Raw genomic sequence first — 57,671 nt, forward strand, 5'->3', positions numbered from 1 at the left:
CGCAAAGCTGATATTGAATTTGATGGAGATGGATAATGAATGACAGTTGGGCTAATTTCTTTCCTTACTTTGCTGGAGCTTTTAAGCTTATTGTATTAGGGATAGGAGCCTACTTAGCCATTAAATGGCATTTTGACGAAGAGCGAAGGGTAAGAGAAGCGGAAGGTGTGGTGTTTGATAACCCAAGTCTCATGAAAAAGTTTGCGAAGACGCTAACTCTGCCATTCCTTTTGTGTCTTCTCGTTCTTCTTGTTATATATGCTACCAACTGGTTCCTGTATTGACGGCTTTATTGTTTGTTGTAGTAAAGCTGAATGCTGCCGCCTCTGAGAGTCGAGCCGTAGTTGAAGTTAACGCCTATGCCGAAATTGTCCAACCAATCAAAGGGCTTTGGTGCATAAAATAGCCATCCTATAGAAGCTTCGTAGTAATGCGGACTTCCCAGTTCATCGCTTAAATCATGCGAAAGGTCGACTCTTTTAATCCCGGTAAATAAAGCCTGCTCACCGTGATAAATATTGTAGTAACCGGTGATTTCATTAGATAGGTACCAACCTTTAGGGTTGCCTATATTGCCGTTATTTGCGCTTCCCCAGCTGTGCCCAATGAATGAATTCAATGTCGAACTGGCATGCCATTTCCCCCAAATTGTGGGAGACGTGTATTTGGCTTTAATGGATGGTTGAACTATTGCCGCCCATGCTGAAACGTTAACGGCACGGCCGTCTAGGATTCTTCCAATGATGGATGAAAGTTTATTATCGGTAGAGAATGAGTTTTTATAACGCATAAGGTGAGTCGTCGTTCTGGTGCTAAGGGTGACGTTTTCACTTGCTTTGTATAGATACCCATAACCAATCGATGCACCGTATGTCCTTTCCTTGAGAAGATCCTTACTTGTGCCGAATAGTTTGAGATCATTCTCTGTTTGTATCGTAAATGCCTTAAACGACAGCTCATGTAAGTCCTCGCTGCCCTCTATGTCAAAGTTAGTCGTGTAAGGGAGAACATATACGGATTTGCTTCGACGTTCATTGATTGACTCGTCAGTCCCGAACTCTGGGTTGGCGGTATCAAATAATGCATTCGGATCAAAGTCGCCAATACCAAACGCAATTGCGTCAGTGTCGGACAGCAAAACCGCGATAGAAAAACGTTGTTGGAGAAGGTTGCTAATTTCCTTATCTAGTGGATCCGCTTGAGCTGTGTTAGGAAGAGAGAGTAGGAGAGCGAGCGAAACGACTCGCCACTCCACTGAGGCGAAGTTGGGTTGGAACATTTTGGCTCTTTCAAATGGTTCATGCATGGAGTTTTTGGACGTACCGGTACGCTAACATTAGTTTAATCGTTGAATGGTCGGTGTAACTTTGAGAAATCTATGTTTTCTCATATTGATATGAAAAAGTTCCTTAAACGAGTTTAGCTTCAATGTGTATGCTGCACCAGATTTGTTTAGCAACATCATTCTTTTCTGAAGATGTAGCAAGACTTTGTGACTAGGTTGCATTATTTTCTTTAATGCGTCTCTTGAGAGGAAAATAGCAAACTTTTTTATTGCCTTGGCGCTCAAGAAAATCTGAATCGTTCACTGTGCTACTGGTTAACTTCGAAAACTTGTAAGCATCCTGTCTGCCAACATCACGACTAACATCATCAAGGAGTACCCTTAAATACGTCAGATAAACAATGGTTTTTTTGAGCTTTAGAAGAAATGTTCGGACCTTTGCATATTCCGCGGTGGTGCTCAATCCAAGAACTGTGTTTTGTATGTGTTCTCAGTAAATCATTGAGTCGATCTATTCTTCAAAATGTGGTCCCTTTTAATTCACTTTCTGTTACATATTTTTCGTTTTGAAAGAGCATTTTAATTTGCATCTTTTGAAAAGATCTCTTTGTTAAATTTTGTATAAAATCAACTAATTGTTGAAATTAGAACCCTTGTCAAAAAGTCATTAGATTTCATGTTGAATAGCCTCTTTTACCTAATAGTATACTCTATTTGTTTGATATAATTTCCGGCAGTTTGTATACCATAAATAAAGAGAGTCTATTCATGTTCCAGAACTTAACGATCAAGCAGAAGATAGTGATTCCGCTGTCATTGATTATTGGATTGTTTATTGTGAGCTCTGTATTAAACGTTATGACAAGTTGGAAGCAATCTGAATTGAGTGAGACACTCAACGAACAGATCGTGCCGAACTTATTAACGATTGAGGATGCTTACCGCGATCTTTACCAAGCTACATCTGCAATCCAAGGTGTTGCTCTTTCTGATACTCAAACCGATATTGATCACCACATCGGTGAATACAAAGACAACGCATACAAAGCGCTGCCGCGTATGGAACAAATGATTGAGCTATCGCAAGCCGGTGTGACGCCTTCTACACATGGTAATGAAGTTCGAACGCTTGTCTCTTTGGGTGAAAAATGGTTAGCAAGTTATGAGGCGATGCTACGTTTACCTCAATCTCAATGGCGTGGTTACTACAATGAGCACAAACATACCTTTGAAGACCAATTTATCGAGGTTAGAGCGCAGCTTAACGTTGTAAAAGATGCAATAGAAGAAAAGCAAAGCCAATTGAAGGACGAAATATCAGCGGCTGCAACAAGAGCAGAACTCATTCTTGAAGCGGGCATTGTGATTGTTATTCTGGCCGCTATTGCGATGGCGTTTTTGTTGTTGCAAACGGTTGTGAAGCCTATCAATGATATTAAAAATGCGATGACAGAAATTGCGTCCGGTGAAGGTGATCTAAGTCAGCGAATCGATGTAAAAACACAAGACGAAATTGGCAATTTAGCAGACGCATTTAACCAGTTTGTGTCCAAAATTCAAGTGACAGTCGCTCAGGTAATTGAAAGCTCAAATACCCTACGTAACGAAATGGCAAATCTTAGCTCGTTGACCAAGACCATCGCGAACTCGACCGTTTCTCAGCAAAAAGATAGTGAGGCGGTAGCGGCGGCAGTGCACGAAATGCAAGTCACCAGCAGAAATGTAAGCGATAGCGCTAACGAAGCCGCGGTTGCGAGCCAAACAGCGAATGATGAACTTACCAATACCAATGTTATTTTGGATCAAACGGTTAGCTCAATTCGCAGCCTCGCAAGTGAAATCGAAAGCGCAAGCCACGTCATTAACACATTGGATCATGATGTGAGTAACATTGCGTCCGTACTGGATGTAATTCGTGGTATTGCCGAGCAAACAAACTTATTAGCGCTTAACGCAGCCATTGAAGCGGCTCGCGCTGGAGAGCAAGGGCGAGGCTTTGCTGTGGTAGCGGACGAGGTTCGTTCTTTAGCCAGTCGTACGCAACAGAGTACGGGAGAAATCCAAACCATGATTGAAAAGCTACAATCTGGTGCAGGACAAGCTGTAGAAGTGATGCGCGGTAGCCAAAATAGCAGTGATGAAACGATCAAGTCCGCTGGCCGAGCGAGTGAATCCCTTTCTGAAATCTTGAACGCGATTTCACGTATGAACGAGATGAATACACACATTGCAACGGCTGCGAGCCAGCAAAGTACAGTAAGTGACGAAGTAAATAGCAACGTACAAGGCATTGCAGACAGTAGCACTTCAATTGTGGAAATCGTAAACCAAGCGCAAGCTTCTTTAGCCATGTTGTCAGAGCAAACTCAACGTTTAGATCATCAGGTCAGTCAGTTCAAAGTATAAGCTGAGAACAGCAATCTCACTGACGAAATAACCCGCTTCTTAGCGGGTTATTTTTTAGATAAGTGGCGAACCTGACTTGTGAAATTTCGACTATATTTACATTCCTTTCTCACTTTAGTTCGTATACCAGAGTGGGCAAATAACCCTAGACAGCGGTAACAAACTCTGTACAGCGTGATGATGCTTTTATCATCACTTTTGCTGCTTTTTAACCATTGCAATTGCACACAGGAAAATGTGATTTCCAACCCAAAATCTTCAAATTTGAGAACTTCATAACACCTTTACCATAAACGTTTTTCGTAAGCGTATAGAACTGTAAATTTTGTTGTATGTACAACACTGGGTATTTATCATCCTAATTAATTTGTTCTGGATATACATCCATTAGTCATTATTAAGTCATTCTAGAAGCTTTTAATAAGGAATCTTGAAGGCTTGTCGGTAGATAAGAGAGAAAAATTCATGAGACGTAAAACCACGCTATCTCTGCTGATTGCGTCGAGCCTTTTTGTGGTTGGATGTCAACCTAGCGAAGAAGGATCGAGCCAAGGTGGGGGGCCTGCGCCCGCAACCGAAGTAGAAGTGTTAACAGTGCAGCCAACGCGCCAAGCATTGACAGTAGAGTTGCCGGGTCGTAGCCGAGCATTCAAAGAAGCAGAAGTTCGTCCGCAAGTCACTGGCATTATTTCGGAGCGAAATTTTGTTGAAGGTGGCCTTGTTGAACAAGGACAGTCGCTATATCAAATTGATGATTCATCATTTCAGGCGGATTTTCTGAGCGCTGAAGCGGAATTAATCCGTGCGCAAGCTGCGGCAGAGTCGACCTATGCCACGGTGAAGCGTTACAGAACCTTGATCACCAAAAAATCCATCAGCCAACAAGACTTGGATGAAGCAGAAGCGGCATACAAAGAAGCGAAAGCGCAGGTCCTAGTCGCAAAAGCCAAGATCAACACAGCAAAAATCAACTTAGATTATACGCAAGTCAAAGCTCCGATTAGCGGGGTGATCGGTAAATCGAGTGTGACAGCGGGTGCGTTGGTTACGGCTAACCAAGCTGCCAAATTAGCGACCATTCAGCAGCTTGACCCTATCAATGTTGATATTGTGCAATCATCCGCGCAACTGCTGCGTTTGAAAGCATCACTCTCCCAAGGCCATATGCAAGAAGATGACTCTGCGCAAGTTACATTGATGCTTGAAGATGGCAGCACTTACGAACACAAAGGCACAATGAAATTTACTGAGGTCAATGTGAACGAAAGTACGGGCAGCGTGACGCTTCGTGCCGAATTCCCAAACCCTGACGGTTTGTTGCTACCTGGAATGTTTGTTCGTGCGACGGTCATTACTGGTGTCGACCCTGATGCGATTCTAATACCACAAAATACGGTATCTCGTGATGCGACAGGTAAAGCGACAGTGATGACGGTTAATGGCGAGAACAAAGTGGAAGCGAAACCAGTGAAGACTGCCGAAGCGATCAATAGCCAATGGCGCATTATTGATGGTTTGAACGTGGGTGATAAAGTCATTACCGCCGGTTTACAAAAGGTAGGGCCAGGCAGTTCGGTAACTATCCAAAACGGTGAACAGGAGTAATCATGGCACGATTTTTTATCGATCGTCCGGTATTTGCTTGGGTTCTCGCGATTCTAACGATGTTGGCGGGGGTAATGTCATTATTCAATTTACCCGTCTCGCAATACCCAACGATTTCACCGACGACGATCACCATCAGTGCTCGCTATCCAGGTGCATCAGCAAAAACCGTTGAAGACTCGGTAACGCAGGTTATCGAGCAAAACATGACAGGATTAGATTACCTTCGCTACCTATCATCGAGCAGTGATGCATTTGGTAATGCGACAATTACCCTGACGTTTGATAGCGAAGCTGATCCTGATATCGCGCAAGTACAGGTGCAGAACAAACTGCAATTGGCATTGACTTCATTGCCGATGGAGGTACAAAACCAAGGTATTGTCGTCAATAAATCCAATACGGCATTTCTCATGGTTGTCGCAGTTTATTCTGAAGATCCTGACTTTACAGAAAACGATATCGGCGACTTTGTTGTAACGAATATTCAAGACCCGATAAGTCGTGTAACTGGCGTAGGACAAGTGCAGGCGTTTGGTGCGCAGTATGCGATGCGAGTTTGGCTGGATCCATTTAAGCTTACGCAGTTCAACTTGACCGCAATCGATGTAGCGAACGCGATCAGTGAACAGAACGCGCAAGTTTCTTCAGGTCAACTTGGTGCAGCACCTGCGCAGGAAGGCCAGTTGTTGAATGCAACGATTTCGTCTGCAAGTCGTTTGAGCAGTGTGGAAGAGTTCCAAGACATCATTCTTAAGTCTGACGCCAGTGGTTCTAATGTTTATTTGAAAGATGTTGCTCGTGTTGAACGTGGTGCAGAAAGTTATGATATTCGAGGCCAATATAATGGCTTCCCAGCATCGGGTTTAGGTATTTCATTAGGTACTGGCGCAAACGCGCTTGAGACAGCCAATGCGGTAAAAGAGCGCTTAGAACAACTGAGTGCAACGTTCCCAGAAGGGTTGCAGATTGCTTACCCATTTGAAACAACGCCATTCGTCAAAGCCTCGATTCAAGAAGTGGTTAAAACGCTATTAGAAGCCATTCTTCTTGTGTTCTTAATCATGTACCTGTTCTTGCAGAACTTCCGTGCGACGATCATTCCAACGATCGCAGTGCCTGTCGTATTGCTCGGAACCTTCGCTATTTTGTACGCGACTGGATTTAGTGTAAACACGTTAACCATGTTCGCGATGGTTCTGGCTATCGGTTTGCTGGTGGATGATGCCATCGTTGTGGTAGAAAACGTCGAGCGTGTGATGCATGAAGATGGTTTAGAGCCCAAAGAAGCGACCAAAAAATCGATGGGACAGATTACTGGTGCCCTGATTGGTGTCGGTTTGACGCTTTCAGCGGTATTCGTCCCTATGGCGTTTATGTCTGGTTCTACCGGGGTTATTTACCGTCAGTTTTCGATAACTATTGTGGCGGCTATGACGCTTTCCGTTTTGGTTGCGATAATTCTGACTCCAGCATTGTGTGCTACGTTGCTGAAAAAAGGCGATGCTGAGCTTCTAGAGAAGAAAGGCTTCTTTGGCTGGTTTAACCGCAAGTTTGATGCGATGACAGCAGGCTATGAAACCGGCGTTGCCAAACTTCTAAAACGCACAGGTCGCATGTTGGTTGTATTTTTGGCAATGAGTGCAGGTGCTGGCTGGTTATTTATGAACCTTCCAACGTCATTTTTGCCAGATGAAGACCAAGGCACAGTATTCTCAATGGCTATTTTGCCGCCTAACTCAACACAAGAACAGACGGAAAAAACACTTGAGAAAATGCGTGACTTTTACCTAGTAGACGAAAAAGACAATGTAAAATCTGTCTTCTCCGTTGCGGGCTTTAGTTTCGCAGGTCAAGGCCAAAACATGGGGATGGCATTTATCGGCCTGAAAGATTGGTCTGAGCGTGAAGCGCCTGGCGCCGATGCCGCTTCCATTACGGGCCGAGCGATGGGGTACTTCTCTACCATTAAAGAAGCTTTGGTGTTTGCGTTCGCCCCTCCAGCGATTCAAGAGCTTGGTAACTCGACAGGTTTCGATTTCTATCTCCAAGACTCGTTGAATAAAGGGCACGATGCATTAGTTGCGGCTCAAGGGCAACTTCTGGGCATGGCAGCACAAAACCCGAAACTTGTCGGTGTTCGTCCAAACGGTCAGGCAGATGCGCCAATGTACAAAGTGAACATTGACCACGTCAAACTTCGTGCTTTGGATGTCAGTATCAATGACGTAAACCAAATCCTGTCAGCTGCATGGGGCGGGGCTTACATTAACGATTATATTGACCGCGGTCGTGTGAAGAAAGTGATGGTGCAAAGTGATGCGGAATACCGCATGCAGCCAAAAGACTTCGATTCATGGTACGTACGCAACGCTAAAGGAGAGATGGTGCCTTTCTCTGCTTTTGCGAGTGGCGAGTGGACCTATGGTTCTCCTCTTTTGCAGCGCTTTGATGGTTTGCCAGCAATGAATATTCAAGGCGGTGCAGCTCCTGGTGTAAGTACTGGTGAAGCCATGGAAGAAATTGAAGCAATGGTAGAAAAGCTACCAGAAGGTTTCACGGTGAACTGGAATGGTATTTCGTATGAAGAGCGCCTTTCCGGAAACCAAGCGCCGATGCTATATGCGCTATCTATCCTCGTCGTATTCTTAGTTCTTGCCGCTTTGTATGAAAGTTGGTCAGTACCTTTCGCCGTGGTGTTAGTTGTTCCTCTAGGTGTGCTTGGTGCTGTGCTTGCGGTAATGACGCGCAGTATGGATAACGATGTGTTCTTCCAGGTGAGTTTATTAACGACGGTCGGCTTGGCAACTAAAAACGCGATTCTGATTGTTGAGTTTGCGAAAGATTACTACGAGAAAGGCGCTGGCCTTATCGAAGCAACCCTGCATGCCGTTCGTGTTCGTCTGCGCCCAATTATCATGACATCGCTTGCTTTTGGTTTGGGTGTGGTACCACTTGCTATCAGTTCAGGTGTGGGATCGGCAGGTCAAAACGCAGTAGGTACCGGCGTACTTGGTGGCATGATCAGTGCCACGATATTGGGTATATTCTTCGTCCCAATCTTCTTTGTAGTGGTTGAGCGATTGTTTGATCGACGTGCGAGAAAAGAGTCGGAGGCAGAGTTGTCTGAGACCAGCACTAAACCCAGTCAGCAAAGCGAGTAGGACTTGGTTGTTTTAACTGAGTTATACTAGTGATAATAAACACGATTAAAGGGCGCTTCGGCGCTCTTTATTTTATGTTTTCACTTGGTGGTTACCGTCTATGACGCGAGCCTGAAAGACGGCGTGTTGTGTTCAGTATCAGCACAGCCTTTTCGGCCGAATGAAAGCCTAAAGAAGAAAAACGACGATGAAAGATCAGAAAATTTCCCCAATTTCCGTTTTGGATCAAAGTCCTATGTTTGTTTGTGGTGTGATGCAGCGCATGTACCGCAATCGTGCCCAAGCTGAGCTCTCTCGGCAAAATTTGATGACACTAGAAATGGCAAGTGCACTGGCCGCTTTAGAAGAATTTCAGCCTATGAGCCAGCAAGCGTTAGCTGATGCGGTTCGAACTGAGCGAAGTGTAGCAAAGCGGATGGTGGACAATCTGGAAAAGAGAGGGTTTGTTCAAGTTTCTAAAAGTAAATCGAATCAGCGCCTTAAAATGCTAAGCATGACAAAAGAGGGGGCAAATGCTTTAAAGCAAGTTCATCAAATCATGACGAATTTACAGAAAGAGTTTTTTTCTTGTTTGTCGGAATCTGAAGCGAGTGAATTTTTTCGTCTGGTAAGAAAGCTCACTTTTGCGAATCACGACCAGTAACTTACATCAATGCCGTCTAGCGTCTTTATTTTATCGCTGGCCAATTATATTAAGTTGTAGAACTTAAGAAATAGGATGCCCAACGTACAGGTCACTGTAGAAAGCACCGTAGTGAGTGCGATGATATTTGCGGCTAATGTGGCATTGCCTCCCATGGAACGCGCCATGACATAGCTGGCAGCAGCGACTGGAGAGGCGTTCATAAAGAAAAGAATACCTAGCTCAATTCCTCGAAATCCTACTAAGTAAGCCCCCATGGTGATGATGACCGGTGCTACGATGAGCTTGTAACTGCTCGCAAACCAAGATGGACCTTTCTCTTTTCTCATCAAGCTAAAGTCAAGTGAGCCACCCGTACACAACAGCGCCAAAGGCAAAGTCATTTTGGACAAGTAGTCTCCTGCGTCAATAACCACATTCGGTACTGGAATAGCGAGTAAATAAAAAGCCATTCCTAGAACAATGGAGATTATGAGCGGATTCCTAGTCAGTGTTCGGCCCATCATCTTTGCTGCTTGCGAGGCAGACGTTGCCCCCTTGGGCGATAAGCAAATTACCGCTTGGACGTTATAAATAAATGTGGTGACCGCGACATAGAGCGCTGCTAGCGCCACACCTTGAGAACCATACGCATTGGCAACGTAAGCGATACCAATAATACCTGTATTTGCTCGGAACCCACCTTGGATGAGAACGCCTTGGTCAGGCGATGCTTTGAACAGAAGTTTGACGGAAAGGTAGGTGAAAATGAAAAACGAAATACTAGCGATGACGCCGAAATTGACGAATCCACTTGCAGCGGAAAAGTCGTGTTCTGAAGCCACAATGCTGACAAATAACATTGCAGGCAAGGTAACTTGAAACACCAGTTTAGAGCCTACTTCGATAAAGTTATCGTTGATTAGACCAAAGCGCTTAAAAAGAACGCCAAGTACCAACATCAAACAGATAGGTCCGGTTATCGACAAAGAGAATTGCAACTGATGTAAAACAGCTTCCATGTAAGTATCCGCAGCAAAAGAAAAAAGTGTTCCTGTTGCCTATTAAGCCACAAACCCGGAGGGTAGGACAGTAACGTGATGAAATTTTCTTCTGTTGTAGGTTCCGGAGTCATTTACACTCCAAGTTATGGACGAGGTCCCAATTTAACAAAGCGGTACTGGTCCTACGTGCGATATGTTGGTTAACTCGTTGTCGTGATGCATCCACATGCGTATTAGATGTGAGGGCTGGTCATCGTAGTTATGGATAGGAGTTCATCAATGAAAAGGAAACACAACAAAACTGTACTGTGTGCGTTTGTCTCTGGTTCGGTATTTGGTGCGGTTTTGGTCATTGCGATGTCTTTACCAATGTAATCCTCTTAATTGGCTGTTGGAACACTCACTCTAATTCAGTACAAAACAGATTGAGTTCTGCGGTATGTGCTGTTAGTTTAAAAAACATGAAAATACACGTTCGCCCTTCATTAACAACCTTCTCTTGGTGGCGCTCTAAATAGAGCGGCGCGGAATACTTACATTCTTAAGCTGCTGGATGGTAGCTAAGAGTGTTTGATCTTTTTTATCTCCAGTAGCGATCTATTAAATACTTGGAGACAAATATGAATACCCATAAAAATACATCTCAGCGTGAAATTATACTTACCGGAGATCGAGCAACAGGTCCATTACACCTCGGGCACTATATTGGTTCATTGCAACAACGAGTCAAATTGCAAACGGAGCACGAGCAAACGATCTTGGTTGCGGACATGCAAGGGCTGACGGATAACGCGCATAACCCATCAAAGGTATCCTCTAATATTCTCAATGTCGTTGCAGATTATTTGGCTGTTGGTATCAACCCCACTCAAACTACGATCACGTTGCAGTCTCAAATTCCAGCGTTAGCCGAGTTGACAATGTATTACAGTAATCTTGTTTCTATCGCACGATTAGAGCGAAACCCTACGGTTAAAAATGAGATTCAGAGTAAAGGTTTTGAACGCTCTATTCCCGCAGGCTTTTTAACGTATCCAATTTCTCAAGCTGCTGATATTACGGGGTTTCATGCGACGCTAGTACCAGTGGGTGATGACCAACTGCCGATGTTAGAGCAAACTAATGAAATCGTGAGAAAAATAAACCATCTAGGTGGAAAAGAGGTTCTTAGAGAATGCCGTCCATTACTTAGTGATGCACCTCGTTTGCCGAGTACTGACGGTAAAAATAAGATGTCTAAAAGCATGGGGAACGCAATCAACTTAGGGGCCTCCGAAAAGGAGATTTCCGCGGCAGTGAAATCTATGTATACCGATCCCAATCATCTGAAAATTGAGGACCCTGGCCAAGTCGAAGGGAATATTGTATTTATCTACCTCGATGCTTTTCATCCTGATAAAAATTATGTCGAACAGCTAAAAGACCAATATCGACGAGGTGGGTTAGGTGATGGTTTGACCAAGAAAGTGTTAGAAGAATGCTTACAAGAGATGCTTCGCCCTATTCGAGAAAAGCGCGCTATGTATTTGAATGATAAAGCGCAACTGATTGATATTTTAAAACAAGGTAGTGAGCGTTCTCGCGAGAAAACCGAAAAAGTGCTATTTGATGTGAAAGATGTATTTGGTTTGAATTTGTTCTGAATTAAAAGTAAAGAGTTGAACATAAGGCACGACGGTTGGTTAACAACGTGCCTTTTTAAGCTCCCAGTCAGTCAAAGCGCATTGTTAAGAAGAAAAAAATTCACGACGAAAATCCGCGACTTCTTGTTGGTAATAGCTTTGCCATTCCGGTTCTGACAAATGTGAATGGCTAGAGGCTCTTTGTGTTCTTAGCTTGGACTCAAGTTGTTGTAATGCTTGTTGGTAATCTTTGACTTGTTTTTTTTGCTCTGTAATTTGCTGCTGACGAGCATGAATGTTTTTACTTTCTTCTTTCGTTAAGTAAGTTCGTTCTAGCTCTGCGATGAGCGCCAAGCGATCTGGTAGGCTTATACTATTAGGAATCAGGGTGACCGCACGCTCATATTTTTCCTGGTCGCTTGTTAGCCCGATAGCACCTGCATGTTCTTGCCAGTCAATGGTGAGTTGCTCGAAAGCTCGCAAAAAGTTATCTGGGCTTTGAGTGTCCAGCTTTTGGGCTTCTAAGTTGAAATCGTACAGCGCGAACTCATCCGCGAAAACAACATCAGCCAATTCTCCCCAGATGCGTCTTGCTTCGTTCTTCAGCTGTGCAATACGCGACGCCAGTGATTGTTGCTCATCAAATAACAAATTTCCTACACTCTCTTGCCATTGGCTGCTGAGCTGAGGGTAGTTCGCCAAAAGCTGGAATCGAGCTGAAGATAAATGCGCCTCAAACAAGGCGACCTGCTCTTCACAACTACGGTTCAACATACACTCATGCCAAAACGTCTCAAGTTCAGCGACAAGTTTCCTGCCTTTGAGTTGAGTTAATCGCTCAGTCGTTATTTGAACTGTGGAAGGGAGCTTAGTTGTTTGTGGTGAAGTATCCGTATCGGGCACGATGCTATTTGTTTGTGGTGATGTACTTGAGACACTCTTATTTTTTGTCTTAGGGGAAGGAGAGGAAGCGAGCTCTTCTTTTTGAACATCGTGATTGAAAGTTAAAAATATCATGCCCGCCATAATGGCGGACATGATTATCAAAGCGATTTTCTTCATGGCTTGATTGTTGCGCTTACTGGGAAATGGTCAGAAAGGTTGTAGTGTTTCCATAAACTCTCTGCGGTTGTGCGCGGCACGTCTACACGGTTGTCATTGAATGATTTCACCCCGTATTCACTACTCACCATAACATAGTCAAGGTATTCCACGTTTTCGCCACCTGATAACGCTTCACCTGCAAAGTTATTGATACGGGGATCAAAGGTTGACTCCGTGTAACCAGAGTAGTGAGGTTCGATGGCGCTTAAGTTAGCGATCATTTGTTGGTAGTCACCAGGGAACTTTCTTTTGTTTACGTTAAAGTCGCCGCTGTATACCACAGTTTCGCTTGAAGGAATGTTAAGAGATTGGGCGAGTGCGCGGATTTGTTTGAACTGGCGCTGACGATACTCACGGGCGGTGTCTGTATCGAAAGATGCGGTATGGGTAGCAAACACATGGTAAGCCTGACCACCTTTAATTATTTCCGCATAATTTACGCCTTTATCGGCAAAGCAGTCTGTACCAGAGCAATCGGGAAAGACATATTGCGCTTCGTTCACGATAGGGTAGCGACTAACTATGATTACGCCACCATCATGAATATTAACGCCTTCTTTATCTAATATCTTTGTTTGGTAAGGATATTCCTTGGCTAACTCACGTAAGAATGCTTCACGGCCGCTGGCAAACACCTCTTGCAGCGCCAAAACATCGTAACCTTTTACATGTTGAGGAATCAGTTCGTAACGATCTCCAATGTGCGATGCAATAGCCGTCAACGCCCAGATGTTATAAGTCATCAACTTAAGGTTTTGTTCTTCGTTGTCGACAGACTCCGCTACCTTGCTTGGCGTGATGGTGTAGTAAAGATCATCATATCGAGCGGTACTGTCTGACTTAAATGCCAGTTCGGTTTCTCTCGCACCAAAAGCGTTAGTGTTGGCACGATGAATGTTACGATCATCTTTGAGTGATAACTCGACATCGGCTGCGGACAAGCCGTATTCAATGGTCGAATTGTACCAATGGCCTTCCATTATTTGATTGAGTGTTATGCTTTCACCTTCGGGGCTAGAAACCACCGTTTCAAAACGGTAAGTTTGATTTGATTTCACGCCCTCCCAGCGGTTGAAGCTTAATACAGATTTAGTTTCCCACGGACCAAGTACCTGCACATGTTGTTGCCACTCTTCTCCGTATTGAAGCAAATCACTGCCTTCATGTTTTACTTGAATAGTTAACGGTTGATCAGAGTTATTCGTTAGGTAAACGTCGGTATCTGCAATGCAGGGTAACGCTATCAAGCTACTTAATAAAAGGCTCCACTGCGAAAATTTCATCTTATTTTTCCATCATTTGAACTAGAGCAATCATTCTTGTTTATAAATGTTACTTGCACGTTAAATATGGATGACATCTAAGCCAGCGCTGAAAATTGTTATCAGAATGTGATCTTTATTCAATGGTTAGGATGGGGGTATTGAGTGTGTGGCCGTTGAAGCGGTGGAAAAATAATACCAACAGTCAACGAATTGCATTCACTGCAATCAAGCTGTCATCTTTGCTCTATAAGTTGTGCGGCGTCATTCATCTAGCCATATGGCTAGAACTCAAATTGATAGATGGAGCACCATGGCTAGAGCAGTAAATCCAACCGATGAAACCATCATTAAATTGTTACAAGAGCAAGGTCTGATTAGAAGTGAAGCAGAAGCGCGTTTAAAGAAAGAGGTGTACCGCTTGCAGCCTAATGAGATAGAAAAAGTAAAAAATTATGCCCAGCATTTTGGGATAAACGCGAAAGAAAAGCTCATCGATGAGATCTTGGATCTGCGCCGAGAAGCGCTCATGAAAAGATGTAGACACAATACGGAGCATACGAGCCTATCTCTAAAATAGCATGTGATAAAACTATCAATTACTGGTCAAGATTTGATCTTTCAAGCCGATGTATATAAGAGCGTTCAATGATATCGAGCGCAAAAAACAGTGTGTTTTAGAGGTTAAGCTTTCACTTAAGTGAGAGGTTTGGAAAGGCTGCGGGGAGAAAGTGCATGCGTATTAAAGACTTAAGTGTCGTAAAGAAAATATCGGTTAGTTATTTAACCGTTTTTGCCGTGTTTGGTTTAGTGTCAGTAATGTTGGTGCAAGGTTTGTTAACACTGAATAAAGACATCTCAGTGTTAACAGATAAAAGTTTACCTTCTGTTGCGATTTTGAAAGGTATCCAAGTTGATATTACTAAAGTGCGTAAAGATGAGTTCTCTTTATTGCCAAACGCAAATCACCCCAAAATTGGTGAGTGGTTAAAAGGCCTCGACCAATGGCGTTCTGATGTGCAGGCTGGTATTGCAGAATACGAAAAGCTCGACCTTAATAAGCGTGAAACGCAGTCCTTTAGCGTTTTTAAAGAAACTTGGAATCAATACATCAAAGAAACGAAGACTTACAACGTATTGCTAAGCCAAGGCGATGCTGAAAGTGCAAATGATGTAATTTTATCAAGTTTCGATACCTACTCAAAAGCGTTGAGCAGCTTGGATGATACCCTCGCGTTGAACGATGAGTTGGTGAATTTGATTGGTGAAGAAGTACAAAGTGAAGCGGCATTTACACAATACAGCGCTGCTGTTGGTGCGCTTGTCGTCGCATTGGTCATGGTAATGTCTGCCATGTTGCTTTCTCGAGTCATCTGCGGGCCTGTTGATCGAGCATTGGAATTCGCTTCCAAAATCGCCAAGGGTCAATTGAATAATCAAATCGACGAAAGCGAATTGAGCAAAGACGAGTTAGGAACGCTGCTCAAAGAGCTTGTCGGTATGCAAACAAACTTACATTCGTTGGTTTCTGAGATTAATGACTCAACGATTCAGCTAACGGCAGCAGTAGAGGAAGTGAGTGCTATTTCTTCTCAGACCGCCTCTGGTATGCAAAATCAACAAATTGAACTTAGCTCGGTGGCTTCTGCGATGACAGAGATGCAAGCTGCTGTAAGTGAAGTGGCACAAAATACCGAAGTTGGCGCAACCTCTGCTTATTCGGCTGCGGAAGTGGCAAAGCAAGGAACGGCGACGTTACAACAAACTATCGCAGTAATTGAGCGTGTATCACATACGATCCAAGAATCAGATGAACTGGCACGTGAGCTTGAATCGAGCTCAAACAATATCAATGTGGTCGTCGATGTGATCCGCGGGATTGCGGAGCAAACAAACTTGTTAGCACTGAACGCCGCAATTGAAGCCGCTCGGGCAGGTGAACAAGGACGTGGGTTTGCTGTTGTGGCAGATGAGGTTCGTTCTCTGGCGCAACGCACTCAAGACTCCACTTCACAAATTGTGGAAATTGTTAATCAACTACAAGAGAGCAGCAGTAAAATAGGGCATTCAAGCCGTGATTGTCAGGAGGGTATTTCTCAGTGTGTTGAGCAAGTTAATGACGCTGATAGCCAGATAAAAGAAATTGAACATTCTGTCGATAACATAGCGCAAATGAGCACACAAATCGCAACGGCGTGCAGTGAGCAGAATTCTGTATCCGAAGAGCTGAATCGCAGTGTGGAGCATATTAATAGTGCTTCAACAGAGATGGCTGAGGGAGCTTCACAAACGGCTGTGGCTTGTCAGCAGATTAGTAGCCTAGCGCACAACTTGAAAACTCGAATGGGTTCATTCCAGCTCTAGTTATTGTGTTTCAGCTTTATTCCTAACCTCATTGCCACAAAAAATAAGCCGGACGAAATGTCCGGCTTATTTATTATCTGTCTATATAAGTTCAGAGTACGCTCAACCTTGGGAGAATATGCTCGTTAGGCTGGAATACCACTGTGAAACTTAAAATCTGTATCTGGCGTAGAAATTAAATCTGCCTCTATACGTCCAAAGTAGGCGATGCGCTCGCTGATATCTTTGCCTGCGATTTGCTCCGCTAATACAAGATAATCCTGGTAATGGCGTGCTTCTGAACGTAATAAAGAAATGTAGAACTTTGCGATATCGTCATCCATATGTGGTGCTAGTTTGGCAAAACGCTCACAAGATCGGGCTTCGATGTACGCACCAATGATGAGTTTATCGATCAGCGTTTCCGGCTCATGAGTCTTCATATGCGAAATCAGTCCTTTAGCATAACGACTTGCTGGAATATTTTTGTACTCAATTCCACGACTTTCCATGATCTCTAAAACTTGATAAAAGTGGTGTAACTCCTCTTTTATCAAAAGCACCATCTTATCGATCAAATCTTGGCTGTATGGTGAGTCGGACTTAGCCATGATTGACTTAGAAATATTGCTCTTGCCTTTTAAAGTTTCCAATGAGCCTACGTTACGGTAAGCAAAATCTTCGTAGGGCTTAAACCAGTCAAGTAGAGCATGTGAACTGGATTGGTCTACGGCATACTTACGAATTAAAAACATGGCAGATTGGCCAGCTTTTAGTTCGCACAGTAGGTGGTCTAACAAAATGGTTTGAAGGTTCTCTGGTTTCTTTGCTTCCTCTACCCATTCATCAGGTGTACTGCATCGCAGAAATTGGTTAATGGGAGCAAGAAGATCTTGATAGGCGTCTAGATTCATCATTTTAGTTTTAGTACTTCACATTTTTATTGGGCATATCCGTTGTCTTGCGGATAGAAAAAAGGCTGCAATTGCAGCCTTTTTTGACCTGAAGTGAATGTTACCACTTTTTCTTCTCGCCGAAGAGAGCTTCCATGTCATTGTCACGCTCTTTGTCAGCAATCTGCTGCATTTCGGCATCGCTTTTATCTTGGCGCTTTTTATCTAAGTCACCTAACATCTCTTCAAGCTTTTGTTTCGCTTGAATAGAATAAGGATCGCTCTTAGTGCTCAAAGCATCGATACCTTTACGCAGCAGTTGAAGCGCGGTGCCTGGTTGGCCACGAGCGATAGAGTCGTTTGCTCTTTTGATGACATTTTCAATGTTGATGCGAATTTGCATCGTTTCCAAGCGCGCATTTTCGGTGACGTAAGTCTGGGTATCCAATCGGCCTTTGTTGTGCTCGTTACGGATAGTGTCGCGAAGTCGTTTAACCAGCTTAAGCATGACGATAGCTTGTTTATCACTACTCGGCATCTTGAAAGTGGTACTCTCGCCAGTAGGACCATTCTCTTTTAGCTGCGTAATCTGCTGCTTCATATTTTCGATACGTTGAGCAAGTTGCTTGTTCTTCGGGTCCAGCTCATGCATGCTCTCTAGCGCGTCAAGAATACGATTGTTTAGACACAGCAACAGCTCTTTACTAAAAGGGATATGGTGCGCATGACCAATCAACTCTTCAGTACCATCTATCAAGGCTACATATCGCGCTGATTCCTGCCTTTTTGCGGTTTCAACTTTAACCTTATATTGCAACATAATGTTATAGCCTAGGATTAACACCAGTAGGATGGCTACCAAAGCGATTATTAAACCAATATTCATATCTTTGCGTCTGCTTTACTTTTCTGCGGCTAGCGTTAAAGAATACATGAATCTTATCTTACTCGGCACCTTATTTGTTTGATTATTTTGTCTCTCCCACGTTTTAGTTACTGATAGAAGTCACATCATAGAACTTCGGTCATTTATTGGCTCAACTTTGTGCATATTGTTTCTTGCTTGAAGATTATTAGTATGTGATTGAGGTATAAGTTAGAAATTGCTGTTCATTTCGATTTGAACGCGTTATAACTAATTATTATATCGCTCGCTTGAGTGGCCAATAAACTCTCTCATGAATAAGTAAGGGATTACGATGAAACTGCAGCAGCTGAAGTATATTGTTGAGGTTGTAAACCATAATCTGAATGTATCTGCAACGGCGGAAAGCTTATATACCTCTCAGCCAGGTATCAGTAAACAGGTTCGGTTGCTTGAAGATGAGTTAGGCATTCAGATTTTTGAACGTAGCGGTAAGCACTTAACGCAAGTGACGCCAGCTGGTGAAGAAATTGTACGTATCTCTCAAGAAATTCTCGCTCGTGTAGAAAGTATCAAAGCGGTGGCTGGAGAGCACACCCATCCAGAAATGGGGACGCTGAATATCACCACGACACATACGCAGGCTCGTTATGCACTGCCAGATGTCATCAAAGGTTTTACTTCTCGTTATCCAAAAGTGTCGTTACACATGCACCAAGGTACACCGTCACAAATGTCTGAGGCGATAGCTAAAGGCACAGCGAATTTTGCGATTGCGACAGAAGCGCTTCACTTATATCAAGATGCTATCATGCTGCCTTGTTATCACTGGAATCGTTCAATAGTTGTGCCTAAAGACCACCCACTAGCGAAGAAAGACAAAGTAACGATCAGTGATCTTGCCGCTTACCCATTAGTCACTTACGTGTTCGGTTTTACTGGCCGTTCAGAGCTGGATACAGCATTCAACCGCGAAGGTTTAACCCCGCGAGTGGTGTTCACTGCAACTGATGCAGACGTCATTAAAACTTACGTTCGTATGGGTATTGGTGTGGGTGTGATTGCAAGCATGGCTGTAGATGAAGAGCAGGACGGTGACTTGGTTGCAATAGATGCGAGCCATTTGTTTGGCGCGAGCACCACGAGCATCGGCTTCCGCCGTGGTACATTCTTACGCTCTTACATGTTCGATTTTATGGAGCGTTTTGCACCGCACTTAACGCGTCCAGTGGTTGAGCAGGCGATTTCGTTGAAGTCTAATGCAGAAATCGAAGAGATGTTTAAAGACATCGAGCTTCCGGTGAGATAACACTTCATTGATGTTTCGATTCCCTCTACAATGCGCTCGTTGTAGGGGGAGCTATGAAAACGCAATTTCAATTTATTAATGACTGCTTAATCGAAAACCAATCTTTGTGGCGATTCGAGCCTTTTAAAAGCAGCATTCACACATCATTACCTTGGCAGGAGCAACATCCTCGACTGTGCCAATGGCTAGCGTCTCTTACTCCCTCTCAAATCGAAGAATACAAAGCAGCACCAGAACTCGCGTTAAAAGCACTTAGTCCGTTTTTGCCTGAGCTTGAACAACTCGCAGAACTGACTCATTTAGAGCTTTTGTCGTTAAACGGCTTGGAACTCGCTCGTGGTTTAGATAACGGTATTCCGGGACGTAAGTTGGAGCAAATTAGCTCGATGGGTGAAGCTGCAATTCAACAACACTGTGGCGAAGAATGGCTAGAATGGTGCTCAGGTAAAGGTTACTTGGGGCGAATCCTGACAACGCAAACCGATCAGCCTGTAACCAGCTTTGAATACCAACAAGCACTGTGCGATTCGGGGCAACAAGCAGCCAATGAACATCATTGGAAGATGACGTTTATTCAAGGCGACGCGTTTGATAGCAAAGCGAAAGCCGTGTTTAAGCCAACGCAACACGCAGTAGCACTGCATGCATGCGGTGACCTTCACGTTCGTTTAATGCAGTACGGCAGTGAAAATGGGGTTGCTGCGATGACCATATCACCTTGTTGTTACCACTTGATTCAGTCGGAACAATACCAGCCGATGTCGGAATCGGGCAGGGCTTCTTCTCTCTCATTGTCTAAGCAAGAACTGCGTATCCCATTACAACAAACGGTGACGGGAGGAGAGCGCGTGCGTCGTCATCGTCAGCAGGAAATGATGTTTCGTCTTGGGTTTGATTTGATCACGCGACAAGCTTTGGGAATGGCAGAGTATCAGCCTGTGCCGAGTATCCGTAAGTCGCAATTAAGTGATGGTTTTGAAGCCTTATGTCGCTGGGCAGCGGAGCAAAAAGGCATTGTTCTTCCTCAAGAAATCGATTTCTCTCATTTTGAAAAGTTAAGCGAACAACGCTTCTGGCAAATGGAGAGAATGAGCTTAGTGCAACTTGTTTTTCAACGTCCGTTGGAGATCTGGCTCGCATTAGACAAAGTGCTTTATCTTGAAGAACGTGGTTACCGTGTTAGATTGTCAGAGTTTTGCCCTAAATCGGTCACGCCTAGAAATATTTTAATTTGTGCATATAAGATTTAGTTATTCTTTATAGCCAAACGCTCTATATAAAAAAGCCCACTTATGAGTGGGCTTTTGTAAACAAAACGTGACAAGTTATGTTTTATTTTGTCATTAATTAAACATAGCGATAGCTTGAGTTGGTTCAACGTATTCCAAGTCAAAGCTTTCTGCTACTTCTTTACACGTTACTTTTCCGTGAATAACGTTTAGACCTTCAAGGAAGCCTTTATCTTCTAGAAGTGCTTCGCGGTAGCCTTTATTTGCTAACTTCACGATGTATGGAAGTGTAGCGTTGTTGAGTGCAAATGTTGAAGTGCGAGCAACTGCGCCAGGCATATTTGCTACACAGTAGTGAACCACTTCATCAACGATGTAAGTTGGATCTGCGTGAGTTGTCGCGTGTGAAGTTTCGAAACAACCGCCTTGGTCAATTGCCACGTCAACCACTGCTGCACCAGGCTTCATCTTAGCAATGTGCTCTTTAGTGACCAGTTTAGGTGCTGCTGCGCCAGGAATTAGAACGGCACCGATAACAAGGTCCGCTTCTAGAACATGCTTCTCGATAGCGTCTTCAGTAGAATAAACCACTTTTGCGCGACCTTGGAATTCTTCGTCAAGCTTACGAAGTGTGTCTACGTTACGGTCTAGAATGGTGACGTCAGCGCGAAGGCCAACCGCCATACGAGCAGCGTTTGCACCAACAACGCCACCACCAACGATAACGACTTTTGCAGGTTCAACACCAGGTACGCCGCCTAGGAGCAGACCACGACCGCCGTGCGATTTTTCCAACGTTTGCGCGCCAGCTTGGATAGACATCCGACCTGCCACTTCTGACATTGGTGCTAACAGTGGCAAACGACCCATATTATCTGTTACAGTCTCATAGGCTATACAGACAGCTTTGCTCTTGATTAGCTCATCAGTTTGTGGAAAATCTGGTGCTAGGTGTAAATAAGTAAATAAAATTTGCCCTTCGCGGAGCATTGCTCTCTCTACTGCTTGGGGTTCTTTTACTTTTACAATCATGTCTGCTTGCGCAAATACGTCAGCAGCATGAGGGAGAATGGATGCGCCGACAGCGATGTAATCATCGTCTGAAAAACCAATGCCGGCACCTGCATTGGTCTCAACTAAAACTTGGTGACCATGTGAGATGAGTTCTCTCACGCTAGCTGGGATCATACCAACACGATATTCGTGATTCTTGATTTCCTTAGGTACGCCAATGATCATCCTGTATCCTCTTTCTATAATGGTTGTATTAACTGTTAGTAGGGTGTTATTGTCGAATTAATAACTAGTATAGTTATAGATTTGTAAAATTTGGCACCAAATATTAAAAAGTTGTAGTATATTTTTTTGCAAGGAAGTAATAAGGTGGAATAAAAAATGGCAGACAACTATAAAAAGCCGTCCAAGGAACTAGACCGTATCGACCGCAACATTCTTAATGAGCTGCAGAAAGACGGTCGTATTTCAAACGTTGAGCTTTCAAAACGTGTGGGACTTTCTCCAACGCCATGTTTGGAGCGTGTACGTCGCTTAGAGCGTCAGGGTTATATCACAGGGTATACTGCATTATTGAATCCGCAGTTCCTGGATGCATCACTATTAGTATTCGTTGAGATTACGCTAAACCGTGGTGCGCCGGATGTGTTTGAGCAGTTTAACTCAGCTGTTCAAAAGCTAGACGACATACAAGAGTGTCATCTTGTTTCAGGTGACTTTGACTATCTTCTTAAAACCCGTGTATCAGATATGGGTGCTTACCGCCGACTATTGGGCGATACGTTACTACGTCTACCTGGCGTAAATGACACTCGCACATACGTTGTTATGGAAGAAGTGAAACAATCTAACCAGCTTGTGATCAAAACTCGTTAATTTCTTGCAAAGAAAGCGGTATATGCTTCCGCTTTCGCCAGAGAGTAATTGGGTTTTTCTCCTTGATATGGTTAAATCAATTTACCGAGCGGCTTGATGCCGCTCGGAATGTTTTGCAATTTCCTATTTCATTTCCATATTCAAGTTGATTTATGTTCAAAGAGAACGCAAAGAAAGTCGAAACCATTATCAAAACCAGTGAAGAGCCCCAGTCTTCACGCTTAAATGGCTTCCAACGCTTAAAAGAGTGCTGCTTTATCGTTGGCGTTCTTAGCTCGGTATTGCTTGCGGTTGCACTATTTACCTTCAGTCCGGCCGATCCTTCTTGGTCCCAAACCGCATGGGGAGGGGATATCGATAATGCTGGTGGCCTTTTCGGCGCTTGGCTAGCCGATACTCTATTCTTCACATTTGGCTCTCTCGCTTACCCAATCCCTTTCTTGCTAGCGGCGGCTGCATGGGTGATTTGCCGTAAACGAGGAGAAGATGAGCCAATTGATTTCATGCTATGGGGTACAAGGCTGCTCGGTCTTGTCGTCCTTATTATGACCAGTTGCGGTCTTGCCGATATTAATTTTGATGACATTTGGTATTTTTCATCCGGAGGTGTGGTCGGGGATGTGTTGTCTAGCCTCGCTTTACCTACATTGAATGTACTCGGTACCACATTGGTACTGCTGTTCTTGTGGGGAGCGGGCTTTACGCTCTTCACTGGCATCTCATGGCTTAACATCGTGGAATGGCTTGGTGATCGTGCGTTAGCACTAATTGCCGCGCTTGCAAATAAGGCAAGAGGTTCAGAGCAGGAAGTTTTAGAACCTCAGCTTGATGAGTTTGTAGAAGATAAAGTCTCTACGCCTAAACATAATGTAGACCATGAAATTGATGATGAGCCGCTTCCTCATTTAACGGCGTACGATGTCGATGAACCGAAAGAGCCGGCGCCAGCGCATGAGTATCCTATTTATATGCCGCAAGCTAAACCTGATAAGCCTGCGGAACAGGCGATGGTAGAACCGACGCCACCACAACGCAAGGCTACGGTTAATGCTGCGCCAGTTTATTCTGAACCTGAGCCTCAAATACAACCTATCCATACGGTTAACACGGATAACGTTGATCCGCTCTTGGAACGCACCAAGCAACTGAATGTTACGATAGAAGAGCTTGAAGCAGCGGCGCAACAAGCAGATGACTGGGGAACTGAAGAACAGGCAGCCCCATCATTTGCAGACACTTACTCTTCCTATGTAGAGCCACATACAGCTACAGAAGAACCGATCAGTGTTGAACCAGATTATGCGGAGTACGAACAATTTGAAGCAGAGCAAGTACAGCAGCCAAGTATTGAGCATCCTGTACATGAAGAGCCTGCAATTGATTCTGCTGTATTAGATAGCATCACGGCGCAAACGGAATCGAGCCAACATATTGAGCCTACGATCTCTGACTTTGATGTGTTAGATGATGAAGACGAAGTGGAGTCTCAGCCTGCGCAGCAAGTACAGCCAACAACGCCTCATCAGCAAGCAGCAACACCTTCAACAACATTTGAACCTGCACCTCAAAAAGTGGAAGTAGAAGAGGTCCAAGACAACGACCAAGACGTTACCGCATTCCAAGATATGGTTTCCAATGCGCAAGCCAAAGTCGCTGCAACACAGAACCCATTTTTGGTACAGAAAGAAGAAAACTTGCCAGTTCCGGAAGAGCCACTCCCAACGCTCGAGTTGCTTTATCATCCAGAAAAACGTGAAAACTTTATCGACCGTGATGCGCTAGAGCAGGTCGCTCGATTGGTAGAGAGCAAACTCGCTGACTACAAAATCAAAGCCGATGTGGTTGGTATTTATCCTGGTCCAGTGATCACTCGTTTTGAGCTTGATTTGGCGCCGGGGGTGAAAGTAAGTCGTATTTCTGGTCTTTCAACTGACTTAGCGCGTGCATTGTCTGCGATGGCGGTACGTGTTGTGGAAGTAATCCCTGGCAAGCCTTACATCGGTTTGGAACTGCCAAACATGAGTCGTCAGACGGTCTATTTATCTGATGTCATCAGTAGCCCTCAGTTTGAGCAAGCAACGTCACCAACAACGGTTGTGCTAGGTCAAGACATTGCGGGCGAAGCTGTGGTGGCAGATCTTGCGAAGATGCCTCACGTGTTAGTAGCAGGTACAACAGGTTCTGGTAAGTCGGTGGGTGTGAACGTGATGATTTTGAGCATGCTGTATAAAGCAGGTCCAGAAGATGTACGCTTCATCATGATTGACCCGAAAATGCTAGAGCTTTCTATTTATGAAGGTATCCCTCATCTTCTTTCTGAAGTTGTGACTGATATGAAAGACGCATCAAATGCTCTGCGTTGGTGTGTGGGCGAGATGGAACGTCGTTACAAATTGATGTCGGCATTAGGTGTACGTAATGTGAAGGGCTTCAACGAAAAATTGAAGATGGCAGCAGAAGCGGGCCACCCAATCCATGACCCGTTCTGGCAAGAAGGCGACAGCATGGATACTGAACCGCCATTGCTAGAAAAGCTGCCTTACATCGTCGTTGTTGTTGACGAATTTGCTGACCTGATGATGGTGGTAGGTAAGAAAGTTGAAGAACTGATTGCTCGCTTGGCGCAAAAAGCGCGTGCGGCAGGTATTCACTTAATTCTTGCGACTCAGCGTCCATCGGTTGACGTTATTACCGGTCTAATTAAAGCGAACATTCCAACTCGTGTTGCGTTTACGGTATCGACTAAAACGGACTCTCGTACAATCCTAGATCAAGGCGGCGCAGAATCACTACTTGGTATGGGTGATATGTTGTATCTACCGCCGGGATCAAGTCATACAACTCGTGTTCACGGTGCATTTGCATCAGATGATGATGTTCATGCTGTTGTAAACAACTGGAAAGCGCGTGGTAAACCGAACTACATTGAAGAGATCATCAGTGGAGATCAAACTCCAGAAAGTCTATTGCCTGGTGAGCAAATGGAAGCGGATGAAGATGTAGACCCGCTCTTCGATCAAGTTGTTGAGCACGTGGTTCAATCACGTCGAGGTTCGGTTTCCGGTGTTCAGCGCCGATTTAAGATAGGTTACAACCGTGCCGCCCGTATTGTAGAGCAGCTTGAAGCGCAGGGCATCGTAAGTGCTCCGGGTCATAACGGTAACCGTGAAGTACTGGCACCTGCGCCACCAAAAGATTAATGAACTTGTTTTACTCACCTCAGTCCAACTGAGGTGAGTGGTTCTAATAATAGGTATCTGAATGAAAAAACTATTTTCAGCGAAACTTTTCTCTGCGCTTGTTTTAAGCTTTTCCCTCTTTTCTACCGCACACGCAGCATCTCCTAAAGATGAATTAAACAAACGCCTTTCTATGAATGATGGCTTTAGTGCGGATTTCTCTCAGCAGGTTATCAGCCCTGAAGGCGAAACGGTTATGGTAGGAGAAGGTATGGTTGAAATCGCTCGCCCAAGCCTGTTCCGTTGGAGTACAACATTCCCTGATGAGAACCTATTGGTCTCTGACGGTAAGACATTGTGGTACTACAGCCCATTCATCGAGCAAGTGAGCATCTACTGGCAAGAGCAAGCAACAGAGCAAACGCCATTTGTTTTGCTAACGCGTAACCGAGCAAGTGATTGGAATAACTACAAAATATTTCAAAAAGGTGACCAGTTTACTCTCATTCCTACCGCAGTAGACTCCACACAAGGTCAATTCCAGATTAATATTGATGCCAAAGGTGTCGTGAAAGGCTTCAACGTGGTTGAGCAAGACGGCCAAAAAGGTTTGTTCACCTTTAACAACGTGAAGCTGGGTAAACCAAAAGCAGACAGATTCACATTCACAATTCCAAAAGGTGTGGAAGTGGATGACCAAAGGAATTAATTGGTAGTGAGTAATTACACATTAGATTTCTCGGGGGACGAAGATTTTCGTCCCCTTGCTGCTCGTATGAGACCGGAAACAATCGAGCAATACATTGGACAGCAGCACATTTTAGGCCCTGGTAAGCCACTGCGCCGTGCGCTAGAGGCGGGTCACATTCACTCTATGATCCTTTGGGGACCACCAGGCACAGGCAAAACGACATTAGCGGAAGTGGCTGCAAACTACGCCAATGCTGAAGTAGAGCGTGTGTCTGCCGTAACGTCTGGTGTGAAAGAAATCCGTGCAGCAATCGAGAAAGCACGTGAGAACAAAATGGCGGGCCGCCGCACCATCTTATTTGTGGATGAGGTGCATCGCTTCAACAAATCTCAACAAGACGCGTTTTTACCGCATATCGAAGATGGCACGGTTACCTTTATTGGTGCGACGACAGAAAACCCGTCGTTTGAGTTAAACAACGCATTGCTGTCACGTGCACGTGTCTACAAGCTAACGTCTCTCGATAAAGATGAAATCTCACTGGCGCTGAATCAAGCGATCAGTGACAAAGAGCGTGGCTTGGGCAATACACCCGCACACTTCGCTGATAACGTATTAGACCGCCTAGCAGAACTGGTAAACGGTGATGCTCGCATGTCTCTCAATTATCTTGAGCTGCTCTACGACATGGCAGAAGACAATGCGCAAGGTGAAAAAGAGATCACGCTTAAGTTGCTGGCTGAAGTGGCAGGGGAGAAAGTCTCTCGCTTCGATAACAAAGGTGATATCTGGTATGACTTAATCTCTGCGGTCCACAAATCCATTCGTGGCTCTAACCCAGATGCGGCGCTTTACTGGGCTGCACGTATGATTGCTGCGGGTTGTGATCCTCTTTATATTGCCCGTCGATTACTTGCGATAGCATCAGAAGATGTCGGCAATGCGGACCCTAGAGCCATGCAAGTGGCACTCTCCGCGTGGGACTGTTTTACACGCGTTGGCCCAGCAGAAGGTGAACGTGCGATTGCACAGGCGATCGTGTACTTAGCATGTGCGCCAAAAAGTAATGCTGTTTACGTGGCGTGGAAACAAGCGCTAGCGGACGCTCATAACTTACCTGAATATGAAGTGCCGCATCACCTTCGAAATGCGCCAACCAGTTTGATGAAAGACATGGGTTATGGGGCTGAGTATCGTTATGCTCACGATGAGCCTGGTGCTTACGCAGCAGGTGAGCAATATTTGCCGCCTGAAATGGGCGATCGTAGGTACTATCAGCCGACAAATCGTGGTCTGGAGACCAAAATCGGCGAAAAGTTAGATTACTTGGCTACTTTAGACGCAAATAGCCCACAAAAGCGCTATGAAAAGTAGGCGTTTTTGGATACATTTGTTTAGTAAATTTTTTTAACGCGTACGCTTGGAAAGTGCGCGTGATTTCACAACAAAAAGCATAGGATTAACAATGCTGGATTCTAAATTACTTCGTACAGAGCTGGATGAAACAGCTGCTAAACTGGCGCGTCGTGGCTTTAAGCTAGACGTAGATACTATTCGTAAACTTGAAGAACAACGTAAGTCCATTCAAGTAGAAGTAGAAAATTTACAATCCACGCGTAACTCCATCTCCAAGCAAATCGGCCAAAAAATGGCGGCTGGCGACAAAGAAGGCGCAGAAGAGATCAAGAAACAAATCGGTACGCTAGGTAGCGATCTTGATGCGAAGAAAGTTGAACTTGAGCAAGTAATGGCTCAACTAGACGAATTCACGCTTTCTGTACCAAACATCCCAGCAGATGAAGTGCCAGATGGCAAAGATGAAAACGACAACGTTGAAATCTCTCGTTGGGGTGAGCCAAAGTCTTACGACTTCGAACTGAAAGATCACGTTGACCTAGGCGAAATGGGCGACGGTCTAGACTTCGCAAGTGCAGTTAAGATCACTGGCGCACGTTTCATCGTGATGAAAGGCCAATTTGCTCGTCTACACCGTGCAATCGCTCAGTTCATGCTGGATCTTCACACTGAAGAGCACGGCTACACAGAAATGTACGTACCTTACCTAGTAAACTCTGACAGCCTATTCGGTACTGGTCAGCTTCCTAAGTTTGGTAAAGATCTTTTCCACACTGAGCCGCTAGTAGAAAAAGTAAACGACGAAGAGCCACGTAAACTGTCTCTAATCCCTACTGCAGAAGTACCTGTAACGAACCTAGTTCGTGACACGATTTCTGACGAAGCGGATCTACCAATTAAGATGACAGCTCACACGCCATGTTTCCGTTCAGAAGCAGGTTCTTACGGTCGTGATACTCGTGGTTTGATTCGTATGCACCAGTTCGACAAAGTTGAGCTAGTACAAATCACTAAGCCAGAAGATTCAATGAACGCACTAGAAGAGCTAACAGGTCACGCTGAGAAAGTTCTACAACTTCTAGAGCTTCCTTACCGTAAAGTGGTTCTATGTACAGGTGACATGGGCTTCGGCGCTCGTAAGACTTACGACCTAGAAGTTTGGGTTCCTGCTCAAGAAACTTACCGTGAAATTTCTTCATGTTCTAACATGTGGGATTTCCAAGCTCGTCGTATGCAAGCACGTTTCCGTCGTAAAGGCGAGAAGAAACCTGAGCTTGTACACACGCTAAACGGTTCTGGTCTTGCTGTAGGTCGTACAATGGTTGCTATCCTAGAAAACAACCAAGAAGCAGACGGCCGCATTGCAATCCCTACAGTACTTCAGAAGTACATGGCAGGCGCAACGCACATCGGTTAATTCATTAACCACTAGAACACCAAAACCCAGCCTCAGTGCTGGGTTTTTTTGTTATCTGCGTCGAGTGAAAATACGTTGTTATGTAAATGTAGGGTGAGGTATTGCATAGTTAGCCTAAATTATTAAAACCAGCCCCTAATGATATTTTTCTAAGCTTCATTGAGCGTGACAAGCTCCTCCAAAAGATAAAGAGGAGGTACTTTCATGGCTTCAATAAGAATAAGCGGCTCTGTTGGCTTGGGTGGTAAAAATGTGGATGCTGATATTCGTACGGTACAAAGGTCTATTAACCAATTGCTTGGTTCTTTAAAGGGAGTAAAGGAACTTAAAGTGGATGGGAAACTAGGCTCTAGACCGGAAAACTCCAAGACTGTCGCCGCAATTAAAGCTTTTCAGAAAAGCCTTGTTGGGATGGTTCGTCCAGATGGAAGGATAGATGTGAATGGAAGAAGCCATCGTAAGCTGAATGATTATTTAAAACGAACACCTGAGACTGCGGTGGCATATACGTTACCTTTGGTTGGCTCAAGAGATGCGTTGACGGACTTGGATTATCGCAAAGTAGCTGAAACCCTTGAATGCGAAGTCGCTGCTATTAAAGCTGTAGCGGAAGTTGAGAGCCGAGGAGAAGCCTACTTTAGCAATGGTAAGCCAAAGATTTTGTTTGAGGCTCATATATTTTCGAGACTCACTTCAAGAGCCTACGATAACAGTCATCCAAGTATTTCAAGTCGGCATTGGAATCGAAGTCTGTATGTTGGTGGTATCTCAGAATACGTACGTTTAAATAAAGCGATTGAACTGAATTCAAATGCAGCAATCCGCTCCGCATCTTGGGGACGTTTCCAAATTATGGGCTTTAATTTCAAGTTAGCTGGTCATGTTACCGCTGAATCCTTTGTTAAAGCTGTATTCGAGTCAGAGAAGAAACAACTTGAGGCTTTTGTTACGTTTATCCAAAAGTCTGGCTTAGGTGAACATATAAGAGATAAAAATTGGGCTGCCTTTGCTCGTGGTTACAATGGTTCTGAGTATCAGAAAAATCAATACGACGTCAAATTAGAAAAGGCTTACAAAAAATATGCTTCGATTAAAAATGCTGCGTAACATTTCTTTGCTTGGACTTATTTTTTGTTCATCTGCTTGTGCTTCCAGCCACACTAATACTGCGCTATTTAAGTGTGATGCTTCACATCCTAACCGTCTAGAAATATCAATAGAAAATATAAACAGTCAGGTTCTACTGTCGGAGCTTAACTTAGGGGGGAGCAGTATTGAAAGAACCATAGCTGTAAAGGACTTTAAATTAGACCAGTATCATCGAGCGTTGGTAGATGAGAAGTCACTGGAATTTAGTATTGGTGAGCGCGTCATATTAGTCAGTGAGTACTTTAGCGAGGAGTTTGGTGAGGTAGAGAAAATACTCAGTGTTACTTTGAGAGAGCCTGAGCAAACGCAGTACTTTGAATGTGAGGAAGGGAGTATGAGTAACCTTGCATTGCTTTTCCATGAGAGTGCCGAATAATCGATTACAGAGTAATTATTACTAAAACGTAATAGTGTTTTCGAATTTATCCTAATTATCTTGTTATTTGTAATCGATATAATCATCCACCTTACCACGGTAAGTAGATTTTCTCATTCAAGTAACGAGGAGGGCTTATGGCCGTAGGGTGGGCAAACGACGATAGCGTCAGCCAACAAATTCAAAACACAATAGACGACGAGATTTCCCGTGTTCGTGGCAGTATCACAAAGGGTGAGAGCGCCCATTACTGCGATGAGTGTGGTGATGAGATTCCAGAAGCGCGTCGTCTTGCAATGAAAGGCGTTCGTTTGTGTATCGAATGTCAGTCAACAATCGAATTGGTATCTCAACGCCAAGCATTGTTCAATCGACGAGCGAGTAAAGACAGTCAACTTCGATAGCTTTACTGCTCTGATAAATAAAGAGACGGTTTGAGTCTCATACTCAAACCGTTTTCATGTTGAATTGAACTATGAAGCGAAGCAGTCTTTACGTTGTAACGCAGCATCAATCGCATTCACTAACTTTTCAATATCTTCTGGCTTGCTGATGAACGGCGGCATCATATAAATCAGTTTGCCAAATGGACGAATCCACACTCCGTGTTCAACAAACAAGGCTTGGATCGTTTCCATATTCACAGGGCGATGCGTCTCCACTACGCCAATAGCACCCAACCAACGGGTGTTTTTCACCAAGTCGTATTCTTCAAGTTTTGGTAGTAACTCAGAAAACAGCGTTTCAATTTGTTGGGTTTGTTGCTTCCAATCACCTTGCTCGATCAATTCCAGACTTGCAGTAGCTACAGCACAAGCGAGTGGATTCCCCATAAAGGTTGGACCGTGCATAAAACAGCCAGCATCACCACCACAAACAGTGTCTGCTACGTGTTTGCTCGCGAGGGTCGCAGAGAGGGTCATGTAGCCGCCAGTAAGTGCTTTCCCGACACACAGAATGTCTGGTTGAATATCTGCATGTTCGCAGGCAAACAATTTACCTGTGCGTCCAAAACCGGTAGCGATCTCATCTGCAATCAATAACAAACCGTATTTGTCGCAAAGTCTACGCACGCCTTTGAGAAATTCTGGATGGTAGATGCGCATGCCGCCTGCGCCTTGAACGATAGGCTCAAGGATCACCGCAGCAAGTTCTTTATGGTGAGTCTCAATCTTGTGCTCGAAGTCGGTAAGGTCTTCTGGCTTCCATTCATCCCAATAACCACAAGTTGGTGACTCCGCAAAGGTATGCTCAGGCAAAAAGCCTTTATAGAGAGAGTGCATTGAGTTGTCAGGATCGGTAACCGACATCGCCGCAAACGTATCGCCGTGATAACCGTGTCGCAAAGTAAGAAACTTCGGTCGGCGTTCGCCTTTTGCATGCCAATATTGCAGTGCCATTTTTAAGCTGACTTCTACTGCAACGGAGCCTGAATCGGCAAGGAATACATGTTCAAGATTACTTGGGGCTAGGGATAGCAACTTTTTACACAAACTGATTGCTGGCTGGTGGGTAATCCCGCCAAACATCACGTGAGAGACCTGATCGATTTGCTTGTGCGCGGCTTGATTTAAGTGCGGATGGTTGTAGCCGTGGATCGTCGACCACCAAGAAGACATGCCATCGACAAGCTCAGTATCATCTTCCAGTTTAATGTGAACACCATTTGCCGATGCTACTGGGTAGCAGGTCAGAGGTGTCAATGTCGAAGTGTAAGGATGCCAGATATGCTGGCGGTCGAAGGCGAGATCCATGTGCGATTCCAATAATAATTTAGATTAAAAAATAAGCAAATGTAAACTTTGTTCTTTTGTGTTGTGTTGACAGTTTATCGAGACTCAGTAGACTGTCAACACAACAACAAAAGTGACTAAAGGAATACACGTGGAAGTTCGTCATAACTGGACGCATGCTGAAGTGCGCGATCTCATGGAAAAACCATTCATGGATCTCCTATTCGAAGCGCAGCTTGTACATCGTCAATATCAACAAACCAACCATGTTCAAGTAAGCACGCTTCTGTCGATTAAGACAGGTGCTTGTCCAGAAGATTGTAAGTACTGTCCTCAGAGTGCTCGTTACACCACAGACATCGAAAAAGAGCGTCTGATGGAAGTAGAACGCGTACTCGATGCTGCGCAAAAAGCCAAAAATGCTGGTTCTACTCGATTCTGTATGGGCGCAGCATGGAAAAACCCGAAAGAGCGTGACATGCCGCATTTGACCGACATGATCAAAGGCGTGAAGGGCATGGGTTTAGAAACGTGTATGACATTAGGCATGTTGACGCCAGATCAAGCAAAGCAATTGGCAACCGCAGGTCTGGATTACTACAACCACAACCTAGATACTTCTCCTGAATTTTACGGCAACATCATTACCACACGTACTTACCAAGACCGTTTAGATACTTTGTCTCACGTACGTGACGCTGGCATGAAGATCTGTTCCGGTGGCATCATCGGCATGGGTGAAAGTGCCAATGACCGAGCTGGTCTGCTGGTTGAATTGGCTAACTTACCGGTACACCCTGAAAGCGTTCCAATCAACATGCTCGTGAAGGTGAAGGGCACACCACTGGAAGAAGTGGATGATGTTGAGCCATTCGATTTCATTCGCCTGATTGCGATTGCACGAATCATGATGCCTCAATCAGCCGTTCGTTTATCCGCTGGTCGTGAAAACATGAACGAACAAATGCAAGCGCTGTGCTTTATGGCGGGTGCAAACTCAGTCTTCTATGGCTGCAAACTTCTGACGACTCCAAATCCTTCTGAAGATAAGGACATGATGCTGTTCAATAAGCTCGGTATTAACAGCCAAGAGGTGTCTCAAAAGCCTGATGAAATCGAAGAAAACGAGTTACTCGATCGCGTCGTAGAGCGCGTTGCTGCCCGTCCGACAAAAGACGACCTTTTCTACGATGCCAGCGTTTAAATCTCGTATCGAGTCCGCCCTTGCTGAGCGTAAAACGCAAGGGTTGAATCGTTCTATGAATGTGGTGTTTGCCGGTAACCAGTCCGTTTTGGAACACGAAGGTAGACGCTACATTAATTTCTCAAGTAATGATTATTTGGGATTGGCTAATGACCAAGCGCTTGTTCGGGCTTGGCAGCAAGGTTTAAGCGTATATGGTAGTGGCAGTGGAGCATCACCGATGGTGACTGGCTTTAGTGCCGCGCACAGCAATTTAGAAGCCGCACTGACCGAATGGTTGGGTTACGACAGAGCAATTCTGTTTGGTTCTGGATTCAGTGCTAATCAAGCCTTGTTGTTCACCTTGTTGGAAAAATCAGACGTATTGATCCAAGACCGTTTGAACCATGCCTCACTGATGGAAGCGGGGGCGTTGTCACCAGCTAAGATGAAGCGCTTCAAACACAATGACATCGAGCACCTAAAGTCGCTGATTAATAGCGAAGACAACCATCTAGTTGTGACTGAAGGGGTATTCAGCATGGACGGCGACTGTGCGCCGCTTAGCGATATAGCTGAAGTCACTCGTAGTCATGATGCTTGGTTTGCTGTCGATGACGCTCATGGTATTGGCGTTCTTGGTCAATCCGGTGGTGGTTCTTGCGAGTTGGCAACGGTTAAACCCGAGATACTGATCGTTACTTTCGGCAAAGCGTTTGGTATGTCTGGCGCGGCTATTTTATGTGACCACGCAACGGGAGACTTTTTGACTCAGTTTGCTCGTCACCATGTGTATTCCACAGCGATGCCTCCGGCACAAGCCTACGCGCTCACGCATGCGGTTTCTATGGTTCAAGAGCAGTCTTGGCGACGTGAAAAGCTCTCTGAGCTTAGTGAAGTGTATCGAGATAGCCTTAGCGACCTTGAGGGGTTTGTTGAGACTCAAACTTCGATTAAGCCCTTTTTGATTGGTGAATCTGAATTGGCTTTGCGAGTAGCAGGTGCTTGTCGCCAAAACGGTATTTGGGTGACTGCTATTCGCCCTCCGACGGTGCCTAAAGGAACGTCTCGTCTTCGAATCACACTCACTGCCAATCACACTAATGAACAAGTTAAAACGCTTTCAATCGCATTGAAGCAAGCATTAGGAGCGCTGTAATGGATAATGCAACTACCGCATTAGCGCAAACGCTCGCGTTAGAGAGTTTCCATCAAGATAAAGACGCGATTGCCTCTTCGTTTGGTAAAGCAGCAGAAACATACGATAAACATGCGGCTTTTCAACGTGATGTCGGGCATCAGCTGCTTGATAAACTTCCTGAAAACTTGACGCGAAAACGTGTATTGGATTTAGGTTGTGGCACGGGTTATTTCTCCCAACTACTTCAACAACGCGGTGCGGAAGTAGTCTGCGGCGATATCTCTCAAGCCATGTTAGATAAAGCAGAGCAGCGTTGTGGTGCAGTACGAATGCATTACCAAGTTGCTGATGCTGAAAACTTACCATTTGACGATGATAGCTTCGATTACGTGTTTTCAAGTTTAGCGCTGCAATGGTGTACAGATTTAAGTTACCCACTAAAAGAAGTGCGCCGCGTGCTAAAAAATGGTGGGAAAGCGTGGTTCTCTACACTGGTTGATGGATCACTGTATGAGCTGCGTGCATCATGGGAAAAAATTGATGCATATCAACACGTCAATAACTTTCTAACGCTCAATCAGGTAAAAATTGCGTTAGCGCAATCTCGATGTGACAGCCATCAACTAGACTTGACCACCATCACAGTTTGGTACGACTCTGCATTTTCAGTTATGCGTGACCTCAAAGGTATAGGTGCAAATCACGTAAGCGGGCGCTCACACGGTTTAACTAGTCGCGAGACTTTGTTAAAAGTTGAGCATGCGTACCAAGCGTTTAAAAACGATCAAGGTCTTCTACCTGCAAGTTATCAGGTTTGTTTTGGAGTAATACATCTATGATTGATGCTTTTTTTATTGCTGGTACGGATACTGATGTTGGAAAGACGGTAGCGTCTAAAGCCATTTTGCAAGCGATCGCTGCAAAAGGACTAAACACTATTGGTTATAAGCCAGTGGCAGCAGGGAGTGACAAGACTGAAGCCGGATGGCGTAACTCTGATGCTTTACACTTACAAGACGCCGCAACACTCGATGTGGCCTATGATGATGTGAACCCATACGCTTTAGAGTTGCCTGCTTCTCCCCACATTGCAGCGAAGCATGAACATGTCGAAATAAGTTACGATGTTCTGAGTCAAAAACTGGCTCAACATAAGCAGCAAGCCGATGTTGTTCTCGTTGAAGGTGCTGGAGGCTGGCGTGTGCCAGTATCCGATACGGACTGTTTATCTACATGGGTAAAAGAAGAGCAGTTACCTGTTGTACTGGTGGTTGGCATTAAATTAGGCTGTTTGAGCCACGCTTTACTCACAGCGGAGAGTATTAAAGCGGATGGTTTGAATCTTGTTGGCTGGGTGGCAAACCGCGTCAACCCTGGCACAGAGCACTACGCTGACATTATCGAGATGCTAGAAGCACGTATCGATGCACCTAAGCTTGGGGAAATTCCATATATTCCAAGTGCTAAACGTAAAGAGCTAGGCAAGTACATTAATGTAGAGCCGTTGCTAAACACTGACTAATGGTGTTTAGGGTAAGGGCTGCGCAATGCAGCCCTTTCTTGTTGGTGTAACCTAAAAAGTCAGATTACTTATCTTGGCTGAGCCCCATCAATGCTTGTTGTGTTTCTGCAACACGCTGAGACATATGATGATCGGTTGAAATACCAAGTTGTTGCTTTGCCTCGTCCTCTGAGATGCCTAGGTGACAACGCAGTAAATCAATAGCCATCTGATAGTCGTTAGTTTCTACCATGGTTTTTCCCTCAATACATGGAGTTTTTGAGCTCACCCAATGCACTTTTTGCAATGTACTTAGAGTGGCTCTGTTTTGTTCATCTCATTCGAATTTAGCATGTCCATGTAGCCGCACAATAAGACCAAAGTCTATAGCAGAGCTAACGTACTGTTTTTGGTCTATTAAAAAATTTCTAGCTAAGTTGCTAAGAGGTGATAGATTTAACACCAAGATCATCTATCAATAGATGATGGGTAGCTCAGAGCTTATTTTATCATTTTGATAAATGTATATGAACGGAGGTTCCAGCTCCTACCAAAGCATGTTTTGAAATCGCTTGAATCAAATATTTCAGTCCCGAAAACAAATGTTGCAATTTATTGCTTAACCTTGTTTTTATCGCGGATAGACTATATCTATAACGCACGGAACATGAAAATCAACGGAATTGGCTTTTATAGCGATTACCATTTGTTCCTTATAACAATCCGTTTTAAAAAAACGATAAGCTTCCTCGGAGAAAAGTAATGAAGCGAATTATGTTATTCCTAGCAACTAACCTAGCTGTCGTGCTAGTGCTTAGTGTTGTTCTGAATATTGTTTACGCTGTAACTGGAATGCAACCAGGCAGTCTGTCAGGTTTACTTGTAATGGCTGCTGTATTTGGTTTTGGTGGCGCATTTATTTCGTTGATGATGTCAAAGGGTATGGCGCTACGCTCGGTTGGTGGTATGGTCATTGAAAGCCCGCGCAACGAAACGGAGCATTGGTTAGTCGAAACTGTGGGTCGTCAAGCTCAACAAGTGGGTATTGGTATGCCAACGGTGGCTATTTATGATTCACCAGACATCAATGCATTTGCGACAGGTGCAAAACGAGATGACTCTCTTGTCGCAGTTTCTACCGGTCTTTTACACAATATGACTCGTGATGAGGCAGAGGCAGTACTTGCACACGAAGTGAGCCATATTGCAAATGGTGATATGGTCACGATGACGTTGATGCAAGGTGTCGTGAACACGTTTGTTATCTTCCTATCACGCTTTATTGCCAATATCGTGGCATCGAACGATGATGAAGAAGGCCAAGGTACAAACATGATGGTTTACTTTGGCGTATCCATGGTGCTTGAACTGGTATTTGGTTTCCTAGCTAGCTTCTTGACTATGTGGTACAGCCGTCATCGCGAATTCCACGCGGACGCAGGTGCTGCGCGCCTCGTTGGCAAAGAAAAAATGATTGCGGCTCTAGAGCGTTTGAAGGTGAGTCATGAATCTCAACTGGATGGCACCATGATGGCGTTTGGTATCAATGGCAAGCAGTCGCTGACTGAGCTACTAATGAGCCACCCTCCGCTAGATAAACGTATTGCAGCGTTGCGAGGCCAGCAATACTAACTGTGTCTACTTAAATAATTGTTAATTTGCTGAAAAGGCTTGGTTTTGACCAAGCCTTTTTTTTCGCCGATTGATCGCGTGCGAACTTCATCACGTACTACTTACAGAAATAAAGTTATACAAAATTATTTTTGTACAACTTTGGTGGAATGAACTATCTTGTACATATAATAATTTTGTACAACTTAATGGGCGTGTAGGAGTAAAAAATGGACATACAGTCTGTTGGCAATATCTATCAAAAGCTCAACAAAGCGAACTTACATCTGCTTAAGGATATATATCACCAAGATGTAGTATTTGAGGACGCAGCGCATCGTTTAGAAGGATGGCCAGCACTTTCGGATTATTTCACCTCATTATATGCCAACGTCATCAGTTGTGATTTTGTAATCCATGAGCATCAACAAGTCGGAGATACAGGCTTTCTAACTTGGACAATGGACCTTCAGCATCCCAAACTTCAGAAGGGTGCGCCTATTCTCGTCAATGGTGTTTCGCACCTCAAATTTAGCGAAGGTCAGGTCATTTATCACCGAGACTATTTTGATCTCGGAGAGATGCTCTATGAGCATTTACCTTTACTTGGTTCAGTCGTTAAAACCATCAAGCAGAGGTTAGGACAATGAACAACACCATCTTAATCACAGGCGCTACCTCCGGAATAGGAAGACAGCTTGCCCTAGATTACGCGAACTCAGAATGGAATGTGATTGCTTGTGGTCGGAATCAAGATGTTCTTGCAGAATTGGAGGCAGTTTCCTCCAAAATTCATACATTGCAGTTTGATGTGACAAATTATGAGGAAACTCAGCAGGCGCTGTCTAATTTGCCCTTTACGCCAAACACATGGGTTTTTAACGCAGGCGATTGTGAGTACATGGATGAGGGAGTGGTCGACGCGAAACTCATGGCGCGTGTGATGAACGTAAATGTTGTCGGTGTTGCTAACTGCGTCGAAGGCTGCCAAGTGCATTTAGAGAGAGGGCACCGCATTGTTATTGTTGGCTCTATCGCATCAGAAGTGGCACTGCCTCGTGCTGAAGCTTACGGCGCATCCAAAGCGGCAGTCAGTTATTTTGCACGCACGCTCGCCGTCGACTTGAAAAAGAAAGGGATCAATGTGGTAACGGTGTTTCCTGGTTTTGTTGAAACGCCGTTGACTGACAAAAACGACTTCGAAATGCCAATGATCATTTCTACTCAGCAAGCGTCGGACTCTATCAGGAAGCAGTTAGCCGCCAACAAGACCTATATCTATTTCCCAGCGAGATTTACCAGTATTTTACGTTTTATCTCGTTACTTCCATACAGTTGGCAAGCTCGCCTAACTGCTAAACTCGTAGCATAAGAAGGAATAAGAATGAAAACAGCAGGAAGAAAGAAGATAGCAATTGTGGGAACGGGAATCTCTGGCCTTACTTGTGGTTATTACTTGCATAAAGAACATGATGTAACGCTGTTTGAAGCGAACGATTACATCGGTGGCCATACTGCAACCGTTGATGTGAGCCTTGATGGTAAAGAATACGCGATAGATACTGGGTTCATCGTCTATAACGACCGTACGTACCCTAATTTCATTAAAATGATGAGCGAGATTGGCGTTGAAGGTCTGCCGACTCAAATGAGCTTCAGTGTCAGAAACGATGGGAACGGACTAGAGTACAACGGCCACACAGTGTCGACATTGTTCGCTCAAAAACGCAACTGGGCAAACCCTAAATTTTATCGATTTATCTTCGAGATACTTCGTTTCAATAAACTTGCCAAGCGCTTCGCTAGCGAGCAATCCTCGCACTCTCAGACGTTAGGTGAGTTCCTTGATGAACACAAATTCAGTGCTTTCTTTACCGATAACTACATATTACCGATGGGTGCTGCGATTTGGTCGTCGACTTTAGCTGACATGCGCGCATTCCCTCTTATGTTCTTCTTACGTTTCTTCCTCAACCACGGTCTGCTAGATGTGACTAACCGGCCACAATGGTATGTGATTAAAGGTGGTTCACGATCATACATTCCACCATTGACCAAAGGCTTTGCCGAGAGTATTCGTCTTAATAGTCCTGTCGAAAAAGTGGTTCGCAACGAAAAAGGGGTTGGCGTTCAAGTTCGCGGAGAAACGCATTGGTTTGATGACGTTATCTTTGCTTGTCACAGTGATCAAGCAATGAGAATGCTAGAGGATATCAGCCCAATTGAGCAGGAAATCTTGGGGGGTATGACATACCAAGCAAATGAAGTTGTTCTTCATACCGACTCTGCCGTACTACCAAAACGTAAGGCAGCATGGGCATCATGGAACTACCTATTGGAAGGCAGTGAAGAGGAACAGCAACGCCTCCCTTCGCTCACTTATAACATGAACATTCTTCAGCATATTCAATCAGAACATACGTTTTGTGTAACGTTGAACAGTACTGAGCAAATTAACTCAAATAAAGTCTTGCGTTCGTTCACTTATCATCATCCAGTATTCACCACTGAGTCTATTGCAGCGCAGCAGCGCAAAGATGAGATACAGGGCAAACAAAGTACCTGGTTCTGCGGCGCTTATTGGTACAACGGTTTTCATGAAGATGGCGTGCGTAGCGCGCTTGATGTTGTGAAAGAACTAGAAGAAAAGTACCGCGAACAAAATGTGGTTCCTTTCGAAAAAGGCGCAGCGTGATATGGATAGCCAAATGAACAGCCGATTGTTTATAGGCAACGTTCGTCACCGTCGATTCACGCCGGTGAATCATGAGTTGAACTACTCTTTATTTATGCCCGCCATTGATGTAGACGAGATCGATGCTTTAGAGAAAAAAGTATGGGGTTTTGGTTCGCGTTGGTGGCATTGGGCTCGCTTCAAGCGCAGTGATTACATTGGTGAAGGTAGCGTCAAGTCGGCAGTGCACAGCAAAATTGAAGAACTGACAGGTGTTCGCTGTACCGGCAAGGTAATCGCAGTCTGTCACTTGCGTTATCTAGGACTTTATTTCAGTCCCGTTAATTTCTACTACGTTTATAACGCGGAAGGAGAATGGAAGTATCTCCTCGCAGAGGTGAGTAACACTCCTTGGAATGAACGACATTACTACGTGGTGTCAGCAGATAAAGAAGAAGAAAAGTTTGGTTGGGAACAAGTTAAAGCATTCCATGTTTCACCATTCAACCCGATTGACCAACTCTACCGCTGGAGAATTAAACCTTTGACAGACAAGTTGAATATTCATCTTGAATGTCACAAAGGAGAGAAACACTTTGATGCCACCATGGTTATGAAAGCCAAGCCACTTTCAAGCAAAACCTTATTGAGGTGTTTGATCGTTACACCAATACAAACGGTAAAAGTAATGGTTGGTATTTATTGGCACGCATTAAAACTTTGGGTGAAAGGCGCACCTTTTTATTCTCATCCTAAATATTCAACGCATGAAGAAATAGAAGCCGATAATGAAAAAACAGACAAAAAAAATAAAAAGCACAAGGAGAATTCTGCATGTTAAATACTAGTTCTATGACATTGCCGCGTAAATTGACGACAACGCAAAAAGCGGCTCGCGGAGTTATTTTTCAATGTCTGCAAAAAATGGAAATCGGCTGCTTAACAGTTATTGAAAGTTTTAAGACGGAAACGACAGAGCGAAGCGAGCGTTTTAGTGCGCCAAATGGGGAGTACAGTGGTCAACCTGTTGTCGCTACTATAGAGGTAAAACATCCAGGCTTTTATTCACGGATCTTGCAGGGCGGCAGTATTGCTGCTGGTGAGGCTTATATGGATGGGTGGTGGGATAGCCCCGATTTAACCTCATTAATGAAACTGATGGCCCTTAACATGCGTGCTCTAGATAAACTCGAAGAGCAAGGCAGTTGGTTGACTAAAATACTGTACAAGTTCAGCCATTGGTCAAACAGAAACTCTGAAGAGAACTCACGTAAAAATATCCATGCGCATTACGACTTGGGTAACAACCTATACGAAGCGTTCCTTGACACCAATATGCTGTACTCGTCGGCGCTTTACAATCATGCGGACGACTCTCTAGAGCAGGCTCAAATCAACAAAATGGATCGTCTATGTCAGCAACTTGAGCTGAAATCTACCGATCATGTTGTTGAAATTGGCACTGGGTGGGGCGCTATGGCGATTTACATGGCTGAACAATACGGTTGTCAGGTCACCACAACAACGATATCTGAAGAGCAACACGCGTACGCGGAGCAAAAAATCAAAGAGCGTGGCTTAGAAGACAAAATCACTCTACTCAAAGAAGATTACCGAAACCTAACCGGCACTTATGACAAGCTCGTTTCTATTGAAATGATTGAAGCTGTGGGCAAACAATTCCTGCCTTCGTACATTAAGGTCTGTGAGTCTTTATTGAAGTCTGGTGGCTTGATGGCGATTCAAGCGATTACGATTGCCGATCAGCGTTACGATTACTACAGTAACAACGTCGACTTTATCCAAAAGTACATTTTCCCGGGTGGTTTTTTACCGTCGGTAACCTCACTAACCCAAGCAACAACAAAGTACAGTGACTTAGTGACGCGAGACTTGTTCGATATTGGTTTGGACTACGCCAAGACGCTGAACGAATGGCACCTTCGTTTTAATCGAGCAGAGAATGAAGTGCGCTCGTTTGGCTACGACGATCGCTTTGTGCGTATGTGGCGCTACTATTTGAGCTACTGTGAAGGGGGCTTTTTGGCTCGCACGATCAGTGCAGTTCACATGACGTTTCAACGCCCGTAGTTCGTTATGAAGGTATTTCTTGCTTCGACATGGTTCCAACTCTGCTGGTTTGCAGCGGTGCTTGGAACCTATCAATGGCAATGGGTGACGTTATTCCTTACTTTGGCAACCCTACTATATTGTTTGAAAACTGACGCATCTTCGCTCAAAAGTATTGGTGTGATCGTCACGAGCGGGCTCGTGCTTGATACATTAAATCAGCAATTTTCAATTTTCATGTTTGCCACTCAATGGTTACCCCTTTGGCTTTTGTGCCTTTGGGTTCTGTTCGCCTGGTATGCCTATCAACTCAAGTCAATTTTGTACCGTTTCCCAAAAACCTACGTATCAATAGTAGGCGGTATGGGAGGAACAGCGAGCTACTTTGCTGGCTATAAACTCCAAGCCGTTGAATTTGGATTCAGCACTGGCGCTACACTGGCAATGTTGTTTGTCGAATGGTGCGTCATGATGCTCTTGATACTCAAGGTTTACGGAAATGAAAAGCTTGAAGAGAGACTTAACTCAGAGACTGACTAGGCTGCTTGCGTTGGGAATAGTAATTGGCTCTTTTGCTCTGCAAGCTCAACCTGTTGGAAATAGCGAAGCCGCAAGCAACATTGCGAATTGGAAGGGATGGAAAACTGTTGGAGAAGCCCAACTTACTTGGTTCATCTTCGATATTTATCACTCAAGATTAAAAGCGCCTGATGGAAAGTTCATCGTAAGCGATGACGTATCGCCACATCCCCTTGCGTTGGAAATTAATTACAAGAGAGACATCAGTAAGCAACAGCTGCTTGATGTGACGGATGAGCAGTGGGCGAAATTGGGTTTTACTGACTCATATCGAAAAGCTTGGATCAGCGAGCTCGATCGTATGTTTCCTGATATTCAAAAAGGTGACGAGCTTACTTATCTAACAGATGGAAAATCTGGTCAGCTTTTTTATAAGCAGGTTGGGGACGTGCAAGTAAAGAACGTTGGCATCATTGAAGACGAACGAATGAACGATGCATTTTTAGCTATATGGTTATCACCCAACACAGAATTTCCGAAACTCCGAAAACAATTGATAGGGCAGGTTAGATAGTGCTTAAACGAATTTTTAAATCAGCGACTTTAGTGGCAGCTGTTTTTCTTTCGGCATGTTCCGCAGACATTGATAATTACCGCTCTTCTACACCGACTTTTGACGTATTCGGTTATTTCGAAGGCGACATAAAGGCGTGGGGGATGGTGCAAGATTATACCGAACAGCAAACCCGTCGCTTTGAAGTCGATATAGTGGGTACTGTAGAAGGTGATACGCTGACGCTAGTGGAAGACTTCGCGTTTGATGACGGAGAGGTGGACCAGCGAATTTGGGTTATCACTAGATTAGAAGACGGTAGTTATGAAGGTAAGGCAGACGATATTATAGGTGTAGCAACAGGGGAAGAGCAGGGCAATGCGCTACAGTGGCAATATGACTTTGAGCTACAAATGGAGGATTCATCAGTGACGGTTGCTTTTGATGATTGGCTTTACCGTCAGGATGACAGACACGTTTTCAATCTAACGAAAATAAAAAAGTTTGGTGTGGAAGTAGGAACAATAACCTTGTTCTTCCAAAAGCAGCCATAACAAATGGGGCAGATCTTCAATTAATAATCCATGCCATATAACTAAAATTGTTTTCTCCCGACCTAACTCTCCTAACTAAAAAAGGTTGACGCTTTCGCGTCAACCTTTTAGGTATCTGGTCGTTACAGGAGGATTACAGCTTATCTGTCAGCTCGATTGCTTGACCGATATAGTTCGCTGGCGTCATCTCTTTCAGACGTGCTTTCTCGTGCTCAGGAAGCTCAAGACCGTCGATGAAGTTACGCATTGCTTCGCCGTCTACACGCTTACCACGAGTTAGCTCTTTCAGCTTCTCGTATGGCTTCTCGATGCCGTAACGACGCATAACTGTTTGTACTGGCTCAGCTAGTACTTCCCAGTTCTTGTCTAGTTCAGCAAGAAGCGCTTCACGGTTTACTTCTAGCTTGCTGATGCCTTTAAGCGTAGAAGTGTAAGCGATGATTGCGTAGCCAACACCAACACCAAGGTTACGTAGAACCGTTGAGTCAGTTAGGTCACGTTGCCAACGAGAGATAGGCAGTTTCTGTGCTAGGTGGCCGAATACAGCGTTCGCAAGACCTAGGTTACCTTCTGAGTTTTCAAAGTCGATTGGGTTAACTTTGTGAGGCATTGTTGAAGAACCGATCTCACCAGCAATAGTTTTTTGCTTGAAGTGGCCTAGTGCAATGTAACCCCAAACGTCGCGGTCGAAGTCAATCAGGATAGTGTTGAAACGAGCGATAGCGTCGAACAGCTCAGCGATGTAATCGTGCGGTTCGATTTGAGTTGTGTAAGGGTTCCAAGTTACGCCTAGAGACTCTGTGATGAACTCTTCAGAGAACTTGTGCCAATCTAGCTCTGGGTAAGCAGAAAGGTGTGCGTTGTAGTTACCTACTGCACCGTTGATTTTCGCTAGGATCTCAACGTTTTCGATTTGCTTGAATTGACGCTCCATACGGTACGCCACGTTTGCCATTTCTTTACCCATAGTAGATGGAGAAGCAGGCTGACCGTGTGTACGAGATAGAAGAGGAATGTCGCGGTATTCCACTGCTAGTGCTTTGATAGCGTCGATTAGGTTACGGATTTCTGGAAGAATCACGTTCTCACGCGCTTCTTTAAGCATTAGAGCGTGTGATGTGTTGTTGATGTCTTCAGAAGTACATGCGAAGTGGAAGAACTCGTTTACTGCGTGCAGTTCAGGAACGTCTGCTACTTTCTCTTTTAGGAAGTACTCAACCGCTTTTACGTCGTGGTTAGTTGTACGCTCGATCTCTTTGATACGGCGTGCATCTTCTTCAGAGAAGTTTGCAGCAAGGTCGTCTAGGAATTGGTTTGCTTCTGCGCTAAACGCTGGCACTTCTGCAATTTCAGCAGTAGCAGCAAGCTTTTGTAGCCAGCGGATTTCAACGATAGTACGGTACTTTAGTAGACCGTATTCACTGAAAATTTCGCGTAACGCAATTGTCTTGCTTCCGTAACGGCCGTCTACTGGTGAAACAGCAGTCAATGCTGACAGTTCCATGATGTTCTCCTGAATTGGGTTTCTAAATTTCGTGAGCTTTATACCAATAACTGTGGCAATTGTCACGAATATTGCGCAAACGTTTGCGCGAGATTTGTTTTAGTCGAAAAAAATGAGCTCGCGATAAACGCGAGCTGCTTATTTGATATTTTACTACAGACGAGCAAGAAGGATTTGTGCTTGCTCTACCATCTTCTTGCGCCCGAAGATTAGGTGGCGACGCTTACCACCAACTTGACGCCAAAGAACTGCACTACGAATGCCAGATAACAACAGCGCACGAACTTTGTGTTGGCTTGCCGTCTGCTGCAGTACAGATGGCGTGCCCGTTACTTGAATGCGTGGGCCAATAGGGCTAACGACATCCAGATAGATGCTCGCTAAATTGCTGATCATTTGATCGTCTAGTAGCTCAAAGTGCTCTGACTGACGCTTGGCCATTTGAATACGATCACCAAGCTGAGACATAGCATCGTTACGAGAGCTTAACTTACGTTCTAACGCCATTAAACTAATAATGTAACGAGTAATTTCACTGCCTGATGGTGTGCTATCAATCCCTTTAACCAAGCATTCTAGGCCGAGCTTTAGATCGGCTTCGCGACCGAATACGCCAACTGTGTTAGCAGGGTTCGTGCTCAAAATAGCGTTGATTGATGTTTCAAAAGCATCTTGATCACAATGTCCGTTTCTCGCTACCTGTTGAACTAAAGCAACAGCTTGGCAAATCCCAGCGAAAGCGATAGTACGGTCATAAAGTGTATTCGCCACGTAACGACTCCTAAGCTTGAGAATATTTAATGCGTTGCTCGATGATGCCGCCACCTAGGCACACGTCACCTTTGTAGAACACTGCTGATTGACCTGGAGTTACAGCAATTTGTGGCTCGTCAAAGATAACTTTAATGTTTTCATCATCGATAGGGATGATTGTACAAGGAATATCTTCCTGACGGTAACGAGTTTTCACTGTGCACTTCATAACATCGCGAATTGGCTCACGATCTACCCAGTGAAGTTGTGATGCAAGTAGACCTTCTGATTTTAACATTGGATGGTCTTTACCTTGAACGGCAATCAAAACGTTACGTTCTAGATCTTTCTCACCAACGAACCATGGGTCCTCGTTACCACCACCGCCTTTACGGCCACCGATGTGTAGACCTTTACGCTGACCAAGCGTGTGGTACATCAGGCCTTGATGTTGACCAATCACTTCGCCTTCAGGTGTTTCGATGTTGCCTGGTTGAGCTGGAAGGTAGCGACCTAGGAATTCTGTAAACTTGCGTTCGCCGATGAAACAAATACCCGTAGAGTCTTTCTTCTTCGCCGTGATTAGATCTTGCTCTTCCGCGATGCGGCGTACTTCTGGCTTCTCTAGGTCACCAACAGGGAATAGGCTACGTGCGATTTGCTCGTTGCTTAATGTGTACAGGAAGTAGCTTTGATCTTTGTTGCCATCTAGACCACGCAGCATCTGTGGTTTTTCACCATTTTCTGGGAAAGAGCGACGCACATAGTGGCCCATTGCAATGTAATCAGCATCAAGTACTTCATCAGCGAATTCTAGGAATGCTTTGAACTTGATTTCTTTGTTACAAAGAATGTCAGGGTTCGGAGTACGGCCAGCTTTGTATTCAGCAAGGAAGTACTCAAATACGTTATCCCAGTATTCGGCAGCAAAGTTGATAGTGTGTAGGTGGATGCCTAGCTTGTCACATACTGCCTGAGCGTCAGCAAGATCTTCTGCCGCTGTACAATATTCTTCGTTGTCATCTTCTTCCCAGTTCTTCATGAAAAGGCCTTCTACTTGGTAGCCTTGCTGCTTTAGAAGATACGCGGAAACAGATGAATCAACGCCGCCGGACATACCGACGATGACTTTCTTTTGGCTGTTATCAGACATTACTAAACACCACTTAAATAAACGGGATGCAGATTCTATCAGAATCCACAGACCGGTGACAGATCCGAGATCGAAATCACAATTCGTTTCGCTGGATTTTTCTTCAACAAAGATTCGAACGAGTAATTTCGCAAGTATAGAAGAGGTATATATGGCATAGTTGGCCAAAATCCAAGAGGAAACACCAAATGACAGAAGAAAACCAATTTATGCAAGAAAGTGAGTTGATTGAAATTGTTGAAAATCAGCTCGAAGATGGCAACCCGCTTAAAGTAAAAGAAACCCTTATGCGTTTAATGATGACTGGCACACCACGTGAAGATGCGGTTGCGATGATGGCATGTGCGATGTCAATTGAGATTTTTGATGTAATGAAGAATGAAGGTGAGTTCAACCTAAAGCGTTATAGCGAGCACCTTGAGCAACTACCAGATCTCAGCTTTATGGAAGGTGAATAAGCCACCTAAAAGAAAAAAGTAGTCAGCAAACGTTTGCTATAATCGCTTTTATTGCTGCTTTATTATTAGCGGTATAGAATCCGCTCTCCTTTTCATCCCCTTACTCAGACTGACAATATGAAATTTCCTGGACAACGCAAATCGAAGCACTATTTTCCTGTTCATGCTCGTGACCCGCTGGTGAGCCAAGCACAAGAAAGCAAGAAGATGACGCGCACTCACATCATTGGTATTGACCAAACCTTGGTTGATATTGAAGCAAAAGTTACAACGGATGTGATTGAAAAGTACGGTCTGAGTAAAGGTCACTCTTTGGTTATTGATGACGAAAGAGCAGAAGAGTTGTACCAGCAACTTAAAGAAGAGAACTTAATTACCAATGAGTATGCGGGTGGCACAATTGGTAACACGCTACACAACTACTCTGTGCTAGCAGATGATCGCTCTACGCTGCTTGGAGTGATGAGCCAGGATATCAAAATTGGCAGCTATGGCTACCGTTACCTTTGTAATACATCAAGCCGCATGGACTTGAACTATCTACAAGGTGTTGATGGCGCTATCGGTCGTTGTTTCGCTCTTATTACAGAAGACGGTGAACGTACTTTTGCGATCAGTGAAGGGCAAATGAACCAACTGCATCCTGATAGCATTCCAGAAAAAATCTTTAAAAATGCATCGGCGCTTGTACTAACGTCATATTTAGTACGTTGTAAAGAAGGCGACCCAATGCCTGAAGCAACAATGAAAGCGATTGAGTACGCGAAAAAGAATGATGTACCTGTTGTTCTGACTCTTGGGACGAAGTTCGTTATTCAAGATGACCCGAAATATTGGCAAGAATTCATTCGAGATAACGTTTCAGTCGTTGCGATGAATGAAGATGAAGCAGAAGCTCTGACGGGTGAGTCAGACCCACTTGCTGCATCTGATAAAACACTGGAGTGGGCAGATCTAGTATTGTGCACCGCGGGGCCTGTAGGCCTATTTATGGCGGGTTATACGGAAGATAGCGCGAAGCGCGAAACTTCTTTGCCATTACTTCCAGGGTCAATTGCTGAATTTAATCGTTATGAATTCAGTCGTCCGGCGAAAAAAGACTCATGCGAGACGCCAATAAAAGTGTACTCGCATATCTCGCCATATATGGGTGGCCCAGAAAAAATTAAGAATACAAATGGCGCAGGTGATGCCGCGTTATCTGCTGTTCTTCATGATATGGCAGCAAATAAATACCATAAAGAAAATGTGCCTAATTCAAGCAAGCACAGTAACGAGTATTTAACTTACTCTTCTTTTTCTCAAGTCTGCAAATACGCAAACCGCGCGAGCTACGAAGTTCTCGTGCAACATTCACCACGATTGTCGCGCGGACTTCCTGAGCGAGAAGATAGCCTAGAAGAAGCATACTGGGAACGTTAATACGAAGCGGTTTAATTAACTATTCTGTAACTAAAGTAAAAGGCGCATTAAGAAATGTGCCTTTTTTATTTGTAATGGTTTAAATAAAAAAGGCTCCCTATGGGAGCCTTTTAAAAATAGCACGGATCTAGATTAGGAACTCATCCAGAGATTTACCTGCATCAAGTTGCTCTTGAATCGCCGAAGGTGTACGACCTTGGCCAGTCCAAGTTTTCTCATTACCGTTTGAATCTGTGTATTTGTATTTAGCAGGGCGAGGTGCGCGCTTCGCTTTGCCTTTCGTCTTAGTTTCGCCAGATAGCGCAGTAATAAGTGCTTCTACGTCAATACCGTCTTGAGCGATTTTCTCAGCAATCTCTGCAAGCTTAGCTTCTTGCTCTGCTTGTGCTGCGCGTTCTGCTTCTTCTGCTTCACGACGCTCATCTACGACAGTAGTGAGTTTATCTAGAGCTTCTTCCAATTGTTCTAGAGTCAGCTCACGAGAAAATGCACGAAGGCTACGGATATTTAGAAGGGTTTTAGTCAGCTCTGACATAACGATTCCTATTAAAAGGTTAATGTGTTGGGCACTTTTTATCGTTACGATTAAATAATGCCAATCTATAAATAAACAAAGAGTCCTTATATTTAACTTTATCTTTTCCTTATGTGCAAATGCTAAATCAAGATTTTGTTTAAATTTGACTATTTTTTAAAGCAATTAATATTATTACACTCGAAATAAATCATTATTAGATGAGAACTAAAATCAACAATCATTATTGTATAGAGAGAGTGACAGCTTGGTTTTTTATAAAAAAATTTGAGTTATTACTTAAAAATATGAAGCATCCATCTTTAATGGTGTGTCATATATCCTTAATTTATTGATATAAGATAAACCATGATATTTCTAAGGTAGTAATAATGTTTCATAAATAACATGATTGATGTGATTTCAGTTGCACAAAACTTATGGAAGTAGGCAAGGTTTATAAATTATCTCAGTCATTATTTATTTGTTTAATTTAGTTTGATGTGTTGCATTGACTCTCATCATAAGTACAATGGCTGCCACCTGATGCAATATTGCAGACAATTTGTTGTTAATTTGTACAGTTAGTGGTTAATTGTTTGTTGTTGCCGTAGAGGCGCGGTCTCGAAGAGTAGCTATTATTGGGGTGATGCCAATGAATAATAGTGGAAGGCGAAGATTGCCGAAGTAAGTAACTCATCAAAGTTACTTGCTGGGGTTGTATCTGAAAGGAACAACACTGCCATAGTATATATTCACATTAAACTATGGAGCGCTACTGTAGGGTTGGGTGGAGTGTTCGCTTCCCTGTCGCTAAGTTCAACATGAGCACGTATCGTATGCTACGTGACTTGTCTGCAGTAGATCTCTAGCCAAACTTTGGTTTTTGAAGATCATGAATTTAATAGATTTTTCTAGTTCTCCTGTTTCATTATTGCCACCTATTGTCGCTTTGACTTTGGCGATTTTGACTCGACGTGTATTAGTTTCCTTGGGTGTAGGTATCGTGCTAGGTGCGGTGCTACTTAATAGCTGGTCTATCAGCGACACCGCAGGTTACGTCAGTTCTCAAGTTTCTTCTGTCTTTATTGAAGATGGCGGAATTAACACTTGGAACATGAGCATTGTTGGTTTCCTAATCTTATTAGGTATGACAACAGCTTTATTAACGCTATCTGGCGGTACTCGTGCTTTTGCTGAATGGGCACAATCTCGAGTGAAGAGTAAACGCGGCTCCAAACTTCTTGCCGCCTTTTTAGGCGTATTCATTTTTGTCGATGATTACTTTAATAGCCTTGCTGTTGGTGCGATCTCTCGCCCAGTAACCGATCGCTTTTATGTGTCTCGCGCTAAGCTTGCGTACATTCTAGACTCAACCGCTGCTCCAATGTGTGTAATTATGCCTGCTTCTAGCTGGGGTGCTTACATTATTACTATTATTGGCGGGATCTTAGTCTCACATGGGATCACAGAGTATTCGGCTCTTGGCGCATATGTTCGTCTTATTCCAATGAACTTCTACGCCGTTTTTGCGCTGCTAATGGTGTTCGCTGTTGCGTGGTTTGGTCTTGATATTGGTAAAATGCGTGAGCATGAGATCTCTGCATCGCAAGGTCGTGGCTTTGATAAAGACAAAGAAAATGACTCGCAAGAAGCGCATGACCTAAACGAAGAGCTAGATATCCGTGAAAGTGAAAAGGGTAAAGTGTCAGATTTGATACTTCCTATCGTGACGCTGATTATCGCGACTATCGCTTCAATGCTTTACACGGGTGGCCAAGCATTGGCTGCTGATGGTAAGGAGTTTGCGCTTCTTGGTGCTTTTGAAAATACAGATGTAGGTACATCACTAATCTACGGTAGCTTGCTTGGCTTAGCAGTTGCACTGTTTACTGTTGTGAAGCAAGGTCTACCAATGGCTGAGATCGCACGTACACTTTGGATTGGTGCTAAGTCTATGTTTGGTGCGATTCTAATCTTAGTATTTGCCTGGACCATTGGTTCTGTTATCGGTGATATGAAGACTGGTACTTACCTTTCGACAATGGCGCAGGGCAACATTAACCCGCACTGGCTACCAGTTATCCTATTCTTGTTGTCTGGCCTGATGGCGTTCTCAACAGGTACTTCATGGGGTACGTTCGGCATCATGCTACCAATCGCGGGTGATATGGCTGGCGCAACAGATGTAGCGCTAATGCTACCGATGCTAAGTGCGGTTCTTGCTGGTGCTGTATTCGGTGACCACTGTTCGCCAATCTCAGATACGACGATCTTGTCATCGACGGGTGCACGTTGTAACCATATCGATCACGTATCAACACAGTTACCTTATGCATTATCAGTCGCGCTTGTTTCATGCGTGGGCTTTATTGCTCTTGGTATGACAGCTTCAATTGCGTTCTCTTTCATCGCAGCGTCGATTACATTCGTTATCGTTTGCGCGATTTTGTCATGGCTTTCAAAGTCAAAAATGGCATCTTGCCAGAGTGCGTAATTCACTGATTTAAAAGGTGAAATTGTAGGAGGCTTCGGCCTCCTTTTTTATTTGTATTATACAATTCGAATTTTTTTAAAATTAAGGGTTGAAAAAAGTAATCAGCTTGGTTAGTGTGGTTGGTAACAAAGCAAATGAGAAGAGCCTTGAAATAAGTATGCGTAATTTTGTAATGAACATTCATCACCATCATCACCCAATCTAGTCTTTCGGGCGATGTACGCATACCCGGGAGGCAGGAAACTCCCGGAGGTAAAATCAAAGTAAAAGCAGATTTTAAACCCTCGGGAGACTTCAATCTCCCGAGGGTTTTTTAGTTTTATTAGTTTGAAAAATACTTAGATATCAAAATCTTGCATAGGGACAAAGCAATGCAAACACAACGTTTAAGAATCGCAATTCAGAAAAAAGGTCGTCTTAGCAAAGAGAGTCAAGCTCTACTAAAACAGTGCGGCGTAAAGTTCAACGTAATGGGCGAGCGTTTAGTTGTCCATTCTGAAAATATGCCAATTGATTTACTCTTGGTTCGTGACGACGACATCCCAGGTTTAATTATGGATGGCGTGGTTGACCTTGGCTTTATTGGCGAAAATGAACTAGAAGAAGTTCGCCTTGACCGCAAAGCATTAGGTGAACCCTGCGAGTTTGTTCAGCTTCGTCGACTTGATTTTGGTGGCTGTCGTTTATCTATCGCAATCGACAAGGACGAAGAGTACAACGGTCCACAAGACTTAGCTGGCAAGCGTATTGCTACAACGTATCCTCAACTTCTAAAAGCGTACATGGATGAAGCCGGCGTTCCATTCTCTACATGTATGCTGACAGGCTCTGTAGAAGTTGCCCCTCGCGCGGGTCTCGCTGATGCTATCGCTGATTTGGTTTCTACAGGTGCAACACTGGAAGCGAACGGCCTTAAAGAAGCTGAAATTATCTTTAAATCAAAAGCGACATTGATTCAACGCACAGGTGAGTTCGACGCAGACAAAGTGGCGCTAATCGAAAAGCTGTTAACTCGCATGCAAGGCGTGCAGCAAGCGAAAGAATCTAAGTACATTATGCTTCACGCCCCAGCAGAGAAGTTAGATCAAATTAAAGCACTACTGCCAGGTGCTGAAGACCCAACTGTTCTTCCTCTTTCTGCAGATAAGCAGAAAATGGCTGTTCACTTAGTGAGTTCTGAAAACCTATTCTGGGAAACAATGGAACAGCTGAAAGAGTTGGGCGCAAGTTCAATTCTCGTTCTACCAATTGAAAAAATGATGGAGTAAGCATCATGAGAACAGTCGTTTGGCAATCATTAAGTGAGAATCAGCAAGACTCTATTTTGGAGCGCCCTGCTATTGCAGAAGGTGCCAATATCACCACTGCTGTGGCCGAAGTTATTGCTAAAGTTCGAGAAGAAGGTGACTCTGCTCTTATTGAGCTGACAGAAAAGTTTGACCGTGTTAAGCCTGAATCCATTCGTGTTTCTTCTCAGGAAATTAAGGCAGCGTCAGAGCGTTTGTCAGAGTCAATGAAGAGCGCACTAGAGCAAGCTTACGCCAATATTTCTAAGTTCCACAAAGCGCAAAAGCCGCAACCGCTCAAGGTGGAAACGCAGCCAGGTGTTCTTTGTGAACAAGTAACACGTCCAATTCAAAAAGTGGGTTTGTACATTCCTGGTGGCAGTGCGCCTTTGCCATCGACTGTTTTGATGCTCGGCGTTCCTGCAAAAATTGCAGGTTGTCGTAAAGTCGTTCTTTGTTCTCCACCGCCAATCGCTGATGAGATCCTTTATGTCGCGAAGCTGTGTGGCATTGATGAAGTGTACAACGTCGGTGGTGGCCAAGCAGTTGCTGCAATGGCTTATGGCACCGAGACTGTATCGAAAGTAGATAAGATCTTTGGTCCGGGCAACGCTTACGTGACCGAAGCAAAACGACAGGTTAGCAATGATTTCCGCGGTGCTGCGATTGATATGCCAGCAGGGCCATCAGAAGTTCTTGTGATTGCCGATGAAACCGCAGATGCAGACTTTATCGCTGCGGATCTTTTGAGCCAAGCGGAACACGGTCCTGATTCTCAAGTGGTACTTGTGACTTCTTCTCCTGTGATTGCTGATCAAGTGACGGATGCGGTTCAACGTCAGCTTAAGGAGCTATCTCGTGAAGACATCGCAGAAAAGGCTCTGGCATCAAGCTTGATCATTATTTCCGAGTCGATGACGCAGTCAGTTTCTATTTCCAATTACTACGGTCCTGAGCACTTGATTGTTCAGACTAAGAACCCTCGTGAGCTTCTACCTCTACTTGATAATGCAGGCTCTATCTTCCTTGGGGATTGGTCGCCTGAATCTGCGGGAGATTACGCATCGGGGACTAACCACGTCCTTCCTACTTACGGTTACACACGTACTTATTCAAGCTTAGGTTTGGCGGACTTTTCGAAACGTATGACGGTTCAAGAGCTGTCTGCTGATGGTCTAAAGAACCTTGCACCAACGGTGGTCACCATGGCGGAAGCAGAAGGTCTGGATGCACACAAACGTGCAGTGACCATTCGCGTAGAAAAACTGGCAGCTAAGTAAGAGGATATTGAGATGGAAAAGCTAGCGCGCAAACAAGTCCAACAACTTACCCCTTATATGTCGGCTCGTCGAATTGGTGGTACCGGTGACGTATGGCTAAACGCCAACGAATCACCATTCAATAATGAATACAAAACAGACTTCGCTCGTCTTAATCGTTACAGCGAATGTCAGCCTAAAGAACTGATTTCTGCTTACGCAGCCTATGCGGGTGTGAAACCAGAGCAAACACTAACGTCTCGCGGCGCAGACGAAGGTATTGAGTTATTAATTCGTGCATTCTGTGAGCCGGGTGAAGATGCGATTCTTTACTGCCCACCAACTTACGGCATGTACGCCATCAGTGCAGAAACCATCGGTGTAGAGCGAAAAACCGTGCCGCTAACGTCAGATTGGCAACTAGACCTTGCAGGCATCGAAGCTAATCTGGATAACGTGAAACTGGTTTTTGTATGTTCGCCAAACAACCCAACAGGTAACTTGGTTAAGCGTGAGGACATTGTGTCTCTGCTTGAGATGACAAAAGACCGAGCAATCGTGGTGATGGATGAAGCATACATCGATTTTTGTCCAGAAGCGTCAACGGTAGATTTACTGGCGCAATACCCGAATCTTGCGATTCTGCGTACTCTGTCGAAAGCTTTTGCGCTTGCAGGTCTGCGTTGTGGATTTACGCTTGCGAACGAAGAGCTTATTAATGTACTTCTTAAAGTTATCGCACCTTACCCAGTCCCAGTTCCAGTGGCAGAAATTGCGACTCAGGCGCTTTCGGAAGCGGGTTTAGCACGAGCGAAGTTTCAAGTTCTCGATTTGAATGCAAACCGTGCTTACTTGCAAGTTGGCCTTTCAATGATTCCGGGTTTGGAAGTGTTTGAAGGGTGGGGGAACTACCTATTGGTGAAATTCCCAGATGGCGATGACCTTTTCAAAGCGGCTTGGGATACGGGCATTATTTTGCGTAACTCGCCAATTGAAAACTGTGTGCGTATCAGTGTGGGTAACCGTGACGAGTGCGAAAAAACGCTTGGATTTATCAGAAACTATTACGCATAAATAGAGACAGAATTTATCGCTCTCGCTCAATAGCGGGGGCGCCAAAAGAATAGCAATAAGGAAGTTCGAGTGAGCAAACAACAAAAAATCCTTTTTATTGATCGTGATGGCACCTTAATTGTCGAGCCGCCGATTGATTTTCAAGTAGACCGTTTAGATAAACTAAAACTGGAACCATTTGTTATCCCAAGCCTGTTGTCGTTGCAGGATGCAGGATACCGCCTAGTGATGGTCACGAACCAAGATGGTTTGGGTACAGACAGCTACCCACAAGCTGATTTTGATGCACCGCACAACATGATGATGGAGATCTTTGAGTCTCAAGGTGTGAAGTTCGATGACGTACTGATTTGTCCTCACTTTGATGAAGACAACTGCTCTTGCCGTAAGCCTAAATTGGGCTTGGTAAAAGAGTACCTTCAAGGTGGCAAAGTGGATTTCCAAAACTCTGTTGTGATTGGCGATCGTCAAACCGATCTTCAACTTGCAGAAAACATGGCAATTCGTGGCATTCAATACAACCCAGAAACCATGGGTTGGAAACAGATCCTGAAAGATCTAACGGTGAAGGCTCGCGTTGCTGAAGTGGTTCGCACCACAAAAGAAACAGACATTAAAGTATTCGTTAATCTTGATGAGCAAGGTGGTAACGACATTTCTACAGGTCTTGGCTTCTTTGACCACATGCTGGATCAAATTGCGACGCACGGTGGATTCCAAATGGTGTGCAAAGTGGAAGGTGACCTGCACATTGACGATCACCACACAGTAGAAGATACCGCTCTTGCGTTAGGTCAAGCCTTGAAAGAAGCACTGGGTGACAAACGTGGTATTGGTCGCTTTGGCTTTAGCTTGCCAATGGATGAGTGTTTGGCGCAATGCGCACTAGACCTATCAGGTCGTCCTTACCTTAAGTTCGACGCGCAATTCAGCCGTGAGCAAGTGGGTGATCTTTCAACAGAGATGGTGGTTCACTTCTTCCGCTCTCTGACTGACACATTAGCGTGTACGCTGCACCTGTCTTCAGCGGGCAACAATGATCACCACATCATTGAAAGCTTGTTTAAAGCGTTTGGTCGTACTTTGCGCCAAGCAATCAAAGTAGAAGGCACTGAGCTACCAAGTAGTAAAGGCGTGCTTTAAGGCTAACCTTAGCAAGGAGAAAAACAGTGACAGAACAGAAAGTTGTCATTATCGATACTGGCTGTGCCAACGTCTCTTCGGTGAAGTTTGCTATTGAACGCCTAGGCTATGACGTAACGATTTCAAAAGATCCGCAAGTTGTGTTATCGGCAGATAAGCTATTCCTGCCAGGTGTGGGAACTGCCAGCGAAGCGATGAAGAACCTAGAAGAGCGCGATCTTATCAGCTTGGTAAAACAGGTAGAAAAGCCGCTGTTAGGTATCTGTTTAGGCATGCAACTGCTGGGCAAAGTGTCTCA

At 44.4% G+C, this 57,671-nt stretch carries 52 protein-coding genes, 1 riboswitch and 1 other annotated feature (1 of these 54 cut by a window edge); of the genes, 39 read left to right on the forward strand and 13 right to left on the reverse strand.

Annotation, left to right across the window (positions count from 1 at the left end; all coding sequences use genetic code 11):
* The first annotated feature begins 35 nt into the window (after positions 1-35).
* Positions 36-284, forward strand: coding sequence for a hypothetical protein (locus R7Z78_RS04165; protein ID WP_005378271.1), 249 nt, complete (start codon positions 36-38; stop codon positions 282-284).
* A 5-nt stretch (positions 285-289) separates the two neighbouring features.
* Here R7Z78_RS04165 and R7Z78_RS04170 read toward each other — a convergent pair whose 3' ends face one another.
* Complete coding sequence (locus R7Z78_RS04170; RefSeq protein WP_017820055.1) at positions 290-1,279, reverse strand: Solitary outer membrane autotransporter beta-barrel domain; 990 nt, start codon at positions 1,277-1,279, stop codon at positions 290-292.
* 774 nt (positions 1,280-2,053) lie between these two features.
* Here R7Z78_RS04170 and R7Z78_RS04175 point away from each other — a divergent pair.
* From R7Z78_RS04175 to R7Z78_RS04190, 4 genes are all read left to right on the forward strand, one after another.
* Complete coding sequence (locus tag R7Z78_RS04175) at positions 2,054-3,691, forward strand: methyl-accepting chemotaxis protein (RefSeq protein WP_005378266.1); 1,638 nt, start codon at positions 2,054-2,056, stop codon at positions 3,689-3,691.
* 465 nt (positions 3,692-4,156) lie between these two features.
* Complete coding sequence (locus tag R7Z78_RS04180; RefSeq protein ID WP_005378265.1) at positions 4,157-5,296, forward strand: efflux RND transporter periplasmic adaptor subunit; 1,140 nt, start codon at positions 4,157-4,159, stop codon at positions 5,294-5,296.
* Between the two features lie 2 nt (positions 5,297-5,298).
* On the forward strand, positions 5,299-8,460 hold the full coding sequence (locus R7Z78_RS04185; RefSeq protein ID WP_054577971.1) for an efflux RND transporter permease subunit: 3,162 nt from the start codon (positions 5,299-5,301) through the stop codon (positions 8,458-8,460).
* A 187-nt stretch (positions 8,461-8,647) separates the two neighbouring features.
* Entirely contained in the window at positions 8,648-9,103 is a 456-nt protein-coding gene (locus tag R7Z78_RS04190) for a MarR family winged helix-turn-helix transcriptional regulator (RefSeq protein ID WP_017635039.1), read from the forward strand.
* Positions 9,104-9,147: 44 nt separating this feature from the next.
* Here R7Z78_RS04190 and R7Z78_RS04195 read toward each other — a convergent pair whose 3' ends face one another.
* Positions 9,148-10,104, reverse strand: a complete 957-nt coding sequence (locus tag R7Z78_RS04195) for an AEC family transporter (protein ID WP_005388415.1) — start codon at positions 10,102-10,104, stop codon at positions 9,148-9,150.
* A gap of 602 nt (positions 10,105-10,706) precedes the next feature.
* On the opposite strand from R7Z78_RS04195, the gene trpS reads away from it, so the two are divergent.
* Entirely contained in the window at positions 10,707-11,729 is a 1,023-nt protein-coding gene (gene trpS, locus R7Z78_RS04200) for a tryptophan--tRNA ligase (RefSeq protein WP_104975184.1), read from the forward strand.
* Between the two features lie 84 nt (positions 11,730-11,813).
* On the opposite strand, the gene R7Z78_RS04205 is transcribed toward trpS, so the two are convergent.
* Together R7Z78_RS04205 and R7Z78_RS04210 are read right to left on the reverse strand one after the other, a co-directional pair.
* Positions 11,814-12,770, reverse strand: a complete 957-nt coding sequence (locus tag R7Z78_RS04205; protein ID WP_104975185.1) for an ATP-dependent dsDNA exonuclease — start codon at positions 12,768-12,770, stop codon at positions 11,814-11,816.
* A complete protein-coding gene (locus R7Z78_RS04210; RefSeq protein WP_104975186.1) occupies positions 12,767-14,095 on the reverse strand; it encodes a sphingomyelin phosphodiesterase in 1,329 nt (442 codons plus the stop codon). Before R7Z78_RS04210 ends, R7Z78_RS04205 begins: the two co-directional genes overlap by 4 nt.
* 292 nt (positions 14,096-14,387) lie before the next feature.
* Here R7Z78_RS04210 and R7Z78_RS04215 point away from each other — a divergent pair, with 292 nt between their 5' ends.
* Entirely contained in the window at positions 14,388-14,654 is a 267-nt protein-coding gene (locus R7Z78_RS04215) for a hypothetical protein (RefSeq protein WP_104975187.1), read from the forward strand.
* Positions 14,655-14,809: 155 nt separating this feature from the next.
* Positions 14,810-16,438 (forward strand): methyl-accepting chemotaxis protein, encoded by a 1,629-nt coding sequence (locus R7Z78_RS04220; protein ID WP_033905071.1) that lies wholly within the window; start codon positions 14,810-14,812, stop codon positions 16,436-16,438.
* A gap of 125 nt (positions 16,439-16,563) precedes the next feature.
* Here R7Z78_RS04220 and miaE read toward each other — a convergent pair whose 3' ends face one another.
* Together miaE and R7Z78_RS04230 are read right to left on the reverse strand one after the other, a co-directional pair.
* Entirely contained in the window at positions 16,564-17,334 is a 771-nt protein-coding gene (miaE, locus tag R7Z78_RS04225; protein ID WP_017634952.1) for a tRNA isopentenyl-2-thiomethyl-A-37 hydroxylase MiaE, read from the reverse strand.
* A gap of 97 nt (positions 17,335-17,431) precedes the next feature.
* Positions 17,432-18,196, reverse strand: a complete 765-nt coding sequence (locus R7Z78_RS04230) for a hypothetical protein (protein WP_005378247.1) — start codon at positions 18,194-18,196, stop codon at positions 17,432-17,434.
* A 313-nt stretch (positions 18,197-18,509) separates the two neighbouring features.
* Between R7Z78_RS04230 and cysB the strand changes: the two genes are divergently transcribed.
* Positions 18,510-19,484 carry an HTH-type transcriptional regulator CysB gene (gene cysB, locus R7Z78_RS04235; protein WP_005388967.1) on the forward strand — a complete coding sequence of 325 codons (975 nt, stop codon included), beginning with the start codon at positions 18,510-18,512 and terminating at the stop codon, positions 19,482-19,484.
* 53 nt (positions 19,485-19,537) lie between these two features.
* Positions 19,538-20,734 carry a methyltransferase gene (locus tag R7Z78_RS04240; RefSeq protein WP_104975208.1) on the forward strand — a complete coding sequence of 399 codons (1,197 nt, stop codon included), beginning with the start codon at positions 19,538-19,540 and terminating at the stop codon, positions 20,732-20,734.
* A gap of 93 nt (positions 20,735-20,827) precedes the next feature.
* On the opposite strand, the gene ald is transcribed toward R7Z78_RS04240, so the two are convergent.
* Positions 20,828-21,952, reverse strand: coding sequence for an alanine dehydrogenase (gene ald / locus R7Z78_RS04245; protein WP_005378241.1), 1,125 nt, complete (start codon positions 21,950-21,952; stop codon positions 20,828-20,830).
* Positions 21,953-22,108: 156 nt separating this feature from the next.
* On the opposite strand from ald, the gene lrp reads away from it, so the two are divergent.
* From lrp to R7Z78_RS04285, 8 genes are all read left to right on the forward strand, one after another.
* Positions 22,109-22,603, forward strand: coding sequence for a leucine-responsive transcriptional regulator Lrp (gene lrp, locus R7Z78_RS04250; RefSeq protein ID WP_005378234.1), 495 nt, complete (start codon positions 22,109-22,111; stop codon positions 22,601-22,603).
* Between the two features lie 152 nt (positions 22,604-22,755).
* Positions 22,756-25,803: a DNA translocase FtsK 4TM domain-containing protein gene (locus R7Z78_RS04255; protein WP_104975209.1), complete on the forward strand. Its 3,048-nt coding sequence runs from the start codon at positions 22,756-22,758 to the stop codon at positions 25,801-25,803.
* A gap of 61 nt (positions 25,804-25,864) precedes the next feature.
* Entirely contained in the window at positions 25,865-26,491 is a 627-nt protein-coding gene (gene lolA / locus R7Z78_RS04260; RefSeq protein WP_104975210.1) for an outer membrane lipoprotein chaperone LolA, read from the forward strand.
* Positions 26,492-27,847: a replication-associated recombination protein A gene (locus R7Z78_RS04265; RefSeq protein ID WP_017821702.1), complete on the forward strand. Its 1,356-nt coding sequence runs from the start codon at positions 26,492-26,494 to the stop codon at positions 27,845-27,847.
* Positions 27,848-27,938: 91 nt separating this feature from the next.
* Positions 27,939-29,246 (forward strand): serine--tRNA ligase, encoded by a 1,308-nt coding sequence (serS, locus tag R7Z78_RS04270; protein WP_005437179.1) that lies wholly within the window; start codon positions 27,939-27,941, stop codon positions 29,244-29,246.
* Between the two features lie 204 nt (positions 29,247-29,450).
* Positions 29,451-30,353: an N-acetylmuramidase domain-containing protein gene (locus tag R7Z78_RS04275; protein WP_104975211.1), complete on the forward strand. Its 903-nt coding sequence runs from the start codon at positions 29,451-29,453 to the stop codon at positions 30,351-30,353.
* Positions 30,328-30,771 (forward strand): hypothetical protein, encoded by a 444-nt coding sequence (locus R7Z78_RS04280; RefSeq protein WP_225452532.1) that lies wholly within the window; start codon positions 30,328-30,330, stop codon positions 30,769-30,771. Before R7Z78_RS04275 ends, R7Z78_RS04280 begins: the two co-directional genes overlap by 26 nt.
* A gap of 137 nt (positions 30,772-30,908) precedes the next feature.
* The gene (locus tag R7Z78_RS04285; RefSeq protein WP_005437185.1) at positions 30,909-31,175 is read left to right on the forward strand and encodes a DksA/TraR family C4-type zinc finger protein; all 267 of its coding nucleotides are present in this window, start codon (positions 30,909-30,911) and stop codon (positions 31,173-31,175) included.
* 69 nt (positions 31,176-31,244) lie between these two features.
* Here the strand turns inward: R7Z78_RS04285 and bioA are convergent, their stop codons facing one another.
* Positions 31,245-32,525: an adenosylmethionine--8-amino-7-oxononanoate transaminase gene (gene bioA / locus R7Z78_RS04290; protein ID WP_104975212.1), complete on the reverse strand. Its 1,281-nt coding sequence runs from the start codon at positions 32,523-32,525 to the stop codon at positions 31,245-31,247.
* Between the two features lie 130 nt (positions 32,526-32,655).
* Between bioA and bioB the strand changes: the two genes are divergently transcribed.
* The 4 genes from bioB to bioD are packed head-to-tail and all read left to right on the forward strand — an operon-like array spanning position 32,656 to position 36,350.
* The gene (bioB, locus tag R7Z78_RS04295) at positions 32,656-33,708 is read left to right on the forward strand and encodes a biotin synthase BioB (RefSeq protein WP_005378222.1); all 1,053 of its coding nucleotides are present in this window, start codon (positions 32,656-32,658) and stop codon (positions 33,706-33,708) included.
* A complete protein-coding gene (gene bioF / locus R7Z78_RS04300) occupies positions 33,695-34,846 on the forward strand; it encodes an 8-amino-7-oxononanoate synthase (protein ID WP_017821706.1) in 1,152 nt (383 codons plus the stop codon). Before bioB ends, bioF begins: the two co-directional genes overlap by 14 nt.
* A complete protein-coding gene (bioC, locus tag R7Z78_RS04305; RefSeq protein ID WP_053307453.1) occupies positions 34,846-35,667 on the forward strand; it encodes a malonyl-ACP O-methyltransferase BioC in 822 nt (273 codons plus the stop codon). Before bioF ends, bioC begins: the two co-directional genes overlap by 1 nt.
* A complete protein-coding gene (gene bioD, locus R7Z78_RS04310; protein WP_005378217.1) occupies positions 35,664-36,350 on the forward strand; it encodes a dethiobiotin synthase in 687 nt (228 codons plus the stop codon). Before bioC ends, bioD begins: the two co-directional genes overlap by 4 nt.
* A gap of 64 nt (positions 36,351-36,414) precedes the next feature.
* Here bioD and R7Z78_RS04315 read toward each other — a convergent pair whose 3' ends face one another.
* On the reverse strand, positions 36,415-36,582 hold the full coding sequence (locus R7Z78_RS04315; RefSeq protein ID WP_005378215.1) for a hypothetical protein: 168 nt from the start codon (positions 36,580-36,582) through the stop codon (positions 36,415-36,417).
* Positions 36,583-37,091: 509 nt separating this feature from the next.
* Between R7Z78_RS04315 and htpX the strand changes: the two genes are divergently transcribed.
* The 9 genes from htpX to R7Z78_RS04360 all read left to right on the forward strand — a co-directional run bounded on the left by htpX (position 37,092) and on the right by R7Z78_RS04360 (position 44,310).
* Positions 37,092-37,961 carry a protease HtpX gene (gene htpX, locus R7Z78_RS04320; RefSeq protein ID WP_005388085.1) on the forward strand — a complete coding sequence of 290 codons (870 nt, stop codon included), beginning with the start codon at positions 37,092-37,094 and terminating at the stop codon, positions 37,959-37,961.
* Positions 37,962-38,170: 209 nt separating this feature from the next.
* Positions 38,171-38,590 carry a nuclear transport factor 2 family protein gene (locus R7Z78_RS04325; protein ID WP_005378211.1) on the forward strand — a complete coding sequence of 140 codons (420 nt, stop codon included), beginning with the start codon at positions 38,171-38,173 and terminating at the stop codon, positions 38,588-38,590.
* Positions 38,587-39,312 (forward strand): SDR family oxidoreductase, encoded by a 726-nt coding sequence (locus tag R7Z78_RS04330; RefSeq protein WP_033905083.1) that lies wholly within the window; start codon positions 38,587-38,589, stop codon positions 39,310-39,312. The genes R7Z78_RS04325 and R7Z78_RS04330 overlap by 4 nt, the downstream gene beginning before the upstream one ends.
* 12 nt (positions 39,313-39,324) lie before the next feature.
* Positions 39,325-40,635: an NAD(P)/FAD-dependent oxidoreductase gene (locus R7Z78_RS04335; RefSeq protein ID WP_104975215.1), complete on the forward strand. Its 1,311-nt coding sequence runs from the start codon at positions 39,325-39,327 to the stop codon at positions 40,633-40,635.
* A 1-nt stretch (position 40,636) separates the two neighbouring features.
* Positions 40,637-41,455, forward strand: a complete 819-nt coding sequence (locus R7Z78_RS04340) for a DUF1365 domain-containing protein (protein ID WP_169644475.1) — start codon at positions 40,637-40,639, stop codon at positions 41,453-41,455.
* Positions 41,449-42,705 carry an SAM-dependent methyltransferase gene (locus R7Z78_RS04345; protein WP_025766883.1) on the forward strand — a complete coding sequence of 419 codons (1,257 nt, stop codon included), beginning with the start codon at positions 41,449-41,451 and terminating at the stop codon, positions 42,703-42,705. The genes R7Z78_RS04340 and R7Z78_RS04345 overlap by 7 nt, the downstream gene beginning before the upstream one ends.
* Before the next feature lie 6 nt (positions 42,706-42,711).
* Positions 42,712-43,224 (forward strand): DUF2878 domain-containing protein, encoded by a 513-nt coding sequence (locus R7Z78_RS04350; protein WP_104975216.1) that lies wholly within the window; start codon positions 42,712-42,714, stop codon positions 43,222-43,224.
* Positions 43,184-43,777, forward strand: coding sequence for a chalcone isomerase family protein (locus R7Z78_RS04355; RefSeq protein ID WP_104975217.1), 594 nt, complete (start codon positions 43,184-43,186; stop codon positions 43,775-43,777). The genes R7Z78_RS04350 and R7Z78_RS04355 overlap by 41 nt, the downstream gene beginning before the upstream one ends.
* Complete coding sequence (locus tag R7Z78_RS04360; RefSeq protein WP_104975218.1) at positions 43,777-44,310, forward strand: DUF3833 domain-containing protein; 534 nt, start codon at positions 43,777-43,779, stop codon at positions 44,308-44,310. The genes R7Z78_RS04355 and R7Z78_RS04360 overlap by 1 nt, the downstream gene beginning before the upstream one ends.
* A gap of 133 nt (positions 44,311-44,443) precedes the next feature.
* Here the strand turns inward: R7Z78_RS04360 and purB are convergent, their stop codons facing one another.
* The 3 genes from purB to mnmA all read right to left on the reverse strand — a co-directional run bounded on the left by purB (position 44,444) and on the right by mnmA (position 47,720).
* Positions 44,444-45,814, reverse strand: a complete 1,371-nt coding sequence (gene purB / locus R7Z78_RS04365) for an adenylosuccinate lyase (protein WP_005378198.1) — start codon at positions 45,812-45,814, stop codon at positions 44,444-44,446.
* Positions 45,815-45,967: 153 nt separating this feature from the next.
* Complete coding sequence (gene hflD / locus R7Z78_RS04370) at positions 45,968-46,585, reverse strand: high frequency lysogenization protein HflD (RefSeq protein ID WP_005378194.1); 618 nt, start codon at positions 46,583-46,585, stop codon at positions 45,968-45,970.
* A 10-nt stretch (positions 46,586-46,595) separates the two neighbouring features.
* Positions 46,596-47,720 carry a tRNA 2-thiouridine(34) synthase MnmA gene (gene mnmA / locus R7Z78_RS04375; RefSeq protein ID WP_005378192.1) on the reverse strand — a complete coding sequence of 375 codons (1,125 nt, stop codon included), beginning with the start codon at positions 47,718-47,720 and terminating at the stop codon, positions 46,596-46,598.
* Positions 47,721-47,908: 188 nt separating this feature from the next.
* Between mnmA and R7Z78_RS04380 the strand changes: the two genes are divergently transcribed.
* Complete coding sequence (locus R7Z78_RS04380) at positions 47,909-48,178, forward strand: hypothetical protein (RefSeq protein WP_005378190.1); 270 nt, start codon at positions 47,909-47,911, stop codon at positions 48,176-48,178.
* Between the two features lie 117 nt (positions 48,179-48,295).
* Entirely contained in the window at positions 48,296-49,600 is a 1,305-nt protein-coding gene (locus tag R7Z78_RS04385) for an inosine/guanosine kinase (RefSeq protein WP_025766879.1), read from the forward strand.
* A 127-nt stretch (positions 49,601-49,727) separates the two neighbouring features.
* On the opposite strand, the gene R7Z78_RS04390 is transcribed toward R7Z78_RS04385, so the two are convergent.
* Positions 49,728-50,135 carry an H-NS family nucleoid-associated regulatory protein gene (locus R7Z78_RS04390; RefSeq protein WP_005378185.1) on the reverse strand — a complete coding sequence of 136 codons (408 nt, stop codon included), beginning with the start codon at positions 50,133-50,135 and terminating at the stop codon, positions 49,728-49,730.
* A 582-nt stretch (positions 50,136-50,717) separates the two neighbouring features.
* Positions 50,718-50,900: riboswitch (Lysine riboswitch) on the forward strand.
* Positions 50,901-51,009: 109 nt separating this feature from the next.
* Between R7Z78_RS04390 and tet(35) the strand changes: the two genes are divergently transcribed.
* The 6 genes from tet(35) to hisH all read left to right on the forward strand — a co-directional run.
* Positions 51,010-52,611, forward strand: a complete 1,602-nt coding sequence (gene tet(35), locus R7Z78_RS04395; protein ID WP_053307447.1) for a tetracycline efflux Na+/H+ antiporter family transporter Tet(35) — start codon at positions 51,010-51,012, stop codon at positions 52,609-52,611.
* A 180-nt stretch (positions 52,612-52,791) separates the two neighbouring features.
* Positions 52,792-52,929 (forward strand) — a sequence feature (His leader region).
* A 53-nt stretch (positions 52,930-52,982) separates the two neighbouring features.
* Positions 52,983-53,879, forward strand: a complete 897-nt coding sequence (gene hisG, locus R7Z78_RS04400) for an ATP phosphoribosyltransferase (RefSeq protein ID WP_005378180.1) — start codon at positions 52,983-52,985, stop codon at positions 53,877-53,879.
* A gap of 5 nt (positions 53,880-53,884) precedes the next feature.
* Complete coding sequence (gene hisD, locus R7Z78_RS04405) at positions 53,885-55,177, forward strand: histidinol dehydrogenase (protein WP_104975219.1); 1,293 nt, start codon at positions 53,885-53,887, stop codon at positions 55,175-55,177.
* A gap of 12 nt (positions 55,178-55,189) precedes the next feature.
* Positions 55,190-56,230 carry a histidinol-phosphate transaminase gene (hisC, locus tag R7Z78_RS04410; protein WP_017634689.1) on the forward strand — a complete coding sequence of 347 codons (1,041 nt, stop codon included), beginning with the start codon at positions 55,190-55,192 and terminating at the stop codon, positions 56,228-56,230.
* 69 nt (positions 56,231-56,299) lie between these two features.
* Positions 56,300-57,373 (forward strand): bifunctional histidinol-phosphatase/imidazoleglycerol-phosphate dehydratase HisB, encoded by a 1,074-nt coding sequence (gene hisB / locus R7Z78_RS04415; protein WP_005389832.1) that lies wholly within the window; start codon positions 56,300-56,302, stop codon positions 57,371-57,373.
* Between the two features lie 26 nt (positions 57,374-57,399).
* Positions 57,400-57,671 carry the 5' end (the start) of an imidazole glycerol phosphate synthase subunit HisH gene (hisH, locus tag R7Z78_RS04420; RefSeq protein WP_005389830.1) on the forward strand. Its footprint extends 343 nt past the window's final position, so the window shows 272 of its 615 coding nt (coding positions 1-272); it begins with the start codon at positions 57,400-57,402; the stop codon falls past the right edge of the window.

This window comes from Vibrio sp. 1167 (assembly GCF_033340375.1).
Lineage (GTDB): Bacteria > Pseudomonadota > Gammaproteobacteria > Enterobacterales > Vibrionaceae > Vibrio > Vibrio alginolyticus.

Excerpts from the sequence above, each read along its gene's own strand:
- R7Z78_RS04165 (WP_005378271.1), top strand. The coding sequence starts at position 36 with ATGAATGACAGTTGGGCTAATTTCTTTCCTTACTTTGCTGGAGCTTTT.
- R7Z78_RS04170 (WP_017820055.1), bottom strand. The coding sequence starts at position 1,279 with ATGTTCCAACCCAACTTCGCCTCAGTGGAGTGGCGAGTCGTTTCGCTC.
- R7Z78_RS04175 (WP_005378266.1), top strand. The coding sequence starts at position 2,054 with ATGTTCCAGAACTTAACGATCAAGCAGAAGATAGTGATTCCGCTGTCA.
- R7Z78_RS04180 (WP_005378265.1), top strand. The coding sequence starts at position 4,157 with ATGAGACGTAAAACCACGCTATCTCTGCTGATTGCGTCGAGCCTTTTT.
- R7Z78_RS04185 (WP_054577971.1), top strand. The coding sequence starts at position 5,299 with ATGGCACGATTTTTTATCGATCGTCCGGTATTTGCTTGGGTTCTCGCG.
- R7Z78_RS04190 (WP_017635039.1), top strand. The coding sequence starts at position 8,648 with ATGAAAGATCAGAAAATTTCCCCAATTTCCGTTTTGGATCAAAGTCCT.
- R7Z78_RS04195 (WP_005388415.1), bottom strand. The coding sequence starts at position 10,104 with ATGGAAGCTGTTTTACATCAGTTGCAATTCTCTTTGTCGATAACCGGA.
- trpS (WP_104975184.1), top strand. The coding sequence starts at position 10,707 with ATGAATACCCATAAAAATACATCTCAGCGTGAAATTATACTTACCGGA.
- R7Z78_RS04205 (WP_104975185.1), bottom strand. The coding sequence starts at position 12,770 with ATGAAGAAAATCGCTTTGATAATCATGTCCGCCATTATGGCGGGCATG.
- R7Z78_RS04210 (WP_104975186.1), bottom strand. The coding sequence starts at position 14,095 with ATGAAATTTTCGCAGTGGAGCCTTTTATTAAGTAGCTTGATAGCGTTA.
- R7Z78_RS04215 (WP_104975187.1), top strand. The coding sequence starts at position 14,388 with ATGGCTAGAGCAGTAAATCCAACCGATGAAACCATCATTAAATTGTTA.
- R7Z78_RS04220 (WP_033905071.1), top strand. The coding sequence starts at position 14,810 with ATGCGTATTAAAGACTTAAGTGTCGTAAAGAAAATATCGGTTAGTTAT.
- miaE (WP_017634952.1), bottom strand. The coding sequence starts at position 17,334 with ATGATGAATCTAGACGCCTATCAAGATCTTCTTGCTCCCATTAACCAA.
- R7Z78_RS04230 (WP_005378247.1), bottom strand. The coding sequence starts at position 18,196 with ATGAATATTGGTTTAATAATCGCTTTGGTAGCCATCCTACTGGTGTTA.
- cysB (WP_005388967.1), top strand. The coding sequence starts at position 18,510 with ATGAAACTGCAGCAGCTGAAGTATATTGTTGAGGTTGTAAACCATAAT.
- R7Z78_RS04240 (WP_104975208.1), top strand. The coding sequence starts at position 19,538 with ATGAAAACGCAATTTCAATTTATTAATGACTGCTTAATCGAAAACCAA.
- ald (WP_005378241.1), bottom strand. The coding sequence starts at position 21,952 with ATGATCATTGGCGTACCTAAGGAAATCAAGAATCACGAATATCGTGTT.
- lrp (WP_005378234.1), top strand. The coding sequence starts at position 22,109 with ATGGCAGACAACTATAAAAAGCCGTCCAAGGAACTAGACCGTATCGAC.
- R7Z78_RS04255 (WP_104975209.1), top strand. The coding sequence starts at position 22,756 with ATGTTCAAAGAGAACGCAAAGAAAGTCGAAACCATTATCAAAACCAGT.
- lolA (WP_104975210.1), top strand. The coding sequence starts at position 25,865 with ATGAAAAAACTATTTTCAGCGAAACTTTTCTCTGCGCTTGTTTTAAGC.
- serS (WP_005437179.1), top strand. The coding sequence starts at position 27,939 with ATGCTGGATTCTAAATTACTTCGTACAGAGCTGGATGAAACAGCTGCT.
- R7Z78_RS04275 (WP_104975211.1), top strand. The coding sequence starts at position 29,451 with ATGGCTTCAATAAGAATAAGCGGCTCTGTTGGCTTGGGTGGTAAAAAT.
- R7Z78_RS04280 (WP_225452532.1), top strand. The coding sequence starts at position 30,328 with ATGCTTCGATTAAAAATGCTGCGTAACATTTCTTTGCTTGGACTTATT.
- R7Z78_RS04285 (WP_005437185.1), top strand. The coding sequence starts at position 30,909 with ATGGCCGTAGGGTGGGCAAACGACGATAGCGTCAGCCAACAAATTCAA.
- bioA (WP_104975212.1), bottom strand. The coding sequence starts at position 32,525 with ATGGATCTCGCCTTCGACCGCCAGCATATCTGGCATCCTTACACTTCG.
- bioF (WP_017821706.1), top strand. The coding sequence starts at position 33,695 with ATGCCAGCGTTTAAATCTCGTATCGAGTCCGCCCTTGCTGAGCGTAAA.
- bioC (WP_053307453.1), top strand. The coding sequence starts at position 34,846 with ATGGATAATGCAACTACCGCATTAGCGCAAACGCTCGCGTTAGAGAGT.
- bioD (WP_005378217.1), top strand. The coding sequence starts at position 35,664 with ATGATTGATGCTTTTTTTATTGCTGGTACGGATACTGATGTTGGAAAG.
- R7Z78_RS04315 (WP_005378215.1), bottom strand. The coding sequence starts at position 36,582 with ATGGTAGAAACTAACGACTATCAGATGGCTATTGATTTACTGCGTTGT.
- htpX (WP_005388085.1), top strand. The coding sequence starts at position 37,092 with ATGAAGCGAATTATGTTATTCCTAGCAACTAACCTAGCTGTCGTGCTA.
- R7Z78_RS04325 (WP_005378211.1), top strand. The coding sequence starts at position 38,171 with ATGGACATACAGTCTGTTGGCAATATCTATCAAAAGCTCAACAAAGCG.
- R7Z78_RS04330 (WP_033905083.1), top strand. The coding sequence starts at position 38,587 with ATGAACAACACCATCTTAATCACAGGCGCTACCTCCGGAATAGGAAGA.
- R7Z78_RS04335 (WP_104975215.1), top strand. The coding sequence starts at position 39,325 with ATGAAAACAGCAGGAAGAAAGAAGATAGCAATTGTGGGAACGGGAATC.
- R7Z78_RS04340 (WP_169644475.1), top strand. The coding sequence starts at position 40,637 with ATGGATAGCCAAATGAACAGCCGATTGTTTATAGGCAACGTTCGTCAC.
- R7Z78_RS04345 (WP_025766883.1), top strand. The coding sequence starts at position 41,449 with ATGTTAAATACTAGTTCTATGACATTGCCGCGTAAATTGACGACAACG.
- R7Z78_RS04350 (WP_104975216.1), top strand. The coding sequence starts at position 42,712 with ATGAAGGTATTTCTTGCTTCGACATGGTTCCAACTCTGCTGGTTTGCA.
- R7Z78_RS04355 (WP_104975217.1), top strand. The coding sequence starts at position 43,184 with ATGAAAAGCTTGAAGAGAGACTTAACTCAGAGACTGACTAGGCTGCTT.
- purB (WP_005378198.1), bottom strand. The coding sequence starts at position 45,814 with ATGGAACTGTCAGCATTGACTGCTGTTTCACCAGTAGACGGCCGTTAC.
- mnmA (WP_005378192.1), bottom strand. The coding sequence starts at position 47,720 with ATGTCTGATAACAGCCAAAAGAAAGTCATCGTCGGTATGTCCGGCGGC.
- R7Z78_RS04380 (WP_005378190.1), top strand. The coding sequence starts at position 47,909 with ATGACAGAAGAAAACCAATTTATGCAAGAAAGTGAGTTGATTGAAATT.
- R7Z78_RS04385 (WP_025766879.1), top strand. The coding sequence starts at position 48,296 with ATGAAATTTCCTGGACAACGCAAATCGAAGCACTATTTTCCTGTTCAT.
- R7Z78_RS04390 (WP_005378185.1), bottom strand. The coding sequence starts at position 50,135 with ATGTCAGAGCTGACTAAAACCCTTCTAAATATCCGTAGCCTTCGTGCA.
- hisG (WP_005378180.1), top strand. The coding sequence starts at position 52,983 with ATGCAAACACAACGTTTAAGAATCGCAATTCAGAAAAAAGGTCGTCTT.
- hisD (WP_104975219.1), top strand. The coding sequence starts at position 53,885 with ATGAGAACAGTCGTTTGGCAATCATTAAGTGAGAATCAGCAAGACTCT.
- hisC (WP_017634689.1), top strand. The coding sequence starts at position 55,190 with ATGGAAAAGCTAGCGCGCAAACAAGTCCAACAACTTACCCCTTATATG.